This is a genomic window from Paenibacillus luteus (genome assembly GCF_006542765.1).
Lineage (GTDB): Bacteria > Bacillota > Bacilli > Paenibacillales > Paenibacillaceae > Pristimantibacillus > Pristimantibacillus luteus.
Map to the genome: position 1 here is coordinate 112,822 of NZ_SKCD01000010.1, position 43,077 is coordinate 155,898.

Here is a 43,077-nt window from a genome sequence, read left to right on the forward strand (position 1 = left end):
TGCTCTGATAGATAAAAATACCGGTTGCACGCCTGCACTCAACGAGACGAGGTGACATGAGAAATGGATACGAACTCAAAAAGCCATGTGCATGGCGTATTTGAACGAATTGCTCCAAAATATGACTTAATGAATGATCTCATCAGCTTTCGCCGTCATAAGGCATGGCGCAAGTTTACGATGAAAAAAATGAATGTAAGCCAAGGGCAAACGGCGCTCGATTTATGCTGCGGAACTTGTGATTGGACCATTGCGCTCGCTGACGCAAGCGGCAAAGGACAGATCGTTGGACTGGATTTCAGTCAAAACATGCTGGACTTTGGTGCAATTAAGATAGACAAGCTGGGCTTGAACAAGCAAATCAAATTGGTGCAAGGCAACGCAATGAGTCTTCCCTTCGAGGATAATTCGTTTGATTACGTTACAATCGGCTTTGGCCTGCGAAATGTGCCTGATTACCTGCAGGTGCTCAAGGAAATGAGGCGCGTCGTAAAGCCTGGCGGACAGGTGGTATGCTTAGAGGTTTCCAAGCCGACTTGGCAGCCGTTCAAAGCGATGTACAATTTATATTTTGAGCGCATCCTGCCTTTGATGGGCAAACTAATCGCAAAAAGTTTTCAAGAATACAAATGGCTCCCAGAATCGCTTAAACTATTCCCCGGTCGACAGCAGCTAGCTGAGCTGTTCGAAGAAGCGGGTCTGGTGCAGGTGAAGGCATATCCTCTGACCGGCGGAGTCGCTGCGCTGCATATGGGGACAAAGGAGAAATAATAGCAATGATTCGCAAATTACGCATTATTTTAGAAATGATTAAGTTCGAGCATACCGTATTTGCACTGCCGTTCGCTTTTATGGGCGCGATTCTAGGTGCGGTGGTTATGGAGAAGAGACTCCCGACTTGGGGAGAAATCGGTTGGATTACGCTCGCCATGTTTGGCGCTCGCAGCGCTGCGATGAGCTTGAATCGTCTGATTGACAAGGCAATCGATCTCGGCAACCCGAGGACAGAAAAGAGAGCACTTCCAGCTGGGCTGCTTAAGTCAGCAGAGGTGATGCTGTTTATTATCGTATCCTTTGCGCTACTGTTTATCGCAACAGCTAATTTAGCTCCCATTGCGATGAAGCTTATGCCGATTGCCGTCGTTATGCTGGTGCTTTATTCTTATACAAAACGATTCACTTGGCTTTGCCATGTTTTCCTTGGTTTTACCATAGCGCTATCTCCGCTTGGTGGCTGGGTTGCCATTACAGGCGGCTTTGACCTGTCTGCTTGGCTGCTTTATATTACGGTTGCTTTGTGGATTGCCGGCTTCGATATCATTTATGCTACGCAGGATTTCGAGTATGACCGCAATGCTGGCCTGCATTCCATTCCCGCACGCTTTGGCATTGCTGGAGCGCTGTGGATTGCCCGTTCCCTACACATCGTAACGGCTATTGGATTCATTACTTTGTTCTGGATGACGGATTTAAGCTGGATGTATTTGCTAGGAACTGTATTATCGATTACTTTATTGTTTTATCAACACTGGCTTGTCCGTCCGAACGACTTGTCACGCGTCCAAACGGCTTTCTTCGGGATGAACGGAACGCTCAGCGTTGTATTATTTCTCTTCACAATCGTTGACTTATTGGTACTTCACCAATGGTAACGCAAGGCCTTGATCAGGCTTCGTCCAGTTGGAAGAAAAGGTGGGTTGTCGGCATTACCGGAGCCAGTGGGTCCGTGTACGGCATCCGTCTTATCGAAACACTGCTTCAAATGGATTACTTGGTTCATCTGGTCATCACGGAAGCAGGCTGGAGGGTGCTTAAAGAGGAGCTGGGATGGGAAACTAGCCGCCGTTCTGCCGCCATTGAGCAACGCTTTGGCGAGGCGATGGCTGCAAACAAGCTCGTTTTTCACCCGAATGCGGATATCGGTGCCAGCATCGCCAGCGGCTCATACCGAGTTCAAGGAATGGTTATTGTGCCGTGCTCGATGGGGACGCTTGCGTCAATCTCGCACGGTATTTCCGATGATTTGATGACTAGAGCCGCCGATGTCATGATAAAGGAAAACCGTAAGCTGCTTATCGTGCCACGGGAAACGCCGCTTCATGCGATACATCTTGAAAACATGCTAACCCTTGCGCGGCTTGGCGTAAGAATGATTCCGGCGATGCCTGCGTTTTATTACAAACCGCAATCGATGGATGAAATGATTGATTTTCTAGTAGGCAAAATACTTGACAATATGGAAATTGAACATGATTTGTACAGAAGATGGGGAGATGAACAGAATGGGCATAAAGAGTCGCCCGATCACCATCGGAAGAATTGACTATGCGAATGCATGGCCGCTGTTTCACCAGTTCGAGGAGAGAACCGAATGGAATGGCTTCGAGGTCATCAAGCGCGTACCTTCTGAGTTAAACCGGATGCTTCAAGCCGGTGAGTTAGACGTATCCGCCATATCGTCCTTCTCCTATGGACAAAACGCGAACGACTATGTCCTTTTGCCCGAGCTGTCCGTAGGTTCTGTCGGAAATGTCAATTCGATTCTTCTTTTCCTAAAGGAACCGATCGAGAGGAAGCGTCCGGAGCGCATTGCGGTTACGACTACTTCGGCAACCTCCGTTAATTTATTGAAAATAATGATGACATTGCATTTCGAATGCAATCCTGAGTATATACCGGCTGCGCCTGATCTCGATAGCATGCTGAAAGCTTCAGACGCAGCCCTTATTATTGGCGATACTGCCATACAGGCTTCATGGCTTGAGCACGGGCTGCATGTGATCGATTTAGGGCAATTGTGGAATCAGTGGACAGGCCTTGGCATGACCTATGCGGTCGTTGCTGCACGCAGGGAAGCTGCCCAATCAGCTCCTGAAGCTATACAGGCCGTATATAAGGCGTTGAAAGCGAGCAAACAGTATAATAAGACGCATCTTGGCCCGCTAATTGATCAAGCATGCACGCAGCTTGGCGGGGTAGCGTCATACTGGGAGATGTATTTTCATTCGCTTCAATATGATTTTGGGAGCAAACTGCAAGAAGGACTTAAGTTGTACTTTGATTATTCGAAGCAGCTTGGATTGCTGACGAATGACGTGAAGCTTACTTTTTTTGAAGACCAATCTGCCCAATAGGTGAAAGAATGAAACTACTAGACTTGTATGCAAAGATGAAAGGCGATCTGAACCAGATCGAGCAGGAGCTTGAGCGAAGCGTATCGGATGAGCATGTGCTGCTCGGCGAGGCCTCTTTGCATTTGCTCAAGGCAGGCGGAAAGCGGATCAGGCCCATATTTGTTCTGCTGGCCGGAAAGTTCGGCGATTACCGGCTTGATGTCATGAAGCGGGTAGCGGTGCCGCTAGAACTTATCCATATGGCCTCACTTGTGCATGATGACGTGATTGACGATGCGGATACCCGCCGCGGGCAGCTTACCGTCAAATCCAAGTGGGACAATCGCATCGCGATGTACACGGGCGATTTCATTCACGGCAAAGCCTTATCGATTGCCGCTCAGCTTCCGAATCCGCAAATTCATCAAATATTGTCTAACGCTCTCGTGCAAATGTGCGTCGGCGAGATGGAGCAAATCCGTGATTTTTTCAATACGGAGCAAACGGTTCGAAATTATTTGCTGAGGATCAGACGCAAGACGGCCTTGCTGATTGCCATCAGCTGCCAGCTTGGGGCGGTGGCCTCGAATACAGACCGGGTAACCGCAAACCGGCTATACCGCTTCGGTTATAACGTGGGTATGGCTTTTCAAATTCGCGATGATCTGCTGGATCTCTATGGTACGGAAAAACAAATCGGCAAGCCTCCAGGCTCTGATATGAGACAAGGCAATATTACGCTGCCTGTGCTGCTGGCTCTTCAAGATCCCAACATTCGGGGGCCGCTCCTTAACGAAATCTCATTGATTCGTGAACATGACGGAAAAAAAGATGCCAGCAGGGCCATTGATATGATCCGAAAAAGCAGCGGAGGCGATTTGGCCGACCAGCTCGCGAACCGATATATAAAAAAAGCACTCCTGGCATTAGAGGGATTACCCAATGTGACAGCGAAAAAGAACTTGTCCGACATTGCACATTTTATCGGTAAACGTAGTTATTAATCAAACGAAGCAGAAAGGAATGGTTGTAGATGGAAAGAACTTTCTTAATGATTAAACCGGATGGCGTTCAGCGTGGATTGATAGGCGAAATCGTTTCGAGGTTTGAAAGAAAGGGACTACAGCTGTCAGCAGCCAAATTTATGGCAATCACCCCGGAGCTCGCAGAGAAGCATTACGAGGAGCATAAGGGTAAGGTGTTTTACGAGCCGCTGCTCGATTTCATCACTTCTGGCCCGGTATTCGCCATGGTATGGCAGGGAGACAACGTCATTGCGCTAACGCGTGCATTGATCGGAAAAACCGATGCCCTCGACGCATCTCCGGGCACCATTCGTTCGGATTTTGCGGTACATACAAATTTCAATCTCATCCATGGCTCTGATTCGGTTGCCAATGCCGAAAAAGAAATCGCCATTTATTTTACCGAGTCCGAGTTAGTCAACTATGAGCATACAATTCAACGGTGGATCTAGTTTGACCGCCTAATAGCGATGGAGGAACCTATGCTTGAGGATCGTGATTTTGCACAGTTTATCGTTCGAATAAAGCAAAAGACCGACATCGATTTGTCGCAATACAAGGAAGCCCAAATGAAACGACGGTTGACGACGCTTCGAATGAAGCACGGTTTTCCGACTTTCGAGGAATATTGGAAGGCTATCGAACAAAATCGCAGCATGCTGAATGAATTTTTGGATCGTATGACTATCAATGTATCTGAATTTTGGAGAAATCCTTCTCGCTGGGACATTTTGCAGAAGCGTTTCTTTCCGGAAATGCTTGCTGCGACGAATCGACTGAAGGTATGGAGCGCAGCATGCTCGACAGGCGAGGAGCCTTATACGCTGGCCATGATTTTGTCTGAGCTAGGGGCGCTTGACCGCGCTACTTTGCTTGCTACGGATTTAGATTCCAATGTGCTGCAGCGGGCGATGGAAGGCAGCTACCTGGAACGGTCGCTGAGAGACGTGCCGCCGACCTGCCGACAGAAATATTTTAAGCAAGCGGATGGCGCCTATCTTATTTCGGATACATTGAAAAAATTCATCCAGTTTAAGCAGCAAAATTTGTTGCATGACGCCTTTGACAGCTCGTTTGACCTCATTGTTTGCCGAAATGTCATGATTTATTTTACCGAGGAAGCAAAGCACTTATTGTATCATAAATTTTCCAAAGCGCTTAAGCCTGGCGGATTGTTATTTGTTGGCAGCACCGAGCAGATTTTCTCGCCAGCACAGTACGGCTTCGAGACCGCGGATACCTTCTTTTACCGGAAGTCCTAGGGCGGCATGTATACCGATTTCCATCTTCTCCTATACTAGTGGTAAGGTACACAACTTGGAGGATGAAGCAGCTCATGGATAAGCGTAAGGTAATAGCCGCCTATAGACGTGGTTTTATTTCGATTCAGGAATGTGCCCAAATTATCGGCGTAGACAGCGGGCAAATGACAAGGCTTATGAATGATCCTCTGCTCATGAGAGACGGAATGGTCATTTTAGAGAAAAAATCAGTAAACAGTTAACAGTGGCAAGCTTCCCAGGCTGATGGAAATGTCTTTCTTGAAGACACTGCCATCAGCCTGTTTTTATGGGGGGAAATCGGTTTCCAAGATGCTCGAATTCTTGTCAAACCGGAGGCGCTGTACTATAATGAGCAAAGATGTTTAGTGCATTAAAGCACAGCAGGCGAGCATGGGCTTGCCTTGGAGGAGGAGCTTGGATTGAGTTTAAGGTATTTAACGGCAGGGGAGACGCATGGTCCCCAATTAACAGCGATTATCGAAGGATTGCCAAGCAATTTGACGATTGATTTTGAGGAATTGAACTTTCAGCTGCATAGACGCCAGAAGGGCCACGGCCGCGGTCGCCGGATGCAAATTGAGAAAGATACAGCTAACGTTGTCGGAGGCGTACGCCATGGCAGAACGACAGGTGCCCCAGTAGCGCTTATTGTTGCCAACAATGATTGGAAACACTGGACTTCGGTTATGAACATTGAGCCGATCGAAGGCAGCGACGAAGAGAAGCGCCGCGTTCACCGTCCGCGCCCAGGCCATGCTGATTTGAATGGCGGCTTGAAATATGATCTTAAAGATTTGCGCAACGTGCTGGAGCGCTCCAGTGCCCGTGAAACGGCAGCTAGGGTAGCCGTAGGCGCGGTAGCCCGCCAATTGTTAGCAGAGTTCGGAATCAAAGTAGCAGGCCAAGTCATTCGCATCGGCGAAATCGAAGCGCCTGCCAACCAGCTTCCGGTGGACGAGCTGATCCGTTTGACTGAGGAGTCCTCCGTTCGTGTCGTAGACAAGGAAACCGAGCAGAAGATGACGGATTATATTGACCAGATTAAAGCGGAAGGCGATTCCATCGGAGGAATCGTAGAATGCATTATCGAAGGCGTTCCAATCGGACTGGGCAGCCATGTGCAGTGGGACCGCAAGCTTGATGCCCGCATTGCAGGTGCAGTTGTATCAATTAACGCGTTTAAAGGCTGCGAAATCGGCATTGGCTTTGAGGCAGCGAAGCTTCGGGGCTCACAAGTACACGACGAGATCATGTACGATGCAGAACGCGGCTATCACCGTGCGTCCAACCGACTGGGCGGTTTTGAGGGTGGAATGACAAACGGTGAGCAAATCGTCGTACGCGGCGTAATGAAGCCGATCCCAACACTGTACAAACCGCTTCGCAGCGTCGATATCGATACGAAAGAGCCGTTTACCGCTCAGGTTGAGCGTTCCGACAGCTGTGCGGTACCTGCTGCAAGCGTTGTGATGGAGCATGTTGTTGCGTGGGAAGTGGCGAAAGCGTTTCTCGAAAAGTTCGGTGGCGACTCCATAGAAGAAATTCGCGCCAATCTGAACAATTATCTTGAACAGCTGGGACGGTACTAGAGATGCGTGAGTTAACTGTTGAACTTGGCGCCCGTTCTTATCCTATCTATATTGGCGAGGGACTCCTGCAGGAGGCTTCTTCGTATTTCATCAAGCATGGCATCAGTAAAAAATCTCCGTTGCTGATCATTACCGACAGTTCAGTGGCCAATTTCCATTTGGAAGGGTTTGAAGCTGGACTCAAGGATGCCGGTTTTGATACAGCAAGTGTTGTTGTACCATCTGGAGAAAGCTCCAAATCGCTATCGATGCTGGAGTCGCTGGTCGCGAAGGCGCTAGAGGCGGGACTGGATCGCAAATCGGCAATCGTTGCCCTTGGTGGCGGGGTCGTTGGCGACCTTGCAGGCTTTGTCGCTGCTTCGTACATGCGTGGAATTAAATTTGTACAGGTGCCTACGACAATATTGGCTCATGACAGCAGTGTAGGCGGGAAAGTGGCTGTCAACCATCCGCTTGCCAAAAATATCATCGGCGCGTTTCATCAGCCGGAGCTGGTTTTATATGATCTAAAGACACTGCAAACCCTTCCTCCGCGCGAGGTAAGCGCTGGATTGTCCGAAGTGGTCAAGCATGGGCTCATTTGGGATGAGGCCTTCGTTGACTGGTGCGAGGAAAATGCGGAGAAGCTGCTTGCGCTGGATGCCGATGCGCTTGGCTATGCTTTGTACAAAGGTTGCAGCGTCAAGGCTGCCGTTGTCTCAAAGGATGAGCGCGAAAATGATCTAAGAGCGATTCTGAATTTGGGACATACGATTGGACACGCGCTTGAAGCGGTTGCCGGCTATGGTGAGCTTTTACATGGGGAAGCGATCTCGATCGGCATGATCGGCTCTGCGAAGCTGGGACTCCGATATGGCGCGCCAGAAGAGGTTTATACCGTAACGAAGCGTGTCCTTGCCAAATGCGGGCTGCCCGTTCGGCTGCCTGCGCATCTAGATATCGACAAGATCATGGATGCGATGATGCATGACAAGAAATTTGCAGAGGGTACGATGGTATTCGTCGTTCCGACGGCGATTGGTCAAGTTGAAATTAAATCCGACGTTTCCGTACAATGGGTACGGGAAATTGTAGAGGAATTGAAACGGGAGGTTGAATAGCGATGAGTGTTAGAGGCATCCGCGGCGCTATTACGGTTGAAGCGAATGAAGAGCAGCCGATCTTGGCTGCAACGATTGAAATGCTGAATGCGATTGTTGCTGACAACGCAATCGTGCCAGACGATATTTGCAGCGTATTTGTAACGGTAACGAATGATTTGGACGAGACGTTTCCCGCCCGTGCCATTCGTCAAATGAAGGGCTGGGAGCTCGTGCCATTAATGTGCGCGCTTGAAGTACCGGTGAAAGGCAGTCTGGAGCGCTGTATCCGGCTGATGGTTCTAATTAATACAGATAAGACGCAAGCGGAAATTCGCCATGTTTATTTAAGCGGTGCGAAGGCGCTGCGTCCGGATTTGTCTAAGGCCTAATTCATAACTTCGCTCATCATAGAAACAAACCCTTTGTTGACGCACGGCCGTTCGTTGTTGTATATTTAATAACGTAAGTGAGAGTAGCAGAGCAGAGTTATGAACTGAGTTGAGATGAGTCGAGACTAGTTGAGAGAAGCAGAGCAGAGCAATTTTTAGGATGGACCTTATGAAAGAGCTGAACAATCTTGTGCGCAGACGCGCGAGGATTGTAAAAGTGCTATTTCTTCCTACCTATCATTGTGTCTTTCCGCTTACACACTTCCGTCATCATCTAAACCAACGCTCCTGCTCAGGCAGGAGCTTTTTTTTGTTGCTGTATAGAAGCATAATACAAACACAGGGAGGTTGTTCGGAATGTCAAATGAGCTGCAGCATGTTACCCGTCTTGCCGGTCAATACAACTTAATTCCGATTGTTCGCTATATGATGGCGGACACTGAAACGCCAATTCGGTTGTTTCAACATTTTGCGAAGGAAGATCATGCCTTTCTGCTTGAAAGCGTAGAAGGCGGGGCGAAATGGGCGAGATATTCGTTTATCGGCACAGATCCTTTTATGAAATTGTACGGTAAAAACGGCGAAATCGTGTTGGAGCACAGAGGAGAGAAGCATGTGCTGAATGATAAGCCGATCGAGCTGTTAAAGGCTCACTTGCGTTCGTTCCGTACACCGTCGCTTCCAGAGCTTCCTCCCTTTACCGGCGGGGCAATCGGATTTTTCGGCTATGACTTGCTGCAGTATTACGAGAAGCTGCCCGCCCACCGGATTGACGATTTGAACATGAATGACATTCAGTTTATGTTCTGCGATCAAGTGATTGTATTCGACCATTTCAAGCAGCAGCTTCAAATCGTCGGCAACGTACATATCGCCGAAGGAGCAACGGATGCTGAGATTGCAGTAAGTTATGCGGCTGCGGTAGCGAAAGTGGAAGCAGCGATCGAGCGGCTGCAACAGCCGGTCACGATTCCGGTGACGACCGGCGGTTCCATTGAAGTCGATTATGACCTTGGCGATATTCAATCCAATGTAACCAAGGAGCAGTTCATTTCCAATATTGAGCAAGCCAAACAATATATTCGCGCAGGCGATATCTTTCAAGTGGTATTGTCCCAACGCTTCAACATTGACACGGATATCGATCCGCTGCATGTGTACCGCGTGCTTCGTACCATGAATCCTTCCCCTTACATGTATTATTTGAAGATGGGTGAAGAGGTTATCGTAGGGACCTCGCCAGAGGCACTTGTCAAGGTAAACGGTGACCGCGTCGAAACAAGGCCGATTGCGGGTACAAGGCCACGCGGCAAAACACCTGAAGAGGACAAAGCACTTGAGCTTGAACTGCTTGCCGACGAGAAGGAGCGGGCGGAGCATCTGATGCTGGTAGACCTGGGTCGCAATGACATTGGGCGCGTGTCCGAATTCGGTTCTGTGAAATGCGACTCTTTTATGGATATTGAGCGCTACTCGCATGTCATGCATATCGTCTCCAACGTTTCAGGCAAGCTTCATAAGGATAAGGATTTCTTTGATGCCTTCATCTCCTGCCTGCCGGCAGGCACGGTTTCAGGCGCACCCAAGCTAAGGGCGATGGAAATCATCGCTGAGCTGGAGAACGAAGCCCGCGGCGCTTACGCAGGCGCAATTGGTTACTTGGGCTTTGGCGGTTCGATGGATACCTGCATTACGATTCGGACGATTATTTTCAAGCATGGAAAGGCTTATGTCCAAGCTGGAGCTGGCATTGTCTGGGATTCGGTACCGGAGAGCGAATACCAAGAAACGGTAAATAAAGCTAAGGGGATGCTCAAGGCAATCCGCACCGCAGAAGCGATATTTGCGAAGCCAAAGAGCGAAAGTGAAAGCTTCAATTCCATTAATATGGATTATTACGTCAAGGCCGGAGAGGGGCTTGGTCAGTAATGCAGGCAACTGAAGCGATTACGATGCAGAAAGCGTTAAACCAGCTAATTGGAGGCTCCGATCTGACGAGGGAGCAAGCGAATGCGGTTATGAGCATTATTATGAGCGGTGAAGCAACAGCTGCGCAAATCGCTGGCGTCGTTACGGCGCTTCGGATGAAAGGCGAGACTAAGGATGAGATTACCGGTTTCGCTGAAGCTATGCGTGCCCATTCCAGCCATCTTCATACGGAGCAGGAAGGACTCCTTGATACTTGCGGAACCGGTGGCTCCGGCATTCATAAATTCAATATTTCGACAGCCTCTTCGATTATAGCTGCAGCGGCAGGCATTCGGGTGGCGAAGCACGGAAACCGCGCGATGTCCGGTAAAACTGGCAGCGCAGATGTGCTTGAAGCTTTAGGCGTTCAAATCACTATATCACCCGAACAAGCAGCATTATGTTTACGGGAAATCGGCATTTGCTTCATGTTCGCGCAGCTTTATCATCCATCGCTTCGACATGCGGCTGTTCCACGCCGAGAGCTTGGCATACGAACGATTTTCAACATGCTGGGACCGCTTACGAATCCGGCGGGCGCTGACCGCCAGCTGCTTGGGTTGTATGACCGAGCGCGGACGGCGACGGTTGCAGAGGTGCTAGGCGACCTGGGCTTGAAGAGGGCGATGGTTGTGAGCAGCCATGATGGGCTTGATGAAATCAGTATCTCGGCTCCGACGCAAATCTCCGAGCTCTTGAATGGTCAAGTGCGAACCTATGATATTACGCCTGAGGAGCTGGGATTGTCGCGCTGGTCGATCTCGGAGGTCATGGGCGGCGAGCCTGAGGTAAATGCGGCGCTTATCCGAGCGATCTTCTCAGGAGAGCAGCAAGGCGCTTACCGTGATATCGTGCTTGCGAATGCGGGCGCATGTATTTATGTCGGCGGATTGGCAAGCTCGCTTCGCGAGGGAGCGGCGATCGCGGCCAAGGTGATTGATTCAGGAGAGGCGCAGCAAAAGCTCGCAAGCCTTATTCATATGACAGGAGAGTTGGCACATGTTTCTGGATAAAATTGTTGCTACAAAACGAGTAGAGGTGGAAGAGCTCGCTGGACGCTTTGATCTTGCCCAGGTCGAGAAACAAATTGCAGCACTTCCGGATTGCAAAGGCTTTGAGCATGCCTTGACGGCTGCCGGACGCAATCGGAGCATGGGGCTTATCGCCGAGGTGAAGAAAGCTTCGCCATCCAAAGGGCTTATTCGGAGCGATTTTGAGCCAACCTCGCTAGCTGCAGCTTATGCAGCTGCCGGTGCCGATTGCATTTCGGTCCTAACAGATAAGGATTATTTTCAAGGGTCTAATGAATTTCTAAGCGCAGTAAGAAAAACGGTTAACGTGCCACTGCTGCGCAAAGATTTTACGATCGACCCTCGTCAGATTTACGAAGCGAGGTTAATCGGGGCAGATGCGATTCTGCTGATTGCGGCCATTCTAACTCCTGCGCAGCTCGGGGAATACCATGACCTTGCGAAATCGATTGGCATGGATGTGTTGGTGGAAGTCCATAACCAAGAGGAACTTGAAGGCGTGCTTGAACTTGGGAAGGCTACGTTAATCGGTGTTAACAACCGTGATTTGAAATCCTTTGTCACCGATTTGAAAACGACGGAGGCTTTAATCGGCATGATGCCAAAAGGCGTAACTGTTATAAGCGAGAGCGGAATTGCCGGGAAGACAGACATGGAATATTTGCAATCCATTGGCGCACATGGCGTTCTGATCGGTGAGTATTTTATGCGGCATGAAAACGTGGGCGAATCGGTTAACGATCTGATGAGTGCGGTAGCTGTACGATGAGCCAGCAGCCGCACATCAAAATATGCGGATTAAGAGATGTCGCTACAATTCAGGCAATGGACGGCTTGCCCATTCACGAAATTGGCTTCATATTCGCGCCGAGCAAGCGGCAGGTGGATAAGGTAACTGCTGCGCAGCTCATTGACGCAGTAGGCGCTTTGCGAGCGGCAAGCGGTGCTCGGCCAAGGACAGTAGGCGTGTTCGTCAATGAGACGCTGGAAGGTTTGAAAGCGATTTTGGATGTGGCCCCATTGGATGTGGTTCAGCTTCATGGCGATGAAACGGCGGCATTTTGCCAAGAGGTGCGCGAGAAGCTGGATGTTCAGGTATGGAAGGTTTTCTCGATGAAGCAGGATGCGGAAGGAAATAAGCCGCTGAATGCAATGGAGAGGCTAACGCCGTACAAGGCAGCCGTGGACGCGATCCTCATCGACGCACCGGGCGGCGGTACGGGAAAGACCTTCGACTGGGATATGATTGAGGAATACAACAAGGCGGCCGATGAGCTCGGCTTAACGTTATATGTAGCAGGCGGGCTACATGAAGGAAACGTGCAGGAGCTGCTTAGAACCTACGCTCCAAATGGGATCGACGTATCCAGTGGCGTAGAGACGGATGGACAAAAGGATATCGACAAAATCAGATTATTTGTTAGAAGGGTGATGGAAGCATGACACAGGTACCGGATGTAAATGGACGTTTCGGGGCATTTGGCGGGCGCTACGTGCCAGAAACGCTTATGACTGCGTTATTAGAGCTAGAAGAGGCTTACGCGCATTATTCGAAGGATCAGGCGTTTCAGGATGAGGTTCGCTACTTATTGCATAAGTATTCGGGCCGTCCGACTTCACTTTATTATGCTGAGCGTCTCACCAACCATCTTGGCGGCGCCAAAATTTACTTGAAGCGTGAAGACCTTAATCATACAGGTGCTCACAAAATCAACAATACCATCGGCCAAGGCGTGCTTGCCAAACGTATGGGAAAAACAAAGATCATTGCCGAGACTGGCGCTGGGCAGCATGGGGTTGCCTCAGCTACGATTGCTGCATTGCTTGGTTTAGAATGCAAAGTATTTATGGGCGAAGAAGACATGAAGCGTCAACAGCTCAATGTTTTCCGCATGCAGCTGCTGGGTTCCGAGGTCGTGCCTGTATTGTCCGGAACAAGAACGCTTAAGGATGCCTGCAATGAAACGCTTCGCTACTGGGTTAGCCATGTCGAGGATACGTATTATATTTTGGGTTCGGTTACGGGCCCGCATCCTTATCCGATGATGGTCCGTGATTTTCAGCGAATTATTGGGGATGAGTCGCGTCAGCAAATCTTGGCGGAGGAAGGCAGACTGCCGGATTACATTGTTGCCGCCGTAGGCGGAGGAAGCAACGCGATGGGTATTTTCTATCCATTCGTGAACGATGAAAATGTGAAGTTGCTAGGCGTAGAAGCCGCAGGACGTGGCGTGGATACGATCGAGCACGCAGCAACGATGACGAAAGGACGCCATGGTATTTTCCAAGGCTCCATGAGCTATGTGCTTCAGGATGAGCACGGACAAGTGCAACCGGCGCACTCCATCTCGGCTGGTCTCGATTACCCAGGCATCGGGCCGGAGCATGCTTATTTGAAGGATTCGGGCCGCGCTGAATATGTGCCTGTTACCGATGCTGAAGCGCTTGAAGCATTGCAGCTGCTCTCCCGCACGGAAGGCATCATTCCGGCTTTGGAATCCGCACATGCGATCGCTCAGACGCTGAAGCTCGCGCCAACACTGGATAAAGATAAAGTCATCGTAGTTAACTTGTCTGGACGCGGAGACAAGGATGTAGAAGCCATTATGGGTTACTTGGGGGTAGACAAGCATGAATCTCATTGATACGGCGTTTGCGCGCCTTAAATCGGAAGGCAAGACGGCACTCATTCCTTTCTTAACCATGGGTGATCCTGATTTGCAGACATCCGTTGACATTATTCAAGCACTGGAGAAAGCTGGCGCGGATATGATTGAGCTGGGCGTACCTTACTCGGACCCGCTTGCAGACGGACCTGTCATTCAACGGGCCTCCGAACGGGCGCTGCTTCATAACAGCATCACGCTTGTCGACTGTATTAACGTGGCGGAACAGGCGCGTGAAGCGGGAGTGAAAATTCCGTTTATCTTGTTTACGTATTATAATCCAGTCTTCCAATATGGTTTGAATGCTTTCTTCGAGCTAGTGCAAAGCAAAGGAATCAGCGGCCTTATAATTCCGGATCTGCCAATGGAAGAGGATAAAGAGGTTAGGCAGCTTGCAGAAGCGGCTAACGTCCATCTCATTCCGCTCGTAGCGCCAACCTCGAAGGAGCGTGTGACGCGTATCTCGCGTAAAGCAAGAGGTTTTGTTTACTGCGTATCTTCGCTAGGGGTAACAGGTGTTAGAGCTGATTTTCATACGGGCATTGATGAATTTCTGGCTACGGTTCGAGAAGCAACGGACTTGCCGATTGCCGTCGGCTTTGGCATTTCAAGCCGCGAGCAGGTAGCCCGTTTCGAGAAGCAATGTGACGGAGTTATTGTAGGCAGCGCAATCGTAAGGAAGATAGAAGAAGCGATACCATTATTGCAGGATGCCGAGCAGCGCGAGGTTGGCCTCAAGCAGATCAGTGATTTTGTCGCGCAGCTTAAAGGATAGTCAAAGTTGTATACTTAATAAGAGCCTCTTGCCAAGTGCAAGGGGCTTTTCTTGAAAAATAAGGCATTATAGGTTTCACGCGATAAAGTATTCTACTATTTCTTCGAGAAACGGATACCCTCATTTTGCATTGGACAGCGATGTTGGTTCTACTTGACGTATAGGAAAGTATAGGAATTTGCTCATATTTTCTCTATACGTTTCGTAGAAACCATGGCGTCTACAGAAAGGACTCCATTACATTTCTTCTTATTATCTAAGGAAGAATAAGCATTCTACTTAATAGAAATCATGTTTTTTGACGAGAAATGAGGTTTACAGACAAGAGGCGGTGAAATACGTATGGGCTGAAATGAAAAAAACTTTAAAACCATACACAGATATGAGACAATGGAGGACGAGTGTTTAGATTAGTCTATTATAAAAGAGGTGAACGGCTCATGCAGCCAAAAAGCAATATCGTCCACCTTCCCGTCTATCAGCCAGGCAAGCCGGTTGAAGATGTCAAGAGGGAGCTAGGATTACAAGAAGTGATCAAGCTAGCATCTAATGAGAACCCGTTCGGTTGCTCTGAGCAGGTGAAAGCGGCAGTTATTGAAGAACTAAGCAATTTAAATATTTATCCCGATGGCGCGAGCGTGGAACTAACAGCAGCGTTAGCCCAAGAGCTGGGTGTAGAATCGAATCAAATTATATTTGGAACAGGTTCCAGCGAAATCATTCTTATGATTAATAGAGCTTTCATCGTTCCTGGCGACGAAACGATTATGGCAGATGAAACCTTCCCGCAATATAAACACAATGCCGAAATCGAGAATGCAACGATCGTGGAAGTGCCTCTCAAAGAGGGTAAGCATGATTTGCCTGCCATGCTCGCTAAGGTGAACGACCGTACTAAAATTATCTGGATTTGCAATCCAAACAATCCGACAGGCACGATTGTCACCCTGCCGGAGCTGTCTGCTTTTCTAAAAGAAGTGCCTTCCCACGTTCTCGTTGTTCTTGACGAGGCATATGGCGAATATATTGATGATCCGGCCTTTCCGGATGGCATAAAATTGCTTAGTGAATATCGAAATTTGATCGTGCTCCGTACATTCTCAAAAATTTATGGGCTAGCTGCACTTCGCATTGGCTATGGCGTTGGCCATCCCGACGTAATTCGTTTTACGAATCAAGTGCGCGAGCCATTCAATACATCACGTGCAGCACAAGCTGCGGCTAAGGCTGCGCTTGCCGATAAAGCGTTTATTTCCTATTGCCGTGATCAGAATCAACAGGGAATTCAATATTTATCTGAGCAATTTGACCGACTGGGCTTGTCCTACTTTCCTGCATATGGAAACTTCGTGATGGTTGACGTTAAACGATCCTCACCTGAGGTATTTGATGGCTTGCTGCGCAGAGGCATTATCTCACGTCCGCGCTGGACCTATTACCCGAACCACATTCGGATAACGGTGGGCACGCGCGAGCAAAACGAAAAGTTTATTGCAGCATTGGAACACGTGTTACAGGAATCGGCGGTGCAGGGATAACGTTATGACAACTGTAGCGATTTTTGGAGTAGGGCTGATTGGCGGCTCACTTGCCCTGTGCTTTAAGGGGAAACCCGGCATTACCGTAATTGGACATTCGAATCGACCTGCTCAAGTTGAGAAATATGTGCAGCGAGGCGTCGTGGATTACGCAACGACCTCCATGCAAGAGGCGGCAGAGCAGGCTGATTTTATTTTTGTATGCGTACCGGTAGGCAATCTTGAAGAGTATTTGGAGATGCTTAGTGCATTTAAGCTGAAACCAGGTTGCGTGGTAACCGATGCGGGAAGCACGAAGGCTTCGGTCGCGGCTCGGGCAAAGTCGCTGGATTTCGGCCAAGCTATCTTTATTGGCGGTCATCCCATGGCTGGTTCTGAACGTACTGGCGTTGAAGCAGCATCTTCGCACTTATACGAGAATGCGTATTATGTGTTAACGCCCGATGAAAGTACACCTGAGGATGCGATGGAGCGTTTAGTCGAGCTTCTCAGCCATACGAAAGCGAACATCGTCAGAGTGGAGCCTAATGCGCATGATGAGATCGCAGGCGCAATCAGCCATCTCCCGCATATGATTGCCGTTTCTCTTGTCAATCAGGTTCGAGGCTATAACGAAAAAAATGGGCTTTATGAATCGCTTGCAGCCGGAGGCTTTCGTGATATTACTCGGATTGCATCAGGTGACCCAATTATATGGCGTGATATATTAATCAATAACCGAACGGTTCTGCTGAAGCTTCTTCGGGATTGGGGCAAGGAAACGGATAAATTCGTAACGATGCTGGAGAACTCGGACGGGGAAGGCATCGCGCAGGCTTTCGAAACGGCGGGCCAGTTCCGCAGTCAGATGCCAGAGCGCCGCAAGGGCATGATCCACTCCGCGTTCGATTGTTATGTCGATATTCCCGATCATCCCGGCATTATCGGCAAAATTACGAGTGAACTTGGCAACAGCCTCATCAACTTGAGCAACATCCATATCATTGAGAGCAGGGAGGACGTACCGGGCATTCTCCGGCTATCGTTCCGAAGCCAGGAGTATTTGGACCAGGCAGTCGTCCTGCTCACGGAAAAAGGCTATGACGTACACCTATAACAGGTGTACGTCTTTTTCAATTAAAAAGCGCTTACAAAATAATTCAAACAAAAATGAAAGCGCTTATTGACAAACTGGAAGCGTATACATATAATAAAAGTACAGTATGGTTTCTCTCCACTCCTATCCAAATCCTATAGTGCTCATCATGAGTACGGGCCACCCTTTTGGGTGGTTTTTTTTTGTTTATTAATTGCTTATCCCTAAATGGATAAGGTATAAGGATCTATAATACGAACGGCAGAATAGTTTCAATAGGTGTTGAAATTAAATAACCAAAAAGGCTAGCTAAGTATCTGAAGGTGACTCGTTTGGTATCAGGTAAGATATGAAGATACACCATTCAAAACTACAGATTCAGGACAGGACTCTCCACTCCTATCTATATTTTTGCACTCTTATTGAGTGTAAGCCACCCGTCGTAGTGGCTTTTTCGTAATATCAGGTTAGCTAGAAAAATCTGGTTGGCCTTTTTTTAGGTTCGGTATAAGATAGCGGTAGCCGGGAGAACGAGCGGCTTTTAGGGGGAAAACCCCGGACAAAAAACTGTTCTCCACTGCCACCCAATAACCATGTTTGAGCTGGTAGGGACCTAGATCCCGTATCACAAGCGAAGCTATGGCGTTGGAGCTATCGTGGGAATACCGGTGAAAATTTGTAAAGGAATGGTGAAATGGAAGCAGTAGTAGGATTGGATGTGTCAAAGGGAACGATCATAGCACAAGCATTTACCGCACGAAATGAAGCGTTTGGGAAGTCGAAATGTATCGTCCATACAGAGGATGGGTTTGAGGAGTTTGGAAAATGGCTTAGGGATCTTTGTCAGCAAACATGAAAAGAACCCGTGGTTGTACTAGAAGCAACAGGACATTACCATCGAGGACTTGTTGCCTATATGGAGCGAAGTGGGTTCCGGCACATGGTAATTAATCCACTGCAATCCAAGCGAGCAAAAGGGACGCAACTACGAAAAAGTTAAAAACAGATGCTGTGGATGCATGGCACTTAGCTGAGATGAATTATCGTGGTGATGTTAAGCCTCATCGTAAAGGGGACGAGCAGCTTTTAGAACTCCAGCACCTCACAAGACAACATGAGTTCGTGACAGCCATGTATGTGCAAGCCAAGCTAAATATGAGGACGTTGCTTGACCAAGTGTTTCCTGCGTACGAATGTTTGTTTACTGATCTGTATTCCAGACAGCAATGCGCGTTTTACAGCAATATTTGAGCTGCATAGTGATCACGGAGGAAACCTTTCTGGAGACCGTACAAACATCACATGGGAAAACCTGGATCCGAGAAAAGCGGGCACACCATCAGACTATTGCTCCAAGCCAAGAACGGAGCCCAGCACAAACAGTAGCTTTGCAAAGTATGATTGGCTTGCTGCTTGCCTTCCAAGAACAACTGGGGCATTTGGAGCAGCAGATCGAGGAAACAGTCGCTGTCATCCCCCGAAGTGGCGCTTTTTAAAACATTCCCTGGTGTTGGAGATAAATTGGCTGCAGCACTAGTAACCGAGATCGGAGATGCTACTCAGTTTGGACATGCCAAACAGCTCGTCGCTTACGCAGGACTTGACCCAAGTGTTTTCAGTTCAGGAAAGTTTACAGCTTCAAACAGTAGGATCATCAAACGAGGTTCAAAACGTTTAAGGCGGGCGTTATATCTAGCGGTGTGTGGTTTACGAAAGGGTAAGAATGAAAGGATCAAGGCTTACTATCACAAGAAAAAAAAGGGCAAGCCCTACAAGGTGGCCGTGATTGCTTGCGCCAACAAGATTCTCCATCACGTCTATGCCATCCTCACCCGAGACGAGCCCTATCATATATAAAATTCGGAATGCATCAGTAAATACAAGTTGTGGGATACAATCCTACAACTTGTATTTTGCAAAAGAAAGAGCATTTGTTCTAATTCGTGGTGTGTAATTTAAATATATGAGACACATACACCAGGAGGAATAGGATGTTATATAACGAAAACTGTATTGAAGGTTCAATGAAACGTTTAGAAGATAACTCAGTTGATTTATTAATAGCTGATCTACCCTATATCTTAAGATTTAATGGGAAAACACAAACGTAAACGATAAAGCCAGATTTGATATCATAGAGAACGATATGCTTTCAGCAGCGGAATAAAAGCCTTTTTGTATGCAGACATGATGATCTGGTTGCGTAATGCAGGATTTAAAATCACTCCTATTATTTTCAGTTAAAAAATAAATTAATCAAATTTGAAACGTTTCCAAAATTATTATTGAAACGTTTCCACTTTGGTGTTATTATAGATTTGCTAGAGAGTTTGGGGGTATAAAATGACAAGTATTAAAGATGTAGCTAACTTAGCCGGCGTTGCTGTAGGAACGGTATCCAGAGTCATTAACAGCTCTGGCGCTGTAAAACCCAAGACACGCAAAAAAGTAGAGGAAGCCATTCAAGAACTGAATTATTTCCCAAATGAAGTAGCTCGGAATTTCAAGATGCAGAAATCTAAGATGGTAGCTCTGCTACTTCCAAGCATTTGGAATCCATTCTTTTCTGAATTGGCGTATTACATTGAGGATGAATTGGATCGAGAAGGATTCAAACTTATGTTATGCAATAGCGGCGGAAAGCCTGAGAAGGAGCTGTATTATCTGGAAATGCTTCGGCAGAACAAAGTGGCTGGTATTGTTGGCATAACTTACAATGATATTGAGAATAATGTGAGCAACGACATTCCGATTGTAAGCATCGACAGACACTTTAACAAGAGTATTACCTGTGTGACTTCAGATAATTATGAGGGAGGACGTCTTGCTTTAAGGGAGCTTGTGAAAGCGGGAGCAAGGAAGACGGCTTTTATGGGAAGCGTCACTTCTGTTTTTAGCGAAACCATGAACCGTAGACAAGGATTCATTCACGAAGCGGAAGCTTTGGGGATTGATTATATCATCTACGAGAAGCCAGATCCCATAGTGGATGAGAATGTCTTTATTAACGAGTTCCTTAACGTGCATGGCGATGTAGATGGTATTTTTGCGATTACTGATATGCTGGCTGCCAACTATATAGATAAAGCACGAAGGAAGGGGATTCGCATTCCAGAAGATGTAAAAGTCATAGGTTATGATGGAATTCAGGATAATCCTTATTTTCATCCTATCTTATCAACGATCAGGCAGCCGGTGGAAGAGATGGCACGCATGACAATCAGACTGCTCTATAACAAAATCGAAGGTATACCTTTAGATAAGCAAGTGTATCATATCCCCGTTATTTTCAAGCAAGGTGAAACTACATGATTCCATTTGGATCGGAAAACTTCAGCGATGTTGTGTAATTAAATTTCTACTGAAGTTTTTCCTGCTAAATTGGAAACGTTTCAAAAACACTTATATTGCCAGAAACTTATAAAGATTGAAAAAAATCAGCTTAATCAGTTGATTCTTGATATAGATCTACCAACCCAGGTTTCTCTAAATCTAAGTTGGAAACGTTTCAAAAATGATTACTTATACTTGAAAGGGAGAATAATCGTGAATTCAACAACCAGTAGGGGGGATCATCCTATGATCAAACCAAAACATAACATGTGGAGCAGGTTCAAACGTGACTATGAGCTTTACCTGTTTTTATTGCCGATCATTATTCTTTACCTCGTGTTTAAGTATTATCCAATGTATGGGGTGCAGATTGCTTTTAAAGATTTCTCACCAAGTCAGGGGGTCTGGGGAAGTGAGTGGGTTGGATTCCAGCACTTTATAGATTTTTTCAATTCTTATAACTTCTGGACCATTATCACGAATACGCTCTCACTCAGTTTCCTTTCGTTGTTGTTTGGTTTCCCAGCTCCAATCATAATCGCGATCATGCTGAATCAGATGCTGGGTAAGATGTACAAGAAATTTGTACAGACAGTGATTTATGCTCCGCACTTTATATCTACCGTTGTGCTAATCGGCATGCTTAAAGTTTTTTTGTCTCCAAATAGCGGAATTGTGAATCACGTCATCACCTTGTTCGGAGGAGATCCAATTCTGTTTATGGCCGATGCAGGCTGGTTTCGTCCTCTGTATATACTATCAGGTATCTGGCAGGAAACAGGATTTGCCACCATTATCTACCTTGCTGCTCTTGCCGGTGTCAATCCAGAACTACATGAAGCGGCGATTATGGATGGAGCGAGTAAATGGAAGCGTGTATGGTATGTGGATATTCCAAGCATTCTGCCCACGATCGTTATTCTGCTGATTCTCGCACTTGGCAACATTATGAGTATCGGCTTTGAGAAAGCGTTTCTTATGCAGAGCGATTTGAATTATGCTACCTCCAATATTATCCCAACCTACGTATATGAAATGGGGATTCAGAAGGCTCAATACAGCTTTTCTACGGCAGTTGGCCTATTCAACTCTTTAATTAATATTATTCTGATTTTCACCGTAAACCGGATTTCCAAAAAAATGACAGAAACCAGTCTCTGGTAAGGAGGAATACTTTTGAATTCACTATTGAAGCGAAAGAGCAGAGGAGACGCGTGGTTTGACATCATCAATTACTTTCTGTTGACCATCATTATGCTGCTAGTATTATATCCGTTGTACTTTGTGCTGGTTGCCTCACTTAGTGATCCCAATTATATCTACTCAGGTGAGGTTTGGCTGTTTCCGAAAGGCTTCACGTTAGACGGTTATGAGCGGATCTTCAGTGATTCCTCCATATGGATCGGATATGCCAATTCGATTTTATATGCAACGTTAGGAACATTAATTGGAGTAACCGTGACTGTGTTTGCGGCCTACCCGTTAGCCCGTAGAAATCTGGCGGGAAAATCAGCGATTATGTGGTTCTTGCTGGTAACAATGTTCTTTAGCGGCGGGTTAATTCCAACATATTTGCTGATTAAGGATCTGCATTTGCTGAATACGATGTGGGCACTTGTCATACCCGGAGCAGGCGGTGTATTCAATATCATCATTGTAAGAACTTTTTTTCAGTCGTCTATCCCGGATGAGATGTGGGAAGCAGCCTCTATTGACGGATGTTCCAATACTAGATTCTTTTGGAGCATCGTCTTACCCTTGTCCAAGTCCATCCTAGCGGTAATGGTGTTGTATCATGTTGTTGGCTTCTGGAATGGGTTCTTCGATGCTTTAATTTACCTGAACGATGAGAGCAAGTATCCGCTACAACTGGTGCTTCGAAACATCCTTGTCCAGAATCAGGTCAACTCCGGCATGATGATCGATGTGGAATCCTATGCAGCCAAGATGCGCGTTACTGAACTGATCAAATACGGTGTCATTATGGTATCCAGTTTGCCGCTGCTCATATTGTATCCTTTCCTGCAGAAGTATTTTGTTAAAGGTGTAATGATCGGCTCGATCAAAGGTTGATACTTGCAGGATCTTGAAAGGGGGGATGCACAAGAGCAGAAGAATACTGAGGAAAAGCAATATAAGATTTACGCTCGCGGAACGAAATAAGGGGAGGTAATGTACAAATGAAATCTTTATTCAAAGGTGCTGGAATTGTAATGCTAGCTGGAGCTTTTGCGGTAAGCGGATGCTCAGGAAATGGTAACGGGGCAAATAATCAGGCTGGAAGTCAGAAACAGGAAACGAATTTTAATCAAACCGGTCTTCCGATTGTTAACGAAGTAGTGTCATTAAAAATGGTATCCCCGAAAGCAGCATTGGCACCAGAGTTCAAGGAAATGGAAATTTTCAATCGTCTGGAAAAGGATACCAATGTGAAAGTTAATTGGGAGAACATTCCTGACACCGATTATACAGAAAAGAAAAATCTGCTGCTCGCAAGTGGTGATTTGCCGGATGCCTTTTATGCAGCAGGATTCACTGATTACGAGTTAATCAATTACGGTAAAGATGGGACCATCATTCCGCTGGAGGATTTAATTGATCAGTACGCTCCTAATTTGAAAGCGCTTCTCGATCGCCGGCCTGATATCAAATCATCGATCACGGCACCGGATGGGCACATTTACGGGTTGCCTTCATGGGAAGAGAATAACCTTGGAACAAATCCCTTTTTTCACGTTATAAATAAAGCCTGGTTAGATAAGCTCGGCTTGAAGGTACCACAAACGCTGGAGGAATACACGGAAGCTCTGCTGGCTTTTAAAACGCTGGATCCGAACGGTAATGGGAAGCAGGATGAAATTCCGTTAAGTTTCATGCATATGCAGTGGTGTATGGATATTGCCGGACTATTCGGAGCATTTGGACTTCCGGATAATCTGGAACACAGGGTCGTCCGCGATGGGAAGGTTATTTTCACCGCGACACAGCCTGAATATAAGGAAGCTCTGAATTATTTCCACGAAAAATGGTATAAGCAGGGTTTGATTGATCCAGAATCCTTCACTCAGGACGCAGCTCAATATCTGGCCAAAGGTAAAACAACCGATGAAACGCTCGGATCCTATGTCTGGTGGGAAGTCGAAGAGGTTGTCGGAACCGAACGCGCCAAGGATTATGTTCTGTTGTCTCCGCTGAAAGGACCGGATGGGGATCAAACAATTGGACGCGCCAATGGCGGTGGCCCCGGTCGCGGATCTTTTGTAATTACCAAAGGGAACAGCAATCCGGAAATCACGATGCGCTGGATCGACCAGCAGTTTGAACCCTACATGGCTGCTCAAATCCACTGGGGTCCGCTGGATATCGTGTACAAGAAGGACCAAAATGGGAAATTAGTCAATCTGCCGCTTCCTGAGAGAACATCTGCAGGTGAATTCCGTCAAAAGGTTGCTCCGGGATCGGGCGCACCTGGTGTCATTGCTTTTGAAGACTTCGGAAAAGTTGTAGATATGGAACCTCGTGCCCAGCAGCGAGCTGAAGATCTGGAGCAATACTACAATCCATATATGGAAAAGGAAAATTATCCTGGTATCTTCTTCGAGCCGGAGGAACTGGATAAAATCAATAAAATTGAGCCTGAACTTATTAAGTACGTAAATACTCAAAGAGGAAGATTCATTGTGGATGGTGGCACAGATAAGGAATGGGACAACTATCTGAAGACACTGGACAAGATGGGCCTAGAAGAATTAATGGAAATCTATCAAACAGCTCTGGATCGTTATAATGCAAATCTGAAAAAATAAATAAATAGATGATAGGTGGGGAGAAACTGTGCTTGATGTTATCGCCATAGGAGAAGTATTGATAGACTTTACTCCGGCAGGTCGTTCAGCTGGAGGGAACGAGCAGTTTGAATGCAATCCGGGAGGGGCTCCGGCTAATGTGGTTGCTGCACTATCCCGATTAGGTTCCAGAACAGCATTAATCAGCAAGGTCGGGGAGGATCAATTCGGGTCCTTGCTGCATCGAACACTGCAAAGCAGCGGCGTCGATGTATCTGAAGTATCCTTCACAAATGAAGTGAGCACAACGCTGGCCTTTGTCCATCTGGATGACAAAGGAGACAGATCGTTCAGCTTCTTCCGTAAGCCGGGAGCAGATACATTCTTGGACCCTACGGATGTCCCGCTGGACCGGATTGAAAGCTGCAAAGCTTTACATTATGGCTCATTATCCATGACACATGAACCGGCACGTAGCGCAACCAGAACGGCAGTTCTCAAAGCCAAGGAATCAGGAGTGTTGCTCTCTTTCGATCCGAATATCCGGTTTTCGTTATGGGAGAGCACGGAGGAAGCTAGACAAAATATTTATTGGGGCATGAATTATGCCGATATTTTGAAAATATCGGAAGAAGAGCTTTCTTTTATCACAGGTACTAACGATGTTGAAAAAGGTTCAATGGAATTGGCGCAACAATTTGATATTAAACTTGTTGTCGTCACACTAGCGGAAAAAGGCTGCTATTACCGTATGGGTGGCCTGGATGGATATGTACAGGGTTTTGAGGTCAATGTTATCGACACGACAGGAGCAGGCGATGCTTTTCTTGGCTGCTTGTTATATAAAATCCTGGAAAACGAAAGTTCTTTGCATGATCTAACCGACCAGCAAATGATTAGCATGCTGACCTTTGCCAATGCTGGAGGAGCGTTAGTTACAACACGAAAAGGGGCTCTTGAATCTATGCCGACGACAGATGAGATTAACCAGAAGATAGAGTCCGATCAACAGAATAATGCCGAGCGTTTCAGACCAGGGTTTCATTTCTCGCCTCCCTCCAACTGGGCGAATGATCCGAATGGATTAGTTTATTATGAGGGAAGCTATCATCTCTTTTACCAAAATCATCCTTACAGCAATAAATGGGGGCCGATGCACTGGGGTCATGCTGTAAGTAAGGATCTGGTTCATTGGGAGCACGCACCTATTGCTTTATTTCCGGATGAGCATGGGGCTATTTTTTCCGGATGCTGTGTTGTGGACTGGAAGAATAGCAGCGGATTATTCGAAGATTCCCATGGACTTGTTGCGATCTTTACCCATGCGGATATCAATCCGGTGACAAGTCAGCCTCGCCAGCGGCAAAGCTTGGCTTACAGTCGTGATAACGGGCAAACCTGGCACAAGTACGAAGGGAATCCAGTCCTAGCAGAGGATGATCTGATAGATTTCCGGGATCCGAAGGTATTCTGGCATCCGCAAAGTGAGCGGTGGGTTATGGTTATTGTAGCAGGAGACCATGCCAGGTTCTACGGATCTACAAATTTGCTTGAATGGTCGCTGACCGGCGAATTCGGTAGTAGTGACGGCTCGCATGACGGCGTTTGGGAATGCCCTGATCTGTTTTCATTGCCAGTTGATGAGACGGGACTATCTAAATGGGTGCTAATCATAAGTATCGGGGATCATCCTGATTGTCCGGAAGGATCGCGTACACAATATTTTATTGGAGAATTCGATGGAAATACGTTTGTAAATGACAATCCGGCTGAGAATATCTTATGGCTGGATCATGGCAGAGACAATTATGCGGGAGTTACTTGGTCGGATATTCCTAAGCAAGATGGACGGCGCGTAATGATTGGGTGGATGAGTAATTGGAAGTATGCCAACGAGACGCCTACCGGTTCCTGGAGAGGTGCAATGACCCTGCCCCGCACCTTGTCGCTAACCAGCATGGATGAGGGGGTAGTTCTAACCCAAATGCCTGTCCGGGAAGTAGCGCAGCTGCGCAAGGATTCCATGAGTTGGCAGGCAGTCACAGTTGCGCGGGATGTTCCGTTTTTGCAGCAGACAAATATGGATTTGCTAGAGATTGAGGCTGAGATCGATGTCCGGTCGGGGAGCGAGGTACAAGTTCATCTGAAATCTTCTACTCAGAGCGAAATCATCATCGGATACGACCCAGCTGAGCAGTGGCTGTTCATCGACCGTTCAAAATCAGGCGTAACTGATTTCCACTCTCAATTTGGATGTAAGCACGGTGCCGGTATTGCTGCTGCGAATGGAAGACTCAAGCTTCATATCTGGCTGGACCGCAATTCGGTGGAAGTGTACGCGGATCAAGGGCTGGTTGTGCTGACAGATCAGATATTTCCTGACGCTCCAATTGAGAAGGTTGAGATCAGTACGAATTCAGGTCAGATTATACTAAATTCACTTCAGATCCATACTCTTGGCTCCATTCATAATTCGGGAGACACAATAGCACAGACTGTAGGGAGGAATGAGGCATGAATCGTAAAGCGGACGACATGGGGTTGATGGTGCATTGGGCTTTTGACGAAGGAAACGGAGCAAGTGCTCTAGAGAGCGTATCCCAAGTCCGAAATGAAATTCAATATGTTTTTAATCAAGCCAAATTTACCGAACCGCGCAATCCGCAGTGGACACAGGGAGTGATGGGAAGCAGTCTCCTCTTCGATGGTTACTCAACATACATTGCTCATCCCATGCAGAGAGAGGTGAAAAATCCAGTACCGGTATCGCTTCCGGCACTAAGTATCGGAGTATGGGTGGCGCCACGCTTCTATGATTGGGGTCATGAAGGCAAACTGACTGCCATTGTGAACCGCCATGATATGGAGCGCAAACAGGGATATCTTCTGGGTATGTTCCGGCATGGCGCCTGGTCCTTTCAGGTTGGGCTGGAAGGAGGGGAATGGAAGGAAATTTGGTCGCCGGACGGCTATGAACTGCCCAAGAATCAATGGTCTTATGTGAACGCTGTGTTTGATGGTAACGGGGGTGAACTCAAGCTGTATTTGAACGGTAATGAAATCGCTTCGACGGGCTTACCCTGCGGTTCACGGTTGGCAGAGGCGGTCGGGTCGGAACTGCTCATCGGCAAGAATAATCATAGCAGCATGCTGGCAGGCGTGTTCAGCCTTCAGATGTTCAGCGGAATTATGGATGAGCTCAAGATGTATAACACAGTCCTTAGCAAGGAAGAAGTGGCGGCTTCATATCAGCTTGTGCTGGACACCGCACACGGGGGCGTCATGCCGCATGTGGATTATGACACGATCAAGCTGGACCGGTCACCTCTATTGGTGGATCGGCACAGACCGCAATATCATGTCAGTCCACCTGCTCATTGGATGAACGAACCTCATGCGCCGATCTTTTTTGACGGGCAATATCATTTGTTCTATCAGCATAATCCATTGGGGCCGTTCTTTTATCATATCCATTGGGGACATTGGGTAAGTGAGGATTTGGTGCATTGGCGTGATCTTCCCGTGGCCTTGGCCCCTGAAAAAGATCACTTAGCACCCGACGGAATTTGGTCGGGAAGCGCGACTTATGATGCAGACGGCTTGCCTGTCTTGTTCTTTACAGCGGGCAATGACAGTGCTTCACCGAATCAGAGTGTGGCGCTTGCCCGGAGCACTTACCTGCAGGATGGGGACTCAAATTTGGTTAATTGGATCAAGCATCCAGAGCCGCTCATCGTACAGAAGAAAGGGATTGGAGCCTTTGGGGATTTTCGCGACCCGTTCGTGTGGAAGGAAGCCGATGGCTGGTATGCCTTAGTCGGTTCGGGGATTGAAGGAGAAGGCGGAGCAGCACTGGCATTTGCCTCGCAGGATATGCTGAATTGGACTTACAAAGGGCCATTCTTTCAAGCGGATATTCAGAAGTTCCCCTATCTTGGGCCTATCTGGGAGCTGCCCGTACTTCTTCCATTGGGCATCGGCATGCATGGGGATAACAAGTATCTTCTGCTTGTAAGCCCTGTGGGAAAAGGTGCCGATGTCGAGGTATTCTATTGGCTCGGTGAGCTAGACAAGGACAATCTATCATTTATACCGGATCAAGAAGAGCCTCAATTGATAGATGTCGGTGATTTCCATTTTACCGGCCCGAGCGGTATGGTTGATCCGAAGACGGGCCGAAATATCGTCTTCACGATCGCGCAGGGTGACCGTACGTCCGAACTGGAGTACCAATCGGGTTGGGCCCATAACGGCGGCTTGCCGCTAAGCGTGTATTTGCGGGATGACGGTCAGTTGGGAATTGAGCCGATTCAGGAACTACAGTCTCTGCGTGGTACTAAACTGTTATCAATTCGTGACAAATCTTTGGCTGAGGCAAATCTATCGCTAAGGAATGTTCGAGGTGACATGCTTGAGATTCAAGTGGAACTGGAACCTTGCAATTCTACACAACTTGGAATCAAAGTTCGGTGTACGTCGGATGGAGAAGAAGAAACGCTGCTGTATTATGATTTTAATGAAGCTAAGCTCTTGGTAGACCGAACAAAAACGACATTGGATCCACGTGAAACGTGTAGAGGGGTTCAAGGTGGCAAGCTGGAACTTCAAGGGGAGAATCTGAAGCTACACATCTATTTGGATCGTTCCATGGTCGAAGCCTATGCGAACGGTTTGAAAAGCCTGACGACCCGGGTATATCCGAGCCGTATGGATGCCTTAGGTTTAGAGATATGGGGAGATGGCCATCCATTGATTAAATCCGTTGAAATATGGAATATGCAGTCCATTTGGTAACAGAAGCGCTTTGCGCTTCTTACCGCTTTGTTCAGACATAAAGATTTGTATCCTACTAATTGGAAGCGCTTTAATTAGTTACTCTCCTTTCATGATTCTTTACAATTCATCCTTTGTACAAGGAGAGCATCTCGAAATGAGTTGTCGAAGTTGCACGAATGAAAAATTATGTAGGAGGCTCTTGAATGCGAAAAATGAAGAGTAAAAAACCTTGGATATCCAGAGTAGTGATTTTGGTTATGTTTCTCCAGCTTGTTGCTCCCGTAATTTCGGCAGTCGCTGATCCAGTGACTAACGCAGGAAATGCCCCTATTCACAAGGAAACAAAGGGATTGTCAGTTACGGAAGCTGTCTATCAAGTTGTGAATCCTGGTTTTGAAACAGGGGACATGACGGGCTGGACCGTTATCAGAGGGAATGCATTTGGTACAAATAGCATATCAGGGGAATCCACCTGGTGGGCGGAACAAATCCCGTATAACCAGGAAGGCACTTATCATTTAAACGGCTGGAAGTATGATGAGGCTGCTACTGGAGTACTCCGCTCCAGCACCTTTGAGCTAAAGGGCAGCGGTTGGATCAGCTTTAAGCTTGGTGGTGCAAAGAATTCTGGTAAGGTATATGTAAATATCGTGGAAGCGAATTCGGGTCAAGTGATTGCCAGGTACGGCAATAGCGCATTTGCAGACGTTAACTTCCCAAATCCTTCTCAGGGCATGCGCCTTGCTAATATGGAGCAATATAAGGCGAACCTCTCCGAATATCTGGGCAAGAATCTGTATGTGGAAATCGTGGATAATGCATCCACGGACTGGGGAGTGGTATTTGCTGACGCGTTTTTCATGTACCATGAATCCGAGCCATCGGAAGGCATTGCTGCCACGGATATCAAGCCGGATTACGAACGCTATCAAATCCAGAATCCAAGCTTTGAAACCGGGGATATGACAGGCTGGACGGTTGTTGAAGGCGAAGCTTTTGGTCCGAATAGCGTGTCGGACGAAACAACCTATTGGGTTGAACAAATCCCGTACAACCAGGAAGGAAATTATCATTTAAACGGATTGAAGTATAACGAGACAGCGACAGGTAAGCTTCACTCCAGCACCTTCGAGCTGGGAGGAACAGGCTGGATTACTTTCAGGCTGGGCGGTGGCAAGCATACAGATCAAGTGTATTTAAGTGTTATTGATGCGGATACGGGAGACTTGATTGCGAGGTACGGCAACACTGAATTTAACGAGTCTGGGTTTCCTGATCCAGCACAGGGCTTGAGACTCGCGAATATGGAGCAATATAAAGCCGATCTTTCCAAGTATATCGGCAAGAATATGTATCTGGAGATCGTTGATAATGGATTCTCGGATTGGGGAGTGATATTTGCGGACTCCTTTAACACCTTCAATGAACTTGTCCCGGAAGATGGGGCCATGGCGGATAACATTATGCCAACTGAAATCCAGAATCGCAGTTTTGAAACCGGAGATTTTGAAGGCTGGACCGTTGAGGGTGATGCTTTTCAGGTGACTGATGAAGCTATGGTCGGTAAAGAAGGAAGCTTCTATGCCAAGTCCTCTGAAGGAGGACAGGGCTCCTTGACTTCGGGTACCTTCACGCTTCAGGGAACCGGTACGATTAACTTCACCGTTTTAGGTATTAACAATCCGGATAATGCCTACGTCGCACTATACGATGCAAGCACTGACACGTTGCTTGAGAAAACTGGGGATGTCAGTGCGAATGAGAAAATTTCATGGAAAATGCAAGAGCACTACAATAAGAGGCTATATATCAAGGTTATCGATCAATCCAATCAAGCCAGTATTGCAGTTGACGCTTTTCAAGCTCAGGGTACGGGCACCATTTTCTACATGAGTCTTGATGAAGGTGCCGGAAAAAAGGCGCTTGAGGGATTAAGCAATCTTGAACACGATGTGAACTATGTATTTAATAACGCTAGATACATGGCCTCGAAGGATCCGAGATGGACTTCGCGCGGAGTAAAAGGCGGTGCCTTGCTGTTCGATGGATACTCAAATGAAATCGAGGTCAATGCAAAGAATTCTGTTCCCGTCAGTGACGCGTTAACGCTTGAAGCTTGGGTCGCACCGCGTAGCTATGAATGGGGGGATGGAAACAAGCTTTCTGGAATCGTAAGCCAGTCCGATCAGGATAAGGCAGAAGGGTTCGCACTTGGCATGTACAGGCATGGCAAATGGTCGATGCAGGTCGGGATTGGCGGTCAGTGGATTCAGGTATGGGTCAATGATCATCCACTCGAGAAATACAAATGGAATTATGTGGCTGCAACGTTCGATAAAAAGGATGGAATGATTAAGTTATACCTAAACGGCCAGGAAGTAGCTTCCCAGTCAACACCTGTCAATATTCCCATTACACCATCTACCGAAAACTTGATTATCGGAAAAAATAATAAACCGGTAGAGTTGGCAGGCTTGTTCTCTTTCAATATGTTCTCAGGACTCATCGATGAAGTGAAGCTGCAAAATAAAGCTCTGACTGGCCAGGAAATTCTTGCTGAATATGAGAATGTAAAGGCTCTTCATAGCGGTGTGATTCCAGAAATTCTAAATGAAGATATTGATGAGGACCCTGCTGTGTTCGATGGTGATCAGCACCGTCCGCAGTACCATGCGATGCCTCCTCAAAACTGGATGAATGAAGCGCATGCCCCGATTTATTTTAACGGCAAATACCATTTGTTTTACCAGCATAACCCTCAAGGACCTTACTGGCATCAAATCCACTGGGGGCATTGGGTAAGCGACGATATGGTGCATTGGGAAAATGTAAGACCTGCACTTGCGCCTGAATCAGGTACCCTTGATCCAGATGGTGCATGGTCAGGCAGCGCAGCGTATGACCGCGACGGCAATCCTGTTTTGTTCTACACTGCTGGAAATGACTCTATGTCGCCGAACCAAAGAACAGGGCTTGCGACTCCAGCCGATTTGTCGGACCCTAATTTAGAGGAATGGACTAAATATCCTGAACCGGTTACCGAGCAAAATGGAAACGGTATTCATAACGAGTTCAGGGACCCGTTTGTATGGTATGACAATGAAACAGACAAGTGGTATCAACTAGTAACATCTGGTCTTCAAGACTTCAGTAGCGGTACCGCATTGGTATACGTTTCCGACGATATGTACAACTGGGAGTATAAGGGACCATTATACGTCAGTGACAGAAGCCTTTACCCGGAGCTTGGTACGGTATGGGAACTGCCCGTATTGCTACCGATAGGTGAAGATAGCATGGGCAATCAAAAGTATATCTTCATGATCAATCCACATGAAAAGCCGGAGCAAGTTCCACCGGCGAGCGATGTGCAAAGAGATGTTGAGGTTTTTTACTGGATTGGAACCTGGGACCGGGACAATTTTAAATTTATACCTGATCAGGAGGAACCATCTAAATTAGATGTAGGTGATGGTTATTTAACCGCAGAGAGTGGTATGGTCACCCCTGACGGAAGAACGGTCATATATTCCATGGTGCAGAATGTAAGAACGCCTCAAGCTGAATATCAGGCCGGATGGGCTCACAATCTAGCACTTCCGGTTTCATTAAGCCTGGATGAGCATGATGAATTGCGCATTGAACCAATTCAAGAATTGCAGAGTCTGCGAGGAGAAAAATTGGTAAATTTTTCAGAAAAAAATTTACAGACTGCCAATCAATTGATCCACAATGTCAAAGGCGACATGCTGGAGATTATGATGGAAATTGACCCGGGCGAAGCCGAGAAATTCGGTCTTAAAGTGCGTCGCTCTGATAATGGGCAGGAAGAAACACTGATTTATTATGACAAGACGGATAGTACCTTCAATGTGGACCGGACTAAGAGCAGTATTGATCCGGATGTTCGTGTGGATGGCATTCAAGGCGGATATGTGGATCTGGACGGAGAGAACCTGAAACTGCATATTTATCTCGACCGATCGGTTGTCGAAGCATTTGCCAATAACAAGAAAAAACTGACAACCCGCGTTTACGTAGGCAGATACGACTCATTGGGCTTGCAGGTCTGGGGAGACAACGATATTACGGTCAAGTCGATGGAAGTATGGGAGATGAATGCATTGACAGGTGAACCGGCTGCTCCGGTCTATGTACCTGATAACTGGGACAACTCCGTGTTCACCGATATTACGAATTTGTCTAACCATGACTTTGCTACAGGTGATTTAACAGGCTGGATTACAGAAGGAGACGCTTTCCAGGATGCTCATGTGACTGATACCCAGTTTTTCTGGGAGACGATTTACTTCAATCCGTCACATAAAATTCCTGGCGGCTATCATTTGTGGGGCTTTAACGAGGGGGCGGGCGGTGACAGTTTGACGGGAACGTTGAAATCACAAAATTTCGTCCTCGGCGGTAACGGCAAGATTAACTTCCTGATTAGCGGTGGGCGTGATATCGACAAGCTATATGTGGCGCTGGTGCGGGCATCGGACGGCAAAGAGCTGTTTAAAGAGACTGCCACGAATTATGAGGAGTATCAGCGTAAGATTTGGGATGCGTCGCCATATATCGGCGAGGAGCTTTACCTGAAGGTGGTTGATCAATCAACCAGCGGCTTTGGGCACATTAATGTTGATGACTTCAATGTACCGGTTAAGGTGATCGATCCAATCAACGAAGCCGGTCCTACCAGCCCGCCAAATAACTCTGTGATGCCTGCAAGAAAACCTATTAATCAGAGCAGTTTGTCATTTGAAATGGCTAAAGGAGAACGGCAGGTGCTGTTCCCGGTTAAAGCAACGGGAAACGACGGCAAGAACGCTCTGAAGATTAAAAATAGTGGGACCGAGATTGAAGTTCCCGCAGAGGTATTAAAAGATTTGCAGGAGCTGGTTACAAAAGACGAACTTGAACATGCGCAAATCTCATATGAAATGGATTCATTATCTGCTGATCAGCTCAAAGAACTTCTTGATCGTACCAAAAACCAGAATAAAGCAAAAATATCTGCTTTAGGAGATGTCTATAATTTCAAATTATCTATTATAAAAGCCGATGGAACAGTTCTGCAGCTTAAAAAATTTTCTAAGACGGTCACAATTAGGCTGAGTGTAAATGAGACTTCTCATCAGACACAGAGAGGCATTTATTTTATCGCTGAAGACGGTAGCATGGAATATGTCGGCGGTGCGAGTGTAAACGGTAAGCTGATTGCGGAAGTAAGCCATTTCAGTATGTATGGCGTCTTCAACTATGACAAATCGTTTGATGATATTCAGGCGTCGTATTGGGCCTATGATGTAATAAAAAAGATGGCCGCTAAACAAATTGTTTTTGGTGTAAGTGAAACGTCATTTGCACCGAAACAATTCGTGACCAGAGCTGAATTCGCTTCGTTAATCGGCCGGGCTCTCCGGTTGGAATCCTCGAAGCTAATCTCGTTCAAGGATGTTGTTCCAACTAAGTGGTACGCTTCGTCGATTGCTGCAGTATTAGAAGCCGGAATAGTATCCGGAAGAAGCGTGGATACATTTGCGCCGGAGGATACCTTAAGCCGTGAGGAGATGGCGGTTATGATTCTCAAAGCTTATGAATTCCATACAGGATGGAACGCTACCACAAATGGAATGAACAGTTTCAAAGATGCCAGCCAAGTTAGCAGCTGGGCAAAGGATGCGGTCTCAGCTTTGAAGGAGCTTGGACTAATCGGCGGCCGCGGTAACGAATTATTTATGCCACACGATAAAGTGAACCGCGCAGAAAGTGCGCAAATCCTTTCGCGATTAATTGATAGTATCGAAAATAACTGAAAGGAGAAACAGCATGAGAGAATTTTTCTATCGGCCGAATAATGCGTGGGTAGGGGATGTTATTCCTTATTACGAAGATGGAGAGTTTAAGCTATTCTATCTGCATGGTTGGAGAGATAATCACCACGAGGGACTTGACCACGGCTGGCATTTACTTAGAACAAAGGATTTCGTGAATTACAGGGAAGACGGGGCTTGCAAGATCGAAGGCGGGACCGGACATATTCTGAAAGTAGACGATGTCTATCATATGTTTTATTGCATCTTTCCCGAAGGAAAACAGTTCACCTGCCATGCCATCAGCAAAGATATGAAAACATGGGAGCCGGTCCCCGAAGATACTTTTGGTCCAGATGGGGAAATCTATGAACTAGCTGACTGGCGTGATCCCTTTGTGTTCTGGAATGAGGAAGAAGGGCAATACTGGATGCTGATTGCAGCCCTGAAGAAGGGGGCAACGAACCGCAAAGGCTGTACCGGTCTGCTGTCGTCCAAGGATCTAAAGCAATGGGAATATCGGGAACCGCTGTATGCACCGAACCTGCATGTAGGAGCGCACGAGTGCCCGGACTTGTTCCGGATGGGAGACTGGTGGTATTTGATCTATTCGTCATATACGGGGCGTTTCGGCACCTTTTACCGGATGAGTCGATCTTTGAACGGGCCGTGGATTACTCCGCAAGAAGAAGCTTTTGACGGACGTGCCTATTATGCTGCCAAGTCGGTATCCGATGGACAAAAACGTTATTTGTTCGGCTGGAATCCGACAAAAAATGACGATTTATTCGGCTGGAACCCTCAGAAAGCTTCAGGCAAAGATTACGACACTTGGGATTGGGGAGGTAATCTGGTTGTACATGAAATTAGTCAACGTCCGGATGGAACGCTCGGTGTGAAAGTTCCCGAAACGGTTGACTCTACTTTTGGTGAACAGGTACCTACAAGTTTTGGGGGAATCGTTGGAGACTGGTCGATTTCGGACAATCTTCTCCTCTGTGAATCTCCTTATGCATTTGCCGGCTGTATCTCACAGGAGGAGTTGCCTGAACTATGCAAGGTTTCTGCAACCGTTCAATTCTCTGGGGCAACCCAAGGGCTTGGTTTTATGCTGCGGGCAGAGGGGAATCTGGATTTTGCCTACTACATCACGCTGGAACCCCAGCGTAACCGGATCACTTTCCGTGGGCCGATTATGCAATCAGAAGAAGGGGGGAAAACTTTTCCTTATGAGGTTGAGCTGGAACGTCCAATTAAGCTGCTGCCGGAACAGGAATATGAGCTTAAGGTGTTTATCGACGGTACGATTTGCGAAATTTACGTCGGTGGGGAAGTGGCGCTGAGTGCCAGAATGTATGATATTCAGCATGGAAAGCTTGCCTTGTTCGTCAGTCAGGGAACAGTGAAGTTTGGCCGGTTCAAGATCGAAACTTTATAAGAGAGCTGTCCCATTTGCAGGGAAACTTGCTTATGGGACGATCTTTTCTTGTTCTAACCTTCATCGGATTCGGTTTTTTTACCGTATTCTTTACCGAAGTCCTCCATCTTCTCAAGAATCGGCAGTAATTTGATACCTTTGTCCGTTAACGAATACTCTACCCGCGGAGGAACTTCCGGATAGACTTCACGTTTAATAACCCCATCGTTCTCCAACTCTTTAAGCTGATTTGTTAGCGAGCCTTGTGATAAACCTCCAAGAAATTTTTTTATATCTGTATAACGTCGTGTTTCTCCTTTTAGAAACCATAATATGAAATATTTCCAACGTCCTGAAAGAACATTTTGGGTAAAGGCAATCGCGTACATATCCTTCATATCATCGATAAATTCTTTATCAAATCCTTCATTACAAACCCTCATTGATATCACTCCTATTCTTAAGGTACAAAAAGTTGTACTATGTTCATCTATATTGCCCTCTTTGCAAATGAACATAATGACTTTATGATTATGTCATCGAACAAAAGCAAACAGTTAGCAAGCTAAATAAATATAACACAGAAAGGGGTTACTGATAAGTGAATAAAGTAAATAGACTTCAACTTTCAGTGGCTGCAGCATGGTATGACCTATACGAGCGCAAAACACAGGCAGAAGCGACTTTTCCTAAGAGTATCAAGCAATTGATGAATTAATAAATGGATTTGGACGAAAAACATATCAAGAATTTTTTATAAGTGGTTGATCCGTTGAAGATCAGGACCGGCTGAGATAATACATTTAAAATAAGGGAGATGTTTTACATTGAGTAATAAAATTCGTACAGGAATTATAGGTGCTTCAATTAATAATGGTTGGGCGAGTGGTACACATATTCCAGCCATTGAGCATTTGGATGAGTTTGAGCTTACAGCTGTGGGGACAAGCAATATGACGAGTGCGAAGAAGAGCGCAGAAGCTTTCCATGCAGATCACGGCTTTGATAACATGGCGGAGCTGGCTCAACATCCTGATGTGGACATGGTCGTCGTCAGTATTAACGTCAAGGAACATTATCATGCCGTTAAGACCATTACGCCTGCTGGAAAACCGATCTATTGCGAATGGCCACTGGGATCAAATACAGGTGAAGCACTTGAAATGCAGGAATGGGTAGCGTCCGCACAATTGCCAAATGCGATTGGATTGCAGGCCAGACAAGCCCCGGCCGTTCAGTATGTAAAAGATTTATTGGCAGATGGTTATGTTGGAAAAGTGTTGTCTGCTAATTTAAAGATCTCTATTGATGGCATGGGGGGTGTGAGCGACAAGTCCAATGCATACTTGTTTGATCGAAAGATTGGAGGGAACTTGCTGACCATTGTAGGTGGACATAATTTGGATGCATTTACCCACATGCTTGGGGACTTTACCGAACTCTCTGCCCTTACAGCACAGCAGTTTCCTGAAGTTGAATTAGTGGATATTAAGAAGGTTATCAAGAAGACGACAGATGATCAAATAATGATTACTGGAAAATTAACGAGTGGTGCCGCAGCCATTGTTCATATTCAAGGTGGAGTCAAACATCAAAAAGGACTAACAATTGAAATTTTTGGAGATAAGGGCACAATCGTGCTGAGTGCGCCTGCATCTATTCAATTCGGATCACATCAATTACGCGGTGCAGGACCTACTGACAACGAGCTTCGTGAACTAACCATTCCCGATGCCTATTACTGGGCTCCACTATCTCTAAAAAATGACTCAGGCTTTGTTCTGAATATGGCTCAGGCTTATCGTAAATTCGCCCAAGATATTCAAGAAGGTACATCCTTAGCACCTAATTTCGAAGATGCGGTGAAACTTCATCAGTTACTTGATGCCGTCGAAAAATCAGCACAGACCGGTGAACGTCAATACTTTTAATGCTAAAAAACTCGAATTCGCAGCGATCAAGCACATTGCAGCTTCGGATTCTTGATCTTTTGCAATCACTCCTAATTTAAAAATAAAACAGTGGTACTATGTTCATTCTTATTGCCCTCTTTGCAGATGGCTAATTATTATAGCGCTAAAATAGGGTAATTCCACTCTTGGCCCATTCGTAATGAAGGAGAAGAACGATATGAAAAAGAGAAGTGAAATGCAACTGGCTCTGCAGATGGTTTCCGGGTATGGAGCTGAATTCAGTGCATGGAGGATGCCTGGCACAAACCCTGCAGCTTACACCAATATGGATAGTTATGTTGAGCGGGCTAAATTAGCTGAACAAGGAAAATTTCAAATGATCTTCATTGCCGATACTCCAGTATTATCCAACAACTTAGGTCCTCAGACACCTATGTTCCCTATGGACCCTATGTTGGCACTAATGGCTGTAGCAAGAGAGACAAAACACATTGGGCTTGTTGCTACACTCTCTACGACATTTAATTACCCATACAATATCGCACGTCAGTTCAAAGCACTGGATGTAATCAGTCATGGTCGTGTGGGATGGAATGCGGTTACCACATCCGACCCCTTAGCGGCAGCCAATTTCGGTGCCCGGGTTATCGAACGCAAAGAACGATATGACAAGGCTAATGAGAGCATACAAATTGTTCAGGCTTTGTGGGGAAGTTGGGGATCAGACGCATGGACGTTAGATGTAGAAGGAGGGGAGTTTGCCGATATGGACAAAATCCAGCCTATAAACCTTCAGGGTCAATATTATGCATCTCGTGGTCCTCTACCCATTCCCCCTTCCGAGCAAGGACAGCCTGTTATTTTCCAGGCAGGAGGAGGAAGAGAGGGGCTAGAATTGGCGGGGAAATATGCTTCGGGTGTTTACGCCAATCCTTATGATATAGCGTCTGCTCGTGAACACAGACAGGCAATCCGACAAAGTGCTGTCCGTTTCGGTCGAAACCCGAATGATATCAAGATGTTTGCAGGTTTTATGTTTTCTCTGGCTTCAACGGAAGAAGAAGCTCTGGATCGTCGGAAACAGCTTATGAACTTCAATCCCCAGGAAATCACCAACAGGGTAAGTTATCTCGGTTCCATGATTGGTATACCCTTATCGGTAAACTTGGTTGATATTGATAAACCATTACCGGCTGACTTGTTGAAAAATGCATATGCCAACCCAAGGGACCCACGTTCTCCAATAGCTTTGAAGTTGTTATTGCAAGGGCTATCCGTTCGAGATGTTCTCGCTCACGGAGTGATCAACTATCATCCCGTCGTTGCAGGAACACCTACACAGGTTGCTGACTTTTTAGAAGAATGGTTTTTGGCTGAAGCATGTGACGGCTTCTCAGTTGTACCTGATGTATCTTTTGATGGTGTTGCGGATTTTGTAAATCAGGTTGTACCTATCTTGCAAGAGCGTGGTTTGTTCCATAAGGAATATGAAGGAAAAACACTACGCAAGAATATGGGCATTCCTTACGAATATGGAATGCGGGACCTTGTCCATTATTCGAATTACCGATCCGATTCTTCGCAAAAAAGTTAGACACCTTTCTGTCAATCGAAATTAGCTGTCTATGATCAAACCATGATGATGTATTATGAAAATCGACCGAAGAGACCCTTTCACCGTAAAAAAAGTAAAAGGATGGAGTGACCACATCCAGGATCATCTCCAAGCTCTAAGGTGAATTGACACCTGTAGTTTACAGTGATACATTTAGTCTGCTAAATTTCATTCGAATACAGGGAGGTTAATACATGACAGATGCAGTAGATTGTGATATTCGACAGTCGTTAGATCGGATTTCCTCCCAAATGCGTCGAAACTATAGTGAATCTCTTAGGGAGCTTAATCTATATGTAGGGCAAGATAACTTGTTGTATCGTCTGTGGTTGGGTGATGGGGTAACACAAATGCAACTATGTGAACACTTGAAGTGCGAACCACCAACGGTAACAAACATGGTTAAATCACTGGAGCAGAACGGATTTATATATCGTAAACGTGATGTAGATGACGGACGGATCATGCGCATCTTTCTAACGGACAAAGGAAAAGAATTAGAAAAACCGGTTGAGACTAAATGGAGGGAGCAGCAGGAGAAATTGCTTAAATCTATTTCTATGGAAGATCGGTTGATAGTAAGAAAACTAATGCAACAAATGGAGAGGAATATAGTCTGACTCTTTAATTCAACGACTTATATTTTTCTTGCTGAATATAAGTGATCAAGTTTGGTTCAAAAATTACGAGTTCTCATTAAAAGTCGCTATTTTAGCGATTTTTTTATTTTATCGGTATACGTTGTTGTTGTTGTTGTGATTGAAAAAAGGGACAACAACATGAATACGGTCTGATTACCGATCAGATCACTATTTAAGCTACTTTTTACTTGCTCTACTTCAAATAAGTTTGGTCAAGACCATAATACTTCGGATATCATAGGGATAGAGAGCTTCAACTTTCAGTTGAGAGAATAAGCTTTCCATGGAGCATTGTTATAACTCGGCGAGACATGCTGATTCGGGCGCTAATCTTTGGCAGCATGTCGTGGTAAGCATGAGACGTGTACTGGCATTATAAATCGACTTGATTCCAAGCTCTTGTATGAGGCGCAGAACCTTCTTATGATTGAGGATAAGGTTATATTGACGATATAACTCATCTTGAATACGGCGGAATCCTTGAATCTTATTGCGCTGCTCCTAGATTGTTAATATTTTGAGCTTTAGTTTTCCGTCTGGCTCTGTTGTACTACGCTTTACATAGGCGTAATAACCACTTTTTTAGTACATCTACCTTTAACTGCAACTGTCGACTCAGGCGCTCCTGCTCTGTTTCTGTTCGAAACGGCCCTCCACGCTTGTACTTGAAACTTTCTTCACCGTATTCGCGGTACTTTCTCATCTACTTCTTGACCCGTCCCTTGTCATGTATTTCCAATTACTCTATGATCTCTCTGTAGCTCCATCCCTCCACCTCATGTAATCGGATAGCCTCAGTCTTAATGGAATTAATCGCCATAAATAATGTCCTCCTATAGTTCATCGGTTTACCCAGGGTGTTTTTCCAATGTCTATTATAAGGGGTGCACTTTTATGTCAGCAAAATAGGACATAAGTTTAAACATGATCCAAAGTCACTCAAAGAGGAAGCCATGCGCCTGCATAGCGTAGAAGATTGGAGCTATCGAAAACCATAAAACATTTAAGCGTGCAAATAAGGCTCGAATTAAGGTTTGGATGAGGAAATATAGTGAAGTCGGCATTGGTCGGAATAATGATAACGAAGTCGGGATTTTAACATTGTTTTCATAGCTCGGAGTAAGCTATAATCAAAAATTAAAATAAGCGCAAGGGGGCTCGTTATGAGACCATCGCATCGACAATGGCAATTTTCCATTTTTAAGCGCTTAATCATTGCCTTTATCATTGCAACGATTCCGATTTATATTTTGGCAGGCATCTTGTACAGCTGGGCAACTGGCATGCTTAGACAGGATATCGTAAATTCGGTAGAAACGCAGTCGGAGAATTACATTAGGGAATTGAACAGTACTTTCAAGCGTTTTAATTCCCTTCAATACGACATGATGAACGACACGTATTTGGTTCAACTCGTTAATGCTTATGATATTTTGGAATCGTATCGAAAAATTGAATTGATTAATTTTCTCCGCGCTAAGCTTGTCTCGATTCGAAATAGTAGCGACTTGATCTTTGATGTCCGGCTGTATTTGACACCAATCCATGTGGAAATATCGGCGGTTGACGGGTATGGCGAACTCAAAGAAAACGCCGTTCCGGCAGAGAAGCTGGAAAACCCGTATAATGTGATCTCTTACAAAAACAAGCTGCTTATGGTTGCCTTTCCGCTTGATAGCTCACTCAGCGGGACACCGGAACTGGTTGTAGAAATCGAATTGCGAGCTACCGAGCTGAAGCGAAGCCTTAAGGCTGTAGCAGAACGTGAGTTTACGGGTGCAATGGTGCTGGGTCTAAGCAGCAGCTCAGACAAGATCATAGCTGTCAAAAACACGGAGCTGTCTCCATTAATGGAACAAAGCTACACATCGAACAAAGCTACGGAGCAGTTAACGGAGGGTTCTTTCGCTAAGAAGGCTGTAGATTATATTTATATGCGCTCAGTTGAACCTGAAAGCGGTATTTATCTGGATCATTTTCTGTACAAGCCCACCATGTTTCGATCTGTCATTCCGTATATTCAATGGTTTTGGCTGTTCTTTGCTGCCACGATTATTATGGTAGGTTTATATCTATTGTATATTAACCGTGCAATAAACAAGCCTTTGGTTAAAATTGTGCGCGCATTCAAACGGGTAGAGGAAGGGAATCTGGATCTGAATATTAGACATCACAAGGATGATGAGTTTGGTTTTTTATATGAACGTTTTAATGAGATGCTTGTTAATCTCCAAATTTCGATTGATG

At 46.3% G+C, this 43,077-nt stretch carries 34 protein-coding genes and 1 pseudogene (1 of these 35 only partly in view); 33 read left to right on the forward strand and 2 right to left on the reverse strand.

Features of this window, described 5'->3' with window-relative positions; all coding sequences use genetic code 11:
• The 29 genes and pseudogenes from E0496_RS07835 to E0496_RS07985 form a co-directional block, all read left to right on the forward strand.
• Positions 1–55, forward strand: the 3' portion of a protein-coding gene (locus E0496_RS07835; RefSeq protein WP_141501044.1) for a heptaprenyl diphosphate synthase component 1. The gene continues 815 nt to the left of window position 1, outside the view; only the last 55 of its 870 coding nucleotides appear in the window; its start codon lies beyond the left edge, outside the window; it ends in the stop codon at positions 53–55.
• An 8-nt stretch (positions 56–63) separates the two neighbouring features.
• Entirely contained in the window at positions 64–771 is a 708-nt protein-coding gene (locus E0496_RS07840) for a demethylmenaquinone methyltransferase (RefSeq protein WP_141501045.1), read from the forward strand.
• A 5-nt stretch (positions 772–776) separates the two neighbouring features.
• Entirely contained in the window at positions 777–1,652 is an 876-nt protein-coding gene (locus tag E0496_RS07845) for a UbiA-like polyprenyltransferase (protein ID WP_139994691.1), read from the forward strand.
• Positions 1,646–2,323: a UbiX family flavin prenyltransferase gene (locus tag E0496_RS07850; protein ID WP_141501046.1), complete on the forward strand. Its 678-nt coding sequence runs from the start codon at positions 1,646–1,648 to the stop codon at positions 2,321–2,323. Before E0496_RS07845 ends, E0496_RS07850 begins: the two co-directional genes overlap by 7 nt.
• On the forward strand, positions 2,283–3,134 hold the full coding sequence (locus E0496_RS07855) for a menaquinone biosynthetic enzyme MqnA/MqnD family protein (RefSeq protein WP_141501047.1): 852 nt from the start codon (positions 2,283–2,285) through the stop codon (positions 3,132–3,134). Before E0496_RS07850 ends, E0496_RS07855 begins: the two co-directional genes overlap by 41 nt.
• 8 nt (positions 3,135–3,142) lie before the next feature.
• Positions 3,143–4,117 (forward strand): polyprenyl synthetase family protein, encoded by a 975-nt coding sequence (locus tag E0496_RS07860; RefSeq protein ID WP_141501048.1) that lies wholly within the window; start codon positions 3,143–3,145, stop codon positions 4,115–4,117.
• Positions 4,118–4,146: 29 nt separating this feature from the next.
• Positions 4,147–4,590 carry a nucleoside-diphosphate kinase gene (gene ndk / locus E0496_RS07865; protein WP_139994699.1) on the forward strand — a complete coding sequence of 148 codons (444 nt, stop codon included), beginning with the start codon at positions 4,147–4,149 and terminating at the stop codon, positions 4,588–4,590.
• Between the two features lie 30 nt (positions 4,591–4,620).
• Positions 4,621–5,400 carry a CheR family methyltransferase gene (locus tag E0496_RS07870; RefSeq protein WP_139994701.1) on the forward strand — a complete coding sequence of 260 codons (780 nt, stop codon included), beginning with the start codon at positions 4,621–4,623 and terminating at the stop codon, positions 5,398–5,400.
• A gap of 74 nt (positions 5,401–5,474) precedes the next feature.
• Positions 5,475–5,642, forward strand: a complete 168-nt coding sequence (locus E0496_RS35850; protein ID WP_175598024.1) for a hypothetical protein — start codon at positions 5,475–5,477, stop codon at positions 5,640–5,642.
• Between the two features lie 198 nt (positions 5,643–5,840).
• Entirely contained in the window at positions 5,841–7,010 is a 1,170-nt protein-coding gene (aroC, locus tag E0496_RS07875) for a chorismate synthase (RefSeq protein WP_139994703.1), read from the forward strand.
• Between the two features lie 2 nt (positions 7,011–7,012).
• Positions 7,013–8,110, forward strand: coding sequence for a 3-dehydroquinate synthase (gene aroB / locus E0496_RS07880; protein ID WP_141501049.1), 1,098 nt, complete (start codon positions 7,013–7,015; stop codon positions 8,108–8,110).
• 2 nt (positions 8,111–8,112) lie between these two features.
• Entirely contained in the window at positions 8,113–8,481 is a 369-nt protein-coding gene (gene aroH, locus E0496_RS07885) for a chorismate mutase (RefSeq protein WP_139994707.1), read from the forward strand.
• A 357-nt stretch (positions 8,482–8,838) separates the two neighbouring features.
• Positions 8,839–10,410, forward strand: a complete 1,572-nt coding sequence (trpE, locus tag E0496_RS07890; RefSeq protein WP_141501050.1) for an anthranilate synthase component I — start codon at positions 8,839–8,841, stop codon at positions 10,408–10,410.
• On the forward strand, positions 10,410–11,462 hold the full coding sequence (gene trpD / locus E0496_RS07895; RefSeq protein WP_141501051.1) for an anthranilate phosphoribosyltransferase: 1,053 nt from the start codon (positions 10,410–10,412) through the stop codon (positions 11,460–11,462). Before trpE ends, trpD begins: the two co-directional genes overlap by 1 nt.
• A complete protein-coding gene (gene trpC, locus E0496_RS07900; RefSeq protein ID WP_141501052.1) occupies positions 11,449–12,249 on the forward strand; it encodes an indole-3-glycerol phosphate synthase TrpC in 801 nt (266 codons plus the stop codon). The genes trpD and trpC overlap by 14 nt, the downstream gene beginning before the upstream one ends.
• Entirely contained in the window at positions 12,246–12,923 is a 678-nt protein-coding gene (locus E0496_RS07905; protein WP_141501053.1) for a phosphoribosylanthranilate isomerase, read from the forward strand. Before trpC ends, E0496_RS07905 begins: the two co-directional genes overlap by 4 nt.
• Positions 12,920–14,125: a tryptophan synthase subunit beta gene (gene trpB, locus E0496_RS07910; RefSeq protein WP_141501054.1), complete on the forward strand. Its 1,206-nt coding sequence runs from the start codon at positions 12,920–12,922 to the stop codon at positions 14,123–14,125. Before E0496_RS07905 ends, trpB begins: the two co-directional genes overlap by 4 nt.
• Positions 14,112–14,921 carry a tryptophan synthase subunit alpha gene (gene trpA, locus E0496_RS07915; RefSeq protein WP_141501055.1) on the forward strand — a complete coding sequence of 270 codons (810 nt, stop codon included), beginning with the start codon at positions 14,112–14,114 and terminating at the stop codon, positions 14,919–14,921. Before trpB ends, trpA begins: the two co-directional genes overlap by 14 nt.
• 440 nt (positions 14,922–15,361) lie before the next feature.
• Positions 15,362–16,459 carry a histidinol-phosphate transaminase gene (hisC, locus tag E0496_RS07920; protein ID WP_141501056.1) on the forward strand — a complete coding sequence of 366 codons (1,098 nt, stop codon included), beginning with the start codon at positions 15,362–15,364 and terminating at the stop codon, positions 16,457–16,459.
• 4 nt (positions 16,460–16,463) lie between these two features.
• Complete coding sequence (locus tag E0496_RS07925) at positions 16,464–17,555, forward strand: prephenate dehydrogenase (RefSeq protein WP_141501057.1); 1,092 nt, start codon at positions 16,464–16,466, stop codon at positions 17,553–17,555.
• A 673-nt stretch (positions 17,556–18,228) separates the two neighbouring features.
• Positions 18,229–19,391, forward strand: a pseudogene (locus E0496_RS37315) (IS110 family RNA-guided transposase).
• Between the two features lie 486 nt (positions 19,392–19,877).
• Positions 19,878–20,846 (forward strand): LacI family DNA-binding transcriptional regulator, encoded by a 969-nt coding sequence (locus E0496_RS07935; protein WP_141501058.1) that lies wholly within the window; start codon positions 19,878–19,880, stop codon positions 20,844–20,846.
• A 267-nt stretch (positions 20,847–21,113) separates the two neighbouring features.
• Positions 21,114–22,031 (forward strand): ABC transporter permease, encoded by a 918-nt coding sequence (locus tag E0496_RS07940; protein WP_175598025.1) that lies wholly within the window; start codon positions 21,114–21,116, stop codon positions 22,029–22,031.
• A 12-nt stretch (positions 22,032–22,043) separates the two neighbouring features.
• Positions 22,044–22,940 carry a carbohydrate ABC transporter permease gene (locus tag E0496_RS07945; RefSeq protein ID WP_141501059.1) on the forward strand — a complete coding sequence of 299 codons (897 nt, stop codon included), beginning with the start codon at positions 22,044–22,046 and terminating at the stop codon, positions 22,938–22,940.
• Positions 22,941–23,047: 107 nt separating this feature from the next.
• Entirely contained in the window at positions 23,048–24,673 is a 1,626-nt protein-coding gene (locus E0496_RS07950) for an ABC transporter substrate-binding protein (protein ID WP_141501060.1), read from the forward strand.
• Between the two features lie 28 nt (positions 24,674–24,701).
• Positions 24,702–27,170 carry a PfkB family carbohydrate kinase gene (locus E0496_RS07955; RefSeq protein ID WP_141501061.1) on the forward strand — a complete coding sequence of 823 codons (2,469 nt, stop codon included), beginning with the start codon at positions 24,702–24,704 and terminating at the stop codon, positions 27,168–27,170.
• On the forward strand, positions 27,167–29,446 hold the full coding sequence (locus E0496_RS07960) for a GH32 C-terminal domain-containing protein (protein WP_141501062.1): 2,280 nt from the start codon (positions 27,167–27,169) through the stop codon (positions 29,444–29,446). The genes E0496_RS07955 and E0496_RS07960 overlap by 4 nt, the downstream gene beginning before the upstream one ends.
• Before the next feature lie 185 nt (positions 29,447–29,631).
• Entirely contained in the window at positions 29,632–35,247 is a 5,616-nt protein-coding gene (locus tag E0496_RS36440; protein ID WP_241674637.1) for an S-layer homology domain-containing protein, read from the forward strand.
• Between the two features lie 13 nt (positions 35,248–35,260).
• Positions 35,261–36,682 carry a glycoside hydrolase family 32 protein gene (locus tag E0496_RS07985; protein ID WP_141501063.1) on the forward strand — a complete coding sequence of 474 codons (1,422 nt, stop codon included), beginning with the start codon at positions 35,261–35,263 and terminating at the stop codon, positions 36,680–36,682.
• Between the two features lie 53 nt (positions 36,683–36,735).
• Here E0496_RS07985 and E0496_RS07990 read toward each other — a convergent pair whose 3' ends face one another.
• The gene (locus E0496_RS07990) at positions 36,736–37,104 is read right to left on the reverse strand and encodes a winged helix-turn-helix transcriptional regulator (protein WP_141501064.1); all 369 of its coding nucleotides are present in this window, start codon (positions 37,102–37,104) and stop codon (positions 36,736–36,738) included.
• 384 nt (positions 37,105–37,488) lie between these two features.
• On the opposite strand from E0496_RS07990, the gene E0496_RS07995 reads away from it, so the two are divergent.
• The 3 genes from E0496_RS07995 to E0496_RS08010 all read left to right on the forward strand — a co-directional run bounded on the left by E0496_RS07995 (position 37,489) and on the right by E0496_RS08010 (position 40,809).
• Positions 37,489–38,592 carry a Gfo/Idh/MocA family protein gene (locus tag E0496_RS07995; protein ID WP_141501065.1) on the forward strand — a complete coding sequence of 368 codons (1,104 nt, stop codon included), beginning with the start codon at positions 37,489–37,491 and terminating at the stop codon, positions 38,590–38,592.
• Between the two features lie 199 nt (positions 38,593–38,791).
• Positions 38,792–40,168 (forward strand): NtaA/DmoA family FMN-dependent monooxygenase, encoded by a 1,377-nt coding sequence (locus tag E0496_RS08000; protein ID WP_141501066.1) that lies wholly within the window; start codon positions 38,792–38,794, stop codon positions 40,166–40,168.
• Positions 40,169–40,383: 215 nt separating this feature from the next.
• Entirely contained in the window at positions 40,384–40,809 is a 426-nt protein-coding gene (locus tag E0496_RS08010; RefSeq protein WP_141501067.1) for a MarR family winged helix-turn-helix transcriptional regulator, read from the forward strand.
• Between the two features lie 315 nt (positions 40,810–41,124).
• On the opposite strand, the gene E0496_RS37145 is transcribed toward E0496_RS08010, so the two are convergent.
• Positions 41,125–41,316, reverse strand: a complete 192-nt coding sequence (locus E0496_RS37145) for a helix-turn-helix domain-containing protein (RefSeq protein ID WP_141501080.1) — start codon at positions 41,314–41,316, stop codon at positions 41,125–41,127.
• A gap of 677 nt (positions 41,317–41,993) precedes the next feature.
• Here E0496_RS37145 and E0496_RS08020 point away from each other — a divergent pair.
• The coding region (locus tag E0496_RS08020) for a HAMP domain-containing protein (protein ID WP_141501068.1) at positions 41,994–43,077 on the forward strand (1,084 nt) is incomplete at its 3' end.

Coding starts and splice junctions, on each gene's coding strand:
- E0496_RS07935 (WP_141501058.1), top strand. CDS start 19,878: ATGACAAGTATTAAAGATGTAGCTAACTTAGCCGGCGTTGCTGTAGGA.
- ndk (WP_139994699.1), top strand. CDS start 4,147: ATGGAAAGAACTTTCTTAATGATTAAACCGGATGGCGTTCAGCGTGGA.
- E0496_RS36440 (WP_241674637.1), top strand. CDS start 29,632: ATGCGAAAAATGAAGAGTAAAAAACCTTGGATATCCAGAGTAGTGATT.
- E0496_RS35850 (WP_175598024.1), top strand. CDS start 5,475: ATGGATAAGCGTAAGGTAATAGCCGCCTATAGACGTGGTTTTATTTCG.
- E0496_RS07990 (WP_141501064.1), bottom strand. CDS start 37,104: ATGAGGGTTTGTAATGAAGGATTTGATAAAGAATTTATCGATGATATG.
- E0496_RS07845 (WP_139994691.1), top strand. CDS start 777: ATGATTCGCAAATTACGCATTATTTTAGAAATGATTAAGTTCGAGCAT.
- E0496_RS07950 (WP_141501060.1), top strand. CDS start 23,048: ATGAAATCTTTATTCAAAGGTGCTGGAATTGTAATGCTAGCTGGAGCT.
- E0496_RS07870 (WP_139994701.1), top strand. CDS start 4,621: ATGCTTGAGGATCGTGATTTTGCACAGTTTATCGTTCGAATAAAGCAA.
- trpB (WP_141501054.1), top strand. CDS start 12,920: ATGACACAGGTACCGGATGTAAATGGACGTTTCGGGGCATTTGGCGGG.
- E0496_RS07850 (WP_141501046.1), top strand. CDS start 1,646: ATGGTAACGCAAGGCCTTGATCAGGCTTCGTCCAGTTGGAAGAAAAGG.
- aroH (WP_139994707.1), top strand. CDS start 8,113: ATGAGTGTTAGAGGCATCCGCGGCGCTATTACGGTTGAAGCGAATGAA.
- E0496_RS08000 (WP_141501066.1), top strand. CDS start 38,792: ATGAAAAAGAGAAGTGAAATGCAACTGGCTCTGCAGATGGTTTCCGGG.
- E0496_RS07960 (WP_141501062.1), top strand. CDS start 27,167: ATGAATCGTAAAGCGGACGACATGGGGTTGATGGTGCATTGGGCTTTT.
- hisC (WP_141501056.1), top strand. CDS start 15,362: ATGCAGCCAAAAAGCAATATCGTCCACCTTCCCGTCTATCAGCCAGGC.
- E0496_RS08010 (WP_141501067.1), top strand. CDS start 40,384: ATGACAGATGCAGTAGATTGTGATATTCGACAGTCGTTAGATCGGATT.
- trpA (WP_141501055.1), top strand. CDS start 14,112: ATGAATCTCATTGATACGGCGTTTGCGCGCCTTAAATCGGAAGGCAAG.
- E0496_RS07855 (WP_141501047.1), top strand. CDS start 2,283: ATGGGCATAAAGAGTCGCCCGATCACCATCGGAAGAATTGACTATGCG.
- trpD (WP_141501051.1), top strand. CDS start 10,410: ATGCAGGCAACTGAAGCGATTACGATGCAGAAAGCGTTAAACCAGCTA.
- E0496_RS07860 (WP_141501048.1), top strand. CDS start 3,143: ATGAAACTACTAGACTTGTATGCAAAGATGAAAGGCGATCTGAACCAG.
- E0496_RS07905 (WP_141501053.1), top strand. CDS start 12,246: ATGAGCCAGCAGCCGCACATCAAAATATGCGGATTAAGAGATGTCGCT.
- aroB (WP_141501049.1), top strand. CDS start 7,013: ATGCGTGAGTTAACTGTTGAACTTGGCGCCCGTTCTTATCCTATCTAT.
- trpE (WP_141501050.1), top strand. CDS start 8,839: ATGTCAAATGAGCTGCAGCATGTTACCCGTCTTGCCGGTCAATACAAC.
- E0496_RS07940 (WP_175598025.1), top strand. CDS start 21,114: ATGATCAAACCAAAACATAACATGTGGAGCAGGTTCAAACGTGACTAT.
- E0496_RS07985 (WP_141501063.1), top strand. CDS start 35,261: ATGAGAGAATTTTTCTATCGGCCGAATAATGCGTGGGTAGGGGATGTT.
- E0496_RS07840 (WP_141501045.1), top strand. CDS start 64: ATGGATACGAACTCAAAAAGCCATGTGCATGGCGTATTTGAACGAATT.
- trpC (WP_141501052.1), top strand. CDS start 11,449: ATGTTTCTGGATAAAATTGTTGCTACAAAACGAGTAGAGGTGGAAGAG.
- E0496_RS07925 (WP_141501057.1), top strand. CDS start 16,464: ATGACAACTGTAGCGATTTTTGGAGTAGGGCTGATTGGCGGCTCACTT.